General features: G+C 69.0%; 56 protein-coding genes and 1 pseudogene (2 of these 57 only partly in view). 40 read left to right on the top strand and 17 right to left on the bottom strand.

Annotation, left to right across the window (positions count from 1 at the left end; genetic code table 11):
* The 8 genes from G7071_RS16515 to G7071_RS16480 form a co-directional block, all read left to right on the top strand.
* Positions 1-56, top strand: partial view of an ATP-grasp domain-containing protein gene (locus tag G7071_RS16515; RefSeq protein WP_166320481.1) — the final stretch only. It extends 1174 nt beyond the left edge of the window; 56 of the gene's 1230 nt are visible here — the last part of the coding sequence; its start codon lies beyond the left edge, outside the window; its stop codon occupies positions 54-56.
* A gap of 100 nt (positions 57-156) precedes the next feature.
* On the top strand, positions 157-1425 hold the full coding sequence (locus G7071_RS16510; RefSeq protein ID WP_166320480.1) for an MFS transporter: 1269 nt from the start codon (positions 157-159) through the stop codon (positions 1423-1425).
* A gap of 1 nt (position 1426) precedes the next feature.
* Entirely contained in the window at positions 1427-2665 is a 1239-nt protein-coding gene (locus G7071_RS16505; protein WP_166320479.1) for an alanine racemase, read from the top strand.
* A gap of 42 nt (positions 2666-2707) precedes the next feature.
* Complete coding sequence (locus tag G7071_RS16500; protein WP_166320478.1) at positions 2708-3703, top strand: DUF1611 domain-containing protein; 996 nt, start codon at positions 2708-2710, stop codon at positions 3701-3703.
* Positions 3700-4440, top strand: coding sequence for a PEP/pyruvate-binding domain-containing protein (locus G7071_RS16495; RefSeq protein WP_343043508.1), 741 nt, complete (start codon positions 3700-3702; stop codon positions 4438-4440). Before G7071_RS16500 ends, G7071_RS16495 begins: the two co-directional genes overlap by 4 nt.
* A 17-nt stretch (positions 4441-4457) precedes the next feature.
* Positions 4458-6257, top strand: a complete 1800-nt coding sequence (asnB, locus tag G7071_RS16490) for an asparagine synthase (glutamine-hydrolyzing) (RefSeq protein WP_166320476.1) — start codon at positions 4458-4460, stop codon at positions 6255-6257.
* On the top strand, positions 6250-7629 hold the full coding sequence (locus G7071_RS16485) for a PEP-utilizing enzyme (RefSeq protein ID WP_166320475.1): 1380 nt from the start codon (positions 6250-6252) through the stop codon (positions 7627-7629). Before asnB ends, G7071_RS16485 begins: the two co-directional genes overlap by 8 nt.
* Positions 7630-7668: 39 nt before the next feature.
* A complete protein-coding gene (locus G7071_RS16480) occupies positions 7669-8880 on the top strand; it encodes an ATP-grasp domain-containing protein (protein ID WP_166320474.1) in 1212 nt (403 codons plus the stop codon).
* Positions 8881-9107: 227 nt separating this feature from the next.
* Here the strand turns inward: G7071_RS16480 and G7071_RS16475 are convergent, their stop codons facing one another.
* The 7 genes from G7071_RS16475 to G7071_RS16445 all read right to left on the bottom strand — a co-directional run bounded on the left by G7071_RS16475 (position 9108) and on the right by G7071_RS16445 (position 17104).
* Complete coding sequence (locus G7071_RS16475; RefSeq protein WP_166320473.1) at positions 9108-10763, bottom strand: NAD(P)-binding protein; 1656 nt, start codon at positions 10761-10763, stop codon at positions 9108-9110.
* A complete protein-coding gene (locus tag G7071_RS16470) occupies positions 10760-11755 on the bottom strand; it encodes a thiamine pyrophosphate-dependent enzyme (RefSeq protein ID WP_166320472.1) in 996 nt (331 codons plus the stop codon). The genes G7071_RS16475 and G7071_RS16470 overlap by 4 nt, the downstream gene beginning before the upstream one ends.
* Positions 11756-11766: 11 nt before the next feature.
* Complete coding sequence (porA, locus tag G7071_RS16465) at positions 11767-13023, bottom strand: pyruvate ferredoxin oxidoreductase (RefSeq protein ID WP_166320471.1); 1257 nt, start codon at positions 13021-13023, stop codon at positions 11767-11769.
* 3 nt (positions 13024-13026) lie between these two features.
* A complete protein-coding gene (locus tag G7071_RS16460) occupies positions 13027-13617 on the bottom strand; it encodes a 2-oxoacid:acceptor oxidoreductase family protein (RefSeq protein ID WP_206062836.1) in 591 nt (196 codons plus the stop codon).
* 112 nt (positions 13618-13729) lie between these two features.
* Positions 13730-14518, bottom strand: coding sequence for a 2-keto-4-pentenoate hydratase (locus G7071_RS16455; protein ID WP_166320470.1), 789 nt, complete (start codon positions 14516-14518; stop codon positions 13730-13732).
* Between the two features lie 48 nt (positions 14519-14566).
* Complete coding sequence (locus G7071_RS16450; RefSeq protein ID WP_166320469.1) at positions 14567-16153, bottom strand: cation:proton antiporter family protein; 1587 nt, start codon at positions 16151-16153, stop codon at positions 14567-14569.
* Between the two features lie 51 nt (positions 16154-16204).
* Positions 16205-17104, bottom strand: coding sequence for a universal stress protein (locus tag G7071_RS16445; protein ID WP_166320468.1), 900 nt, complete (start codon positions 17102-17104; stop codon positions 16205-16207).
* A gap of 196 nt (positions 17105-17300) precedes the next feature.
* Here G7071_RS16445 and G7071_RS16440 point away from each other — a divergent pair, with 196 nt between their 5' ends.
* The 5 genes from G7071_RS16440 to G7071_RS16425 all read left to right on the top strand — a co-directional run bounded on the left by G7071_RS16440 (position 17301) and on the right by G7071_RS16425 (position 21332).
* Positions 17301-17993, top strand: coding sequence for a DUF305 domain-containing protein (locus G7071_RS16440; RefSeq protein ID WP_166320467.1), 693 nt, complete (start codon positions 17301-17303; stop codon positions 17991-17993).
* A gap of 65 nt (positions 17994-18058) precedes the next feature.
* Positions 18059-19117, top strand: a complete 1059-nt coding sequence (locus G7071_RS16435; RefSeq protein ID WP_246210091.1) for a GAF domain-containing protein — start codon at positions 18059-18061, stop codon at positions 19115-19117.
* The gene (locus tag G7071_RS19465) at positions 19117-19257 is read left to right on the top strand and encodes a hypothetical protein (RefSeq protein WP_246210088.1); all 141 of its coding nucleotides are present in this window, start codon (positions 19117-19119) and stop codon (positions 19255-19257) included. Before G7071_RS16435 ends, G7071_RS19465 begins: the two co-directional genes overlap by 1 nt.
* Before the next feature lie 147 nt (positions 19258-19404).
* Positions 19405-20928, top strand: coding sequence for an acetaldehyde dehydrogenase ExaC (exaC, locus tag G7071_RS16430; protein WP_166320466.1), 1524 nt, complete (start codon positions 19405-19407; stop codon positions 20926-20928).
* 14 nt (positions 20929-20942) lie between these two features.
* Positions 20943-21332 (top strand): DUF779 domain-containing protein, encoded by a 390-nt coding sequence (locus G7071_RS16425; protein ID WP_166320465.1) that lies wholly within the window; start codon positions 20943-20945, stop codon positions 21330-21332.
* Positions 21333-21361: 29 nt separating this feature from the next.
* Here G7071_RS16425 and G7071_RS16420 read toward each other — a convergent pair whose 3' ends face one another.
* The 3 genes from G7071_RS16420 to G7071_RS16410 all read right to left on the bottom strand — a co-directional run bounded on the left by G7071_RS16420 (position 21362) and on the right by G7071_RS16410 (position 24595).
* Positions 21362-22588 carry an MgtC/SapB family protein gene (locus G7071_RS16420; protein ID WP_166320464.1) on the bottom strand — a complete coding sequence of 409 codons (1227 nt, stop codon included), beginning with the start codon at positions 22586-22588 and terminating at the stop codon, positions 21362-21364.
* A gap of 13 nt (positions 22589-22601) precedes the next feature.
* Positions 22602-23447, bottom strand: a complete 846-nt coding sequence (locus tag G7071_RS16415; protein ID WP_166320463.1) for a universal stress protein — start codon at positions 23445-23447, stop codon at positions 22602-22604.
* An 83-nt stretch (positions 23448-23530) separates the two neighbouring features.
* Entirely contained in the window at positions 23531-24595 is a 1065-nt protein-coding gene (locus G7071_RS16410; protein ID WP_166320462.1) for an NAD(P)-dependent alcohol dehydrogenase, read from the bottom strand.
* Between the two features lie 200 nt (positions 24596-24795).
* Between G7071_RS16410 and G7071_RS16405 the strand changes: the two genes are divergently transcribed.
* Both G7071_RS16405 and G7071_RS16400 read left to right on the top strand, forming a co-directional pair.
* Positions 24796-25452 (top strand): flavin reductase family protein, encoded by a 657-nt coding sequence (locus G7071_RS16405; protein WP_166320461.1) that lies wholly within the window; start codon positions 24796-24798, stop codon positions 25450-25452.
* Positions 25453-25533: 81 nt separating this feature from the next.
* Positions 25534-27327: an ABC transporter ATP-binding protein gene (locus G7071_RS16400; RefSeq protein WP_166320460.1), complete on the top strand. Its 1794-nt coding sequence runs from the start codon at positions 25534-25536 to the stop codon at positions 27325-27327.
* Positions 27328-27535: 208 nt separating this feature from the next.
* Here the strand turns inward: G7071_RS16400 and G7071_RS16395 are convergent, their stop codons facing one another.
* Positions 27536-28108, bottom strand: coding sequence for a 1-acyl-sn-glycerol-3-phosphate acyltransferase (locus G7071_RS16395; protein ID WP_166320459.1), 573 nt, complete (start codon positions 28106-28108; stop codon positions 27536-27538).
* Positions 28109-28206: 98 nt separating this feature from the next.
* Here G7071_RS16395 and thrS point away from each other — a divergent pair, with 98 nt between their 5' ends.
* The 3 genes from thrS to G7071_RS16380 all read left to right on the top strand — a co-directional run bounded on the left by thrS (position 28207) and on the right by G7071_RS16380 (position 31433).
* On the top strand, positions 28207-30192 hold the full coding sequence (thrS, locus tag G7071_RS16390; RefSeq protein WP_206062835.1) for a threonine--tRNA ligase: 1986 nt from the start codon (positions 28207-28209) through the stop codon (positions 30190-30192).
* On the top strand, positions 30192-30704 hold the full coding sequence (locus G7071_RS16385) for an HIT family protein (protein ID WP_166320457.1): 513 nt from the start codon (positions 30192-30194) through the stop codon (positions 30702-30704). Before thrS ends, G7071_RS16385 begins: the two co-directional genes overlap by 1 nt.
* Positions 30705-30812: 108 nt before the next feature.
* Complete coding sequence (locus tag G7071_RS16380; protein WP_166320456.1) at positions 30813-31433, top strand: antibiotic biosynthesis monooxygenase family protein; 621 nt, start codon at positions 30813-30815, stop codon at positions 31431-31433.
* A gap of 6 nt (positions 31434-31439) precedes the next feature.
* Here G7071_RS16380 and G7071_RS16375 read toward each other — a convergent pair whose 3' ends face one another.
* Both G7071_RS16375 and G7071_RS19740 read right to left on the bottom strand, forming a co-directional pair.
* Entirely contained in the window at positions 31440-32582 is a 1143-nt protein-coding gene (locus G7071_RS16375) for a N(5)-(carboxyethyl)ornithine synthase (protein ID WP_166320455.1), read from the bottom strand.
* A complete protein-coding gene (locus tag G7071_RS19740; RefSeq protein WP_281351694.1) occupies positions 32579-32713 on the bottom strand; it encodes a hypothetical protein in 135 nt (44 codons plus the stop codon). The genes G7071_RS16375 and G7071_RS19740 overlap by 4 nt, the downstream gene beginning before the upstream one ends.
* 110 nt (positions 32714-32823) lie before the next feature.
* Here G7071_RS19740 and G7071_RS16370 point away from each other — a divergent pair, with 110 nt between their 5' ends.
* From G7071_RS16370 to G7071_RS16330, 9 genes are all read left to right on the top strand, one after another.
* Entirely contained in the window at positions 32824-33597 is a 774-nt protein-coding gene (locus tag G7071_RS16370) for an inositol monophosphatase family protein (protein ID WP_246210086.1), read from the top strand.
* 12 nt (positions 33598-33609) lie between these two features.
* Entirely contained in the window at positions 33610-34239 is a 630-nt protein-coding gene (pgsA, locus tag G7071_RS16365; RefSeq protein ID WP_166320454.1) for a phosphatidylinositol phosphate synthase, read from the top strand.
* A 47-nt stretch (positions 34240-34286) separates the two neighbouring features.
* Entirely contained in the window at positions 34287-34880 is a 594-nt protein-coding gene (locus G7071_RS16360) for a hypothetical protein (protein WP_166320453.1), read from the top strand.
* 55 nt (positions 34881-34935) lie between these two features.
* On the top strand, positions 34936-35844 hold the full coding sequence (gene pdxS, locus G7071_RS16355; protein ID WP_166320452.1) for a pyridoxal 5'-phosphate synthase lyase subunit PdxS: 909 nt from the start codon (positions 34936-34938) through the stop codon (positions 35842-35844).
* Between the two features lie 484 nt (positions 35845-36328).
* Complete coding sequence (locus G7071_RS16350; RefSeq protein WP_166320451.1) at positions 36329-36853, top strand: alternate-type signal peptide domain-containing protein; 525 nt, start codon at positions 36329-36331, stop codon at positions 36851-36853.
* Between the two features lie 86 nt (positions 36854-36939).
* A complete protein-coding gene (locus G7071_RS16345; protein ID WP_166320450.1) occupies positions 36940-37569 on the top strand; it encodes a hypothetical protein in 630 nt (209 codons plus the stop codon).
* A 16-nt stretch (positions 37570-37585) separates the two neighbouring features.
* Complete coding sequence (locus tag G7071_RS16340) at positions 37586-38761, top strand: hypothetical protein (RefSeq protein ID WP_166320449.1); 1176 nt, start codon at positions 37586-37588, stop codon at positions 38759-38761.
* A complete protein-coding gene (locus G7071_RS16335; RefSeq protein ID WP_166320448.1) occupies positions 38761-39447 on the top strand; it encodes a signal peptidase I in 687 nt (228 codons plus the stop codon). The genes G7071_RS16340 and G7071_RS16335 overlap by 1 nt, the downstream gene beginning before the upstream one ends.
* A gap of 9 nt (positions 39448-39456) precedes the next feature.
* Positions 39457-39759 carry a hypothetical protein gene (locus tag G7071_RS16330; protein ID WP_166320447.1) on the top strand — a complete coding sequence of 101 codons (303 nt, stop codon included), beginning with the start codon at positions 39457-39459 and terminating at the stop codon, positions 39757-39759.
* On the opposite strand, the gene G7071_RS16325 is transcribed toward G7071_RS16330, so the two are convergent.
* Positions 39740-40915, bottom strand: a complete 1176-nt coding sequence (locus G7071_RS16325) for a serine hydrolase domain-containing protein (protein ID WP_166320446.1) — start codon at positions 40913-40915, stop codon at positions 39740-39742. The two genes, G7071_RS16330 and G7071_RS16325, sit on opposite strands and share 20 nt — an antisense overlap.
* 45 nt (positions 40916-40960) lie before the next feature.
* On the opposite strand from G7071_RS16325, the gene pdxT reads away from it, so the two are divergent.
* The 8 genes from pdxT to G7071_RS16285 all read left to right on the top strand — a co-directional run bounded on the left by pdxT (position 40961) and on the right by G7071_RS16285 (position 47995).
* On the top strand, positions 40961-41557 hold the full coding sequence (pdxT, locus tag G7071_RS16320) for a pyridoxal 5'-phosphate synthase glutaminase subunit PdxT (protein WP_246210084.1): 597 nt from the start codon (positions 40961-40963) through the stop codon (positions 41555-41557).
* Between the two features lie 13 nt (positions 41558-41570).
* Positions 41571-42359 carry a YebC/PmpR family DNA-binding transcriptional regulator gene (locus G7071_RS16315; RefSeq protein ID WP_166320445.1) on the top strand — a complete coding sequence of 263 codons (789 nt, stop codon included), beginning with the start codon at positions 41571-41573 and terminating at the stop codon, positions 42357-42359.
* Positions 42360-42451: 92 nt separating this feature from the next.
* Entirely contained in the window at positions 42452-42973 is a 522-nt protein-coding gene (gene ruvC / locus G7071_RS16310) for a crossover junction endodeoxyribonuclease RuvC (protein ID WP_166320444.1), read from the top strand.
* Positions 42970-43569: a Holliday junction branch migration protein RuvA gene (gene ruvA / locus G7071_RS16305; protein WP_166320443.1), complete on the top strand. Its 600-nt coding sequence runs from the start codon at positions 42970-42972 to the stop codon at positions 43567-43569. The genes ruvC and ruvA overlap by 4 nt, the downstream gene beginning before the upstream one ends.
* A 4-nt stretch (positions 43570-43573) precedes the next feature.
* Entirely contained in the window at positions 43574-44686 is a 1113-nt protein-coding gene (gene ruvB / locus G7071_RS16300; RefSeq protein WP_166320442.1) for a Holliday junction branch migration DNA helicase RuvB, read from the top strand.
* Between the two features lie 106 nt (positions 44687-44792).
* Positions 44793-45086 (top strand): preprotein translocase subunit YajC, encoded by a 294-nt coding sequence (gene yajC / locus G7071_RS16295; protein ID WP_166320441.1) that lies wholly within the window; start codon positions 44793-44795, stop codon positions 45084-45086.
* Between the two features lie 49 nt (positions 45087-45135).
* On the top strand, positions 45136-45651 hold the full coding sequence (locus G7071_RS16290; RefSeq protein ID WP_166321243.1) for an adenine phosphoribosyltransferase: 516 nt from the start codon (positions 45136-45138) through the stop codon (positions 45649-45651).
* Positions 45652-45757: 106 nt separating this feature from the next.
* Positions 45758-47995, top strand: coding sequence for a RelA/SpoT family protein (locus G7071_RS16285; protein ID WP_166321245.1), 2238 nt, complete (start codon positions 45758-45760; stop codon positions 47993-47995).
* A 137-nt stretch (positions 47996-48132) separates the two neighbouring features.
* On the opposite strand, the gene G7071_RS16280 is transcribed toward G7071_RS16285, so the two are convergent.
* On the bottom strand, positions 48133-49368 hold the full coding sequence (locus tag G7071_RS16280) for a DUF349 domain-containing protein (protein WP_166320440.1): 1236 nt from the start codon (positions 49366-49368) through the stop codon (positions 48133-48135).
* Positions 49369-49474: 106 nt separating this feature from the next.
* Between G7071_RS16280 and G7071_RS16275 the strand changes: the two genes are divergently transcribed.
* Together G7071_RS16275 and hisS are read left to right on the top strand one after the other, a co-directional pair.
* Entirely contained in the window at positions 49475-50146 is a 672-nt protein-coding gene (locus tag G7071_RS16275) for an MBL fold metallo-hydrolase (protein WP_166320439.1), read from the top strand.
* A complete protein-coding gene (hisS, locus tag G7071_RS16270) occupies positions 50146-51510 on the top strand; it encodes a histidine--tRNA ligase (protein ID WP_166320438.1) in 1365 nt (454 codons plus the stop codon). Before G7071_RS16275 ends, hisS begins: the two co-directional genes overlap by 1 nt.
* Here the strand turns inward: hisS and G7071_RS16265 are convergent.
* Both G7071_RS16265 and G7071_RS16260 read right to left on the bottom strand, forming a co-directional pair.
* Positions 51474-51998 carry a hypothetical protein gene (locus tag G7071_RS16265; protein ID WP_166320437.1) on the bottom strand — a complete coding sequence of 175 codons (525 nt, stop codon included), beginning with the start codon at positions 51996-51998 and terminating at the stop codon, positions 51474-51476. The two genes, hisS and G7071_RS16265, sit on opposite strands and share 37 nt — an antisense overlap.
* Positions 51995-52255, bottom strand: a complete 261-nt coding sequence (locus G7071_RS16260; protein WP_166320436.1) for a hypothetical protein — start codon at positions 52253-52255, stop codon at positions 51995-51997. The genes G7071_RS16265 and G7071_RS16260 overlap by 4 nt, the downstream gene beginning before the upstream one ends.
* 115 nt (positions 52256-52370) lie before the next feature.
* On the opposite strand from G7071_RS16260, the pseudogene aspS reads away from it, so the two are divergent.
* The 3 genes and pseudogenes from aspS to G7071_RS16245 form a co-directional block, all read left to right on the top strand.
* Positions 52371-54163 (top strand): annotated as a pseudogene (gene aspS, locus G7071_RS16255) (aspartate--tRNA ligase).
* A 157-nt stretch (positions 54164-54320) separates the two neighbouring features.
* Complete coding sequence (locus tag G7071_RS16250; protein WP_166320435.1) at positions 54321-55325, top strand: ABC transporter permease; 1005 nt, start codon at positions 54321-54323, stop codon at positions 55323-55325.
* 98 nt (positions 55326-55423) lie between these two features.
* Positions 55424-56483, top strand: partial view of an ABC transporter substrate-binding protein gene (locus tag G7071_RS16245; RefSeq protein ID WP_246210082.1) — the 5' portion only. The gene runs 698 nt beyond the window's last position; 1060 of the gene's 1758 nt are visible here — the first part of the coding sequence; its start codon is at positions 55424-55426; its stop codon lies beyond the right edge, outside the window.

The following is a 56483-nucleotide window of genomic DNA, read 5'->3' as shown; positions in this document are numbered from 1 at the left end:
TGGACACGCTGACAGATGCAGTCCGTTGGTTCCGCAGCGCGGTTGTCGTCGACTGATTGACGCGGGGCCGCCGCCATCGCTGCTGGCTGCTCTGATGCATGGGCTGAAGACACACGAAGTAAACAAGCGTGCGCAGACACACAATTCGGGGGGAACATGCGGGAAAAGACACTTCTGGGCGGTGCAGCAATCGATTCTCTTGGATCGGGGCTGTTCATGGCGTCTGCCCCGGTCTATTTTCTCAGCCTTCGCCATTTCGAGCCCACCACCGTCGCATTGGTCCTCACGGTGGCCGCAGCTTGTGGCTTGCTCACTCCGATGCCCGTTGGGCGACTTGCTGACCGGGTCGGTCCGGTCCGTACGTACTTTTTTCTCGCGCTGGTCCGGGCGGGCGGCTACGCGGCCTACGCACTGGTCGAGGACGTGTGGCAGTACGCCACGCTGACGTGTCTCCTCGTCGCAGCGGACAGGGCGTCCTCACCTCTCTTCCAGATCATCGTCGCGGGTGTGACGGACGAGAGTCGCCGAGTGCGGGTGCTGTCGCGGGTTCGGGCGGTTCGCAACGTCGGCCTCACTGGGGGGATCCTGCTGGCGGGCCTGGTGATAGTCACCGAGTCAGCCGCCGTCTACCGGGCCGCATACCTGATGGACGGCCTCACCTACGTCTTGCTGGCTGGCGCGGTCTATCGGGCGACCAGGGGAGCAGTCCCGACCCGGCCGGCGCCGGCCAGCGATGGGCCAGTGCATGAGCGGCCGCGTGGGTCCTCGCCGCTGCGCAACCGCGACTACATGATCTTCACGTTCTGCAGCGGTGTCTTCACTCTCTACGACACGCTGGCCATCACTCTGCTACCGATCTGGCTGATCACCTCCACCGACCTGCCGAAGACCAGTCTTCCGGTCCTGCTGGCGGTGAACACGGTCCTCACCGTGGTCCTGCAGCTCCTTCTCCCGGCGATGCTGGAGAAGCGGACGGCAAGGGGTACGGCCATGCGAGTTGCTGCCGCGCTGCTGGTCACGGCCTGTGCCCTGTTCGCGGCCTCGGAGACGGTGGGGCTGTACTCGGCTGTAGCACTGGCACTCGGTGCTGTTGTCGTCCTGACCATCGGCGAGAACCTGCATGCAATCCTCGCCTGGGAATGGTCCTACACCATGGCTGACCCGAGGAGCCAGAGCCATTACCTGGGCGCCTTCAGCCTCGGGGTCTCCCTCCAGCAGCTCGTCGGTCCACTTCTGCTGGTGGCCGTCTTCATGCCTCTTCAAACCGCTGGCTGGGCACTGCTGGGGTTGCTGTTCCTGGTGTCAGCCGAGGGTCTGATCTGGGCCGTGGGCCGGCTGCGGAGCGAGTCTGAGTGCGCACAGGACTCGAGTGGATCGCCAGAGCTCGTCCTTGTTGTCGAGGGAGAAACCCGTGCCAGTGCCTGACATGAACCTCGAACACGCGCCTTCGCCGTCACCCGGTGCCCGCTCGCGACATGATGATGGGACAAGTCGCTGCTTCGTGCTCGGTGGCGAAGTCATGTCGCCAGTCATGTTGCTCCGCGAGTCCGCGTTGCAGAACAACATCGAGAACATGGCTGAATTCGCCGACAGGCATGGGGTCCTGATCGCTCCTCATGCCAAGACGACGATGTCCGGCGAACTGGTGCGGCGCCAGTTGGGTGCGGGCGCCTGGGGGATGTCGGTGGCCAATGGGGCACAACTTCGAATCGTTCGTTCTTTCGGCGTGAAGCGGTTGCTCCTGGCAAATCAGCTGGTCGATACGGCGACGATCAGATGGATGGTCGACGACTTGAACAGTCATCCCGAAAACGAGTTCTGCTGTTTCGTGGACTCGGTGGAGGGAGTCGACCTGCTGGAGAACGTTCTGCGCTCCACACCACCCCGACGTCGGGTGCGGGTTCTTGTGGAACTGGGGCCTACGGCGGGCAGAGCAGGCTGCCGAACCATCGACCAGGCGCTCTTGGTGGGTGAGGCCGTGGATCGAGCCTCGCACCTCGCACTGGCCGGCGTGGCGGGCTACGACGGTGTCGTGGGCGAGAACCGCTCCCAGGACACGGTGCGGGCCGTGCACAGCTTCTGCGATTTCGTCGATCAGGTGACCACACGGTTGGAAAGGCTTGAGCTGCTGCGGCCCGGCACGTCCATGATCAGTATGGGTGGCGCATTCTTCGACCTCGTGACCGAGCATTTCGTTGCCCTGCGCGCAGACCGTCCCGAGCGGATCTTGTTGCTGAGGCCGGGGGGCTACATCTCTCACGATCAGGGTCTGTATGCGCGGGTCACTGCTGTTGGGGCCGAGTCGAGCCCGGTGCGACTCGAGTCCGCCCTCGAGCTGTGGGGTCGTGTGCTCTCCCGCCCCGAACCGAACCTGGCGATCCTGGACATCGGTCGCCGAAATGCCCCCTATGACCAAGACCTGCCTACACCGGTGACCATCCGGTCTGCAGACGGCAGCGAGATCCGCAGTGCACACGGAATGCGCATCACCCAGCTCAGTGATCAACATTCTTATCTGAGATTCGAAGAGAATGCCGGCCCGGCAGTCGGAGAGTGGGTCGGATGTGCCGTATCCCATCCGTGCACAGCATTCGACAAGTGGCGCGAGCTCCTTGTGATCGATGACGACTACACCGTCGTCGGACGCGTCACCACACGGTTTTGAGATAGAGACGAAGGCGGAGGAAGAAGTTCTATGAGACCCATTGTGATCTACACCGGCGGCACGCTGGAAGACCCTGACATGGCCAAGACGGCTCACGCCATCGCCCGGTTCCTGCCCGACCAAGTGCACAGCGTGTGGGACAGCAAGAGCGCAGGGGCGCTGCTGAGCGACATCGTCCCTGGAAGCATGTGTCGCGCCCCCGTCGTGAGCGCTCTGGACCAAGGGTTGGACGAGTTCGACCTGGTCATCGGCTTCGCCCCTATCGGAGGGGACCTGACGGAGTCCCAGCGCGCCGACCTTGCTGCAGCGATGCGGCCCGGTATCCGTCTGGTCAACGGGCTGCACGAGCCGCTCGACCTGCCCGGCACCCTCAACCTCCGCCACCTGCACGCCACCTCTCGCCCTATCGCGCAGGGGATGGAGTTCGACTCCTTCCGGGTCCTCACGGTCGGTACGTCGCATGCGATGGGAAAGATGACCGCCACGGTCGCTGTGCATGAGGAGATGAGCCGGCGTTCAGTTGACGTCGCCTGGGTCGCCACCGGGCAGACCGGCATGATTCTGGCAGGCGAGGGCCGGGTGCTCGACTCGATCCCTGTGGACTTCGTGCCAGGGCACATCGAACAGATGCTCTCGGAGGTGGACCGAGAGGGGCGGATCGTCCTGGTCGAGGGACAGGGCTCCATCTTCCATCCGAGCTATTCAGGTCTCACCGCATCCCTCTTCCACACCGTTGCGCCACAGGCGTTCGTCCTGTGCGCGCGAATCGGGCAGGATCATCACCTCGGGTTCAGGCAAAGGATCCCGTCCGTGCAACAGGCGCTGGAAGGCTACGCGGCCCTCGGGGCGGCCCTGGGCGTCAAGTCCTCCTGCGTCGCTGTCAGCCTCGACTCCTCTCGCTCGACCCCGGAGCGGTACTACGAGGAGAAGGCACGCCTCTCCCAGGCGACGGGGCTCGTCGTCGTGGATCCGGTGTACGAAGGATCTGCCGAACTGATCGCGGACGCGATCCTTGCCCGCATGGGAGAGGGCGTGTGAGCAAGTGGGCCAACCTGCGACTGATCGAGAGCTTCGGGATCGGAGTCGCCGTGCCGCCGTGGATCCTGATCCCGGAGGGTGAACCGTGTGACGTCGCTGCCTTGACGGGTTTGGACGGCGACCTCTTCGCAGTCCGCAGCTCAGCCAATTGCGAGGACGGGGCGTTGAACAGCTTCGCGGGGATATTCGAGTCCCGGCTCTGTGTTCCGCGCAGTGAGGTCACGGATGCGGTCACGGCGGTCCGGGCATCGGCGCACACCGAGAGGTGCAAGGTCTATCTGGACCAAGTCGGGTTGAGCAGCACCCAGATCTCGATGGACGTGATCGTCCAGCGCATGCTCAGTGCGCGAATCGCTGGGGTCGCTTTCTCGCGTCATCCGCTCCGGCCGGACTCGGGCACCTTGATCGAGGTCGTCCACGGGCTGGGCGAGACCTTGGTCGGTGGTCAGTCCCACGGCGACCAGATCGAGCTGGATGCCAAAGGCAACACTCTGACCTATCAGGTCGCTCATCAGTCTCATCGGCTTGTCGCTGGACCAGTTCGACCCGTGCGCGAACCGGTTCCCCTCTTGGAGCAGTCGGCGATGAAGATGACGGCGGGGGAGATCGCTGAGATCGACGCCCTGGTGCGAGCGCTGCGGACCCGCATGGGGTGCGAGATCGACGTGGAGTTCGCCTACGCGAAGAACGACCTCTACTTGCTGCAGGCAAGGCCGCTGACCGGTTCGACTTCTTGATTGGATGGTGACTCACCATGTGCGGAATTCTCGGCTCGATCGGGTCCTCTCCCGACCGGGAGATGTTTGCCAATGCCCTGTCAGGGATGGAGCATCGGGGGCCGGACGCCCTCAGGCAGATCGACGTACGGCTCGGTGACCGGCGTGTGCTGTTGGGGTTCGCGCGGCTGGCCATCCAGGACCTTTCTCCCGCGGCGGACCAACCGTTGTCGCGGGGGACCTGCACGGTCCTGTTCAACGGCGAGATCTACAACGCCGACCGGGTGCGCGAGGAGCTCTCGGGGCGAGGGAGCACCTTCATCACCACGGGTGACGCCGAGGTGGTTGCCGAGGCGATCAGTGTCTTCGGGTTCCTTGCAGCCGTGAAGCGGTTCGACGGGATGTTCGCCATCGCGGCATATGACCATGTCCAGCAAAGGCTGTGGCTGGCGCGCGACCGATTCGGGATCAAGCCACTGTTCGTCCACTGCAGTGGCGGCGAGCTGGCCTTCGCCAGCGAGGTGGCAGCACTCCTTGACCTGATCCCGTCGCTGACTGCAGACGTGGACATCGACTATCTCGCCCGCAAGAGTCTCCTCGACCCCTTCATCGGCTTCGACCCCACCCGCACGGCTTTCCGTCAGGTGCAGGCCCTGGCGCCGGGAACCGTCGCCACGTGGCACGAGGGAATCTTGAGCGAGACCCCCTACTACGATCTCCTGGAAGCGGCGAACGCCCCCCGCGACCCGATCGACCTGTCGGAGACCTTCGCCCGCGTCGTCCGTGAGCACACGGTCTCCGATGCGTCCTTGGGCTTCGCTCTGTCCGGCGGGCTGGACTCATCTCTCATCCTGGCGACGGCCGCAGCCCAAGGGGGTGACCTGGTCGCTTTCACTCTCGACTTCGGTCCCAACAGCCTCGAGTTCGACGAGGACGGCAGGTGGGCCGCGTTGCTGGCACAGCGGCTGCTGTCGACGAGTGGGCGGCACGAGATCCTCCCGTCCCCGCCTCCGTGGACCCTGGAGCAGATCGACGCATGTGTTCGAACCCTGGCGAGTCCGCTCTACGACGACCGGGTCCGCGTCTGGGACCACATCTATTCCCAGGTCTCGCGCACAGGGGTCCGGGTGGTGCTCAACGGTCAGGGAGCGGATGAGTTCTGGTACGGGTACTACCCCCAGATCTGGAGCTGGTTCTCGCAGATCTATCACCGGCCCCACGAAGCCGATTCATATCTGGACTACTTCCGCACTCGGTGGCACGAGTCTCCGCTGTCGGGTGTGCTGGATCCGGCGCACGAGGCGCGTCTGGACGATCTCGCGCGCGAAGTCTTCCAAACCGTCGACGATCAAGGGAGTGGCAATGACACACGCCGGAAGGTCTCGGCATTCTTGGTGCGCACCTGCCTCGGCGCGATCCTTGAGTTCGAGGATCTCATGTCGATGAGGAGCGGCGTCGAAGTGCGAGTGCCGTTCCTGGATCGCGAGCTGGCTGAGGAGGCCTTCCGGATCCCGTCCGCGCAACACCTTCCCGGCGACGAGCCGTCCGGCAAGGCGCTCCTCAAGGACGCACTGGGTGGGTGTCTTCCGTCCGAGATCGTCCACCGGCGCAAGCAGCCCTTGCCGAAGACGACGTCGGGAGGCGCCGAGCTGCTCGCCCTCTTCGAGGAGCATCTGCCACAGATGCGCGAACACCCGCTCGTGCAGGCGCTCTATCTGCCCGAGGAGCTCAAACGCCTGGTGGATCCCGGGGTCGAAGGGTCCTTCTACGGCAATCTGGACGAGGCGCGCCTCCAAGTGCTGAGCACCTGGCGGTTCGGAGAGGTGTTCCATGGATGAGCTGCTCTTGCAGTGGGAGTCGCCTGTGCTCGACTACTACTGGTGCCACCACCTGCTCCACGACGTCTACGTCTCTGGCGAAGTACGGGCCATCCTCGGTGATCAGGAGCGGCAGTGGCTCGCATCCTGCGACGAAGACGGATTCGGCTTCTGGATTCCACAAGGAGAGGTGTCGCGCATGGCCGCGGCCGCGCGCGAGTTCTATGCCGATGCGGCTCGCCTGAGCGCCTATTTCGCCCTGATCGAGGATCTCTCGTCGGAACTGGAGAAGCTCCCCTGGGAGCCGGATGGGGAAACCTCGCTGGCGGGTCTTCACACGCTGGAGACGCTCTTCCACCGAGCCATCAGCCTCCACCTGTGCAGTCAACCCCACTTGACGGCGGTGGTTGACGCCGCGCTCATGCAGGGGCTTGACGAGCTCGAGCTCCTGCCGGAGGCACGTCAAGAGGTGTTGGACTGGCTGCTGCGTCCGCGCCGGCTGCCGCAGGTCCTGCGCGAGCGCTTGGAGTGGCACGACAACGTGTTGGCCGCGGCGGCCGGGGACCAGCGAGATCGTCTGTTGGCGCACCACGCCACCTGGACCTACCTCACCGCTGGGGACTCCAAGCAACCGACAAGCGTGTCCGACCTCCAACACCGGCTCCACGTCGATCAAGAGGACCTGGAGACCGTCGGGATGCAGGCCGACAGGCTACGAGCCGCCGCGTCGGGGATCCTCAACCCGATGCCATCCGTGTTGGCCGGACAGGATGAGCTGTGCGCGCGAGCAGCGGTGGTCAGGGACCTGTCGTACTACCGCTTCATGACCCGTCAGTGCTGGATGAAGGTCTGGTACCTGATGGAACAGGCACGGGCCAGGCTGGGCATGGTCGAGGACGGCCTCGTCGCCGAGGAGGTTTTCGAGGGCCGACCCACCCGAGGTGATCGCTCCAGCTACGTCCTGGAATGCACCGACGGTTTCATGGAGCTCTTCTACAACGGGACCGATGTGGCCAGACGGGGCGAGAGGCTCTCGATGGAGACGATGCTTGGTTCACGGGTCCTGACCGGTGCCACCGGCTTTCCTGGGCGGGTCCGTGGCGTGGTGCTCAACATTTCATGGACCGACTCCTTGGAGGCCAAGCGAGACCTGATCGGCGATGACACGATCCTCGTGACGCCGCAGACGACGCCGGACTTCGTCCCGTTGCTCAACCGCTGTGCCGGCCTGGTGACCGATGAAGGAGGGCTGACGGGGCACGCCAGCATCATTGCCCGCGAGATGAGACTGCCCGCGCTCATCGGAACACGCTTCGGAACCAAGCTCCTTCGAGACGGAGACGTGGTGGAGCTGGACGCCTCGGCGGGAAGGATCGACATTGTTCACCGATGAAGCCACCGAGACGCTCGTGGTTCCCCCGCAGACGAACCCGTGCCGGGTGTTCTCCTGGTGGGGTGGAAGCTGCCAGCCGTCCGGGCGCTGCGGATGTTTGGTGTCGAGGTGACGTGCGTCCTTCGGCACGCAGAGAAGCGTGCCCTGCCGGTCATGGACGGTGTCACCCTGATCCCTGTGGCCGACCCTGCCGACGTGGAGGGCGTGCTGGCCGCGCTCTCCTGGTCGCGACCTTTCGTCGCCGTGGTCAGCGCCCAGGAGTGGGGACAAGTCACGGCCGCGGTCCTCGGCGGCGTGCTGGGCACCAGGGCGATGTCACTCGACGTGGCCATGGCGATGCGGGACAAGTTCGTGCAGAAGTCGCGGATACGCTCAGCTGGCCTCGACGTCGCCCGCTGCCGTGTCCTGCCCTTCGTGGCTGACATCGTCGGCGAAGTCGGCCAGATCGGCGGATTCCCGGTCGTCGTCAAGCCGCTCAACGGGCTTGGTGCGCGCGACACCCTGCGGCTCTCGTCCGCGGCCGAGGCGGTGGAATGGGCAGTCTCGGCAGAGGGCGGCCCGTGGCTTGTCGAGGAGTTCGTCGCCGGGTCCGAGCTGCATCTCGACGGGGTGGTCCAGAGCGGTCACGTCACGACTCTCACGGTGTCGCGCTACCTCGAAAACCTCATGGAGGTGCATGGGGGAGCTCTCGTGGGATCCGTCTGCCTCTCGCCGATGGCTGACGGAAATCTCTATGAGCAGGGCGGTCTGCTGGCAGAGCGCGCGCTGGCCGCGCTCGGGCATCGTGACGGGGTCTTCCACCTGGAGGCATTCGAGCAACCCGATGGGCGTCTGGTGTTCAGTGAGTGTGCCGGCAGGGTTTCCGGTGGTCGGGTCGACGACGTGACGCGGCTGGCGACCGGCGTCGACCTCCACCTCAGCTGGGCCGCGGCGGCCCTCGCGGAAGAGATCGCAGCTCCGCGAGGGCGCGCAGACGCCGCCAGAGCGAAGCAGGAGCGGGTGTTCGGATGCGCAAACCTCACCGCCCCGGCGGGTGTCATCGCCCAGATGCCGCGAAGCGAGGACGTCCTGGCCCGTCCAGGGGTCATCCAGTGCTCGCTGCGCCATGGGGTCGGTGACCGACTGGGAAGGAGGACCCAGTCGTTCGACCGGGTCGGTGAGGTGGTCGTCGCCGGTGCCGACTGGGCCGAGGTCGATCGCAATCTGCGCCAGTGTGCTCTCTGGTTTGCCTCCTCGGTGCGGTCGCACTGAGCACCAGCGTGCACTGCGGTCGCTGACTCTTGACGCACAATCATTGCGGACGCTGGGGAAGGCCATGCGCCGATGCCGCCCAGGGGCATTGACCATCTTCACGCTCGGGATGATCAAGGTCAGCGCGGGCGCGCGACATCACCGCCACCGTCCACGTAGCGCAGAGCACCGAGACCCAGGTCCAGCGCCTTCACCGGCGCCGGGGTGATCGGCACCGCCGGGACGGACTACTCCTCAGGCACCATCGTGATCGCCCCGCAGGGGCACTCGGCCACGCACAGCCCGCAGCCCTTGCAGAAGTCGAAGTCGAACTCATACCCGCCCGGCCCAGGTGCGCCGATCTTCTTCACCGCGTTGTCGGGGCACACCCCGAAGCAGTTGTCGCAGCCGAAGCAGTTGCCGCACGACAGGCAGCGCCTCGCCTCGAAGAGGGCGGACTCGGGGTCGAGCCCCTGCACGACCTCGTCGAAGGTCCCCGCCCGGCGGGCACCCTCGAGCCGTGGCCGCACGCGGTGCGGGGCGTCGCTGTAGTACCAGGTCGTGAGGTCGTCGAAGGCGGCCAGCGACCTCTGCGGAACAGGCGGACATGTCGTCCCGCGAAGCCACGCGTCGATGTGGCGGGCTGCCGTCTTGCCGTGCCCGACGGCCACGGTGACGGTCCGGTCCGACGGCACCATGTCGCCGCCGGCGAAGAGCCCGATCCGGCCCGTCATCATCGAGGGGTCGACATCGACGACGCCGCCGGTGGTGGTGATGCCGTCCAGCCCGTCGAGAAGGGCGAGATCGGCGTCCTGGCCCAGGGCGAGCACCAGGCTGTCGGCAGCCAGCTCCTCCATCTCGCCGGTCGGCTGCGGGAACCCGGTCTCGTCCAGCTCCATCTTCTCGATGAGCAGCACGCCCTCGTCGGCGTGCTTGACCGTCGACAGCCACTTCATCCGGATGCCCTCGTCGAGAGCCTCCTGCACCTCGGAGTCGTGCGCCGGCATCCGGTCCCGTGTCCGGCGATAGACCACCACCGCATCCGTCGCCCCGAGCCGCCTCGCGGTCCTGGCGGCATCGAGGGCGGTGTTGCCGCCGCCGTAGACCGCCACTGTGCGCCCGAGCAGTGGCGCCGTACCCCCCTCGACGTCGTGCAGCAGGGAGACGGCGTCGACGATGCGGGCCGCCTCGCCGGCGGGAACGTAGGCCCGACGGCCGACGTGCGCACCGACGGCGAGGAAGACGGCGTCGTACGTCGCCAGCAGCGGCTCCAGGTCGTCGACCCTGCTGCCCAGCTCGAAGTGGACGCCCAGGGTCTCGATCCTCGCGATCTCCTCGTCGACCACGTCGCGAGGCAAGCGGTAGGCCGGGATGCCGTAGCGCATCATCCCGCCCGGTCGGTCCTCTGCGTCGCGGAGGGTGACGTCGTGCCCCAGCAGCCGAAGGAACCACGCGGCCGACAGACCGGACGGTCCGGCGCCCACCACGAGGACGCGCTTGCCGGAGCCGGGCGCGGGGGTCGGCAACGCCCAGCCCTCGACACGGGCCTGGTCACCGAGGAAGCGCTCGACGGCATTGATGCCGACGGCCTCGTCGATCTCCGCGCGGTTGCACGCGGTCTCGCAGGGGTGGTAGCAGACCCGACCCATGATCGCGGGGAACGGGTTGTCGGCCAGGATCCGTCGCCACGCTGCTTCGTAGCCGCCCTCCTCGGCGAGGTAGAGCCACTGCTGGATGTCTTCCCCGGCCGGGCAGGCGTGGTTGCACGGCGGCAGGTTGGAGACGTAGACCGGCCGCTCGGTGCGCCAGGTGCCGGTGTGGTTGGCCAGGCTCGAACCCACGTCGAGCGTGATGGCGAACGGCCGCTGCGGCATGCCGAGATCGGTCAGGCGCTGCTCGGTCATGACTCCTCCAAGAGCCCGTAGCGACGGATGTTCTTGTCGGCCTGTGCCTGCACGCGCGCGATCACGTCGTCGCGCCGGCGGGGCGAGAAGAGGTGCGCGAACCGCTTCTGCATCGACAGGTAGTCCTCCACCGGCACCTGCCTGCGGATGGGGGTGACTCCGGTGACCTCCCCGCCCTCCGCCTCGAACACGGGGAAGAGTCCCGACTGCGTCGCACCGCGCGCCACGGCGAGCGTCGCCGACGACTCTGACCCCCACCCCAACGGACACGGCACGAGGACGTGGAGATAGCGCGCTCCACGCATCGACATCGCCTTGGTCGCCTTGGCCTCCAGGTCGTGGAGATCGGCGACGGTGGCGGTGGCGACGTAGGGGATCTCGTGGGCCATCGCAATTCGTGGCACGTCCTTGCCCTGCCCGAACACGTTGCCCGGGTCGTCGCCGACCGCCTGGGTGGTCATCGTCCGCGCGGCCGGCGGGGTGGCCCCGGAGCGCTGGACGCCGGTGTTCATGTAGCCCTCGTTGTCGTAGCAGATGTAGAGCACGTCGTCGTTGCGCTCGAACATGCCCGACAGGCACGCGAAGCCGATGTCGACCGTGCCGCCGTCACCGCCCTGCGCGACCACGCGGATGTCGTCGCGCCCCTGCGCCTTGAGCGCCGCGGCCACCCCCGTCGCCACGGCGGGGGCGTTGCCGAACAGCGAGTGCAGCCAAGGCAGGCGCCACGAGGTCTCGGGGTAGGGGGTGGAGAACACCTCCAGGCAGCCCGTCGCGTTGACGGCGAACATCTGCCCCTTCGTGGCAGCCATCGCCGCGTCGAGGGCGTAGCGCGCACCGAGGGCCTCTCCGCAGCCCTGACAGGCGCGGTGACCGGAGGTGATCGCGTTGCTGCGGTCGCTCTCGGCCTGGACGGTGCGCACCTCCAGCGGCAGCAGCCGGTTGCCGACCGCGAACGAGCCGACCTGGTAGAAGCGGATGGGAGCCTCTGTCATGGCTGCACTCCTCAGTGGGGGGCGGACCGCACGGTCCCGAGGTCGCGGAGCAGGTTCTCGGCCATCGGCCCGGACCGGACATCGGCGCGCTGGCGTGCCAGCTCGGCGTCGACGAGGTCGTGGTTGAGATCGAGGAAGGTCAGGGGCGCGAGGCGGTCGGCCATCGCCTCCTCGAGCATGGCGTGCAGGCTCCTCTTCAAGATCGGCCGGCCGCCCAGGCCTGCGATCACGGTGTAGTTGGGCGGCACCGTGTGACCGCGAAACGCCATCCGCACGTGGGAGTCGACGATCCCGCCGATGCCGGCGCTGAAGGCCTTCTCGACCACGACGAAACGCATCACGCCCGCGAGCGCGTGGCGCACCGCCTCGAGCGGGAAGGGCCGGAACGAGGTGATCCCGAGGACGCCGATCCGCTCCCCGCGCTCGCGGCGCTCGTCGACCACGTCCTTGATGGTGCCGAGCGCCGAGCCGAGGGCGATGACTGCGGTCTCGGCGTCGTCGAGGCGGTAGGGGCGCACCAGCCCCCCGGCCTCGCGCCCAGTGATCGCGGCGTACTCCAGGGCCACCTGGGGGATCAGGTCGAGCGCCTGGACCTGTCGGTCGTGGGCGAGGTAGCGGACCTCGGTGAAGGCCTCCGGCCCGACCATCGCCCCGATCGAGACCGGGTCGTCGACGTCGAGCACCTGGCGCGGCTGGAAGGGCGGCAGGAAGGCCTCGACCTGCTCGAGCGTGGGCAGCTCGACCTGCTCCACGGCGTGCGTGAGGATGAAACCGTCCATGCACACCATGACCGGCAGGCTCAGTGCCTCCGCGATGCGGAAGGCCTGCACGTGCAGGTCGGCGGCCTCCTGGTTGGTCTCGGCATAGAGCTGCAGCCATCCGGAGTCGCGCTGGCTCATGGCGTCGGAGTGGTCGTTCCAGATGTTGATGGGGGCACCGATGGCGCGGTTGGCCACCGTCATCACGATCGGGAGGCCGAGTCCGGAGGCGTTGTAGACGGCCTCGACCATGTAGAGGAGGCCTTGGCTCGCCGTCGCGGTGTAGGAGCGAGCGCCGGTGGCGGACGCGCCGATGCACACGCTCATCGCAGCGAACTCGGACTCGACGTTGACGTATTCGCAGCCCGGGAGCTCTCCGGACTTCACCAGCCTGCTGAGGGTCTCGACGATGTGGGTCTGCGGACTGATCGGATAGGCGCCGATGACCTGTGGGCGGCACGCGGCCACGGCCGCAGCGACCGCCTGTGACCCCTCGATCTGCACGGGCACGTCTCAGCCCACCTTCCTTGCGCTGACGAGGTCGTAGGCAGCCTGCGCAGCGGACACGTTGCCCTCGGCGATGCCACCGGGGAACTTCGCCCGGATTGCCGCAGCGACCGCGTCGAGGTGGACGATGCCGGTCATCGCCGCCAGCCCACCCAGCAGCGCGGCGTTGGGCATCGGGCGCCCGACGTGCTGCCTGGCGAGGTTGGTCGCGTCCACGGTGAGCACGTGCCCTGCTTCGAGAGATTCGATGCCGAGCTGACCGGGCGTCTCCCTGCTGTTGATGAGCACCCACCCGTCACTGCGCAGCCCGGCGAAGACATCGACCTGGTGCAGGAGGGTGGCGTCCTGGACCACGAGCGCGTGCGGCTCCATCACCGGCTCGCGGGTGCGGATCACCTCGTCGCCGATGCGGCAGTAGGAGACGACCGGTGCCCCGGTGCGCTCACTGCCGAAGCTCGGGAACGCCTGGGCGTGCCGACCTTCCGCGAAGGCCGCCTCGCTCAGCAGCTCAGCTGCGGTGACCACACCCTGTCCTCCGCGCCCGTGCAGCCGGACCTCGAACAGGCCAGCTGCGACCGGGCTCGCTGTGGACTGCATGGCGTCGACCTCCTGCCTGTCGTCACACCATCATCGGTCGCTGGGCCACCGCTGGACAGGGCCCTTGGTCCCGCGTGCGCGGGACGACTTCCGCGAAGGCCTCGCCGACTGGTCACGGGGCCGTCTCGGTGTGGACCGAGACGGATCCGAGGCTGCCGAGCTCGGCACGCACCTCGACGCCTGCACCGAGGGGTATGGCGGCTGTGGCTGCTCCGGCCAGGACGACCGAGCCGGCGGGCAGCGAGATGCCGTGCTGCGCCGCCATCCGCTTGACCGCCGCCAGGGCCAGCACCGGGTCGCCGAGGATGTCGGCGCTGGACCCGCGCGCCGCCTCGGTGCCGTCGACGCTGAGGACCACGTCGAGCGCCGCCAGGTCGAGGCCGGCACGGGCCTGGTCGAACGGCTGCCACGGCCCGAGGACGAAGCCGGCCGCGGAGGTGTTGTCGGCGACGACGTCCTCGAGGGAGAACGTGAAGTCGCGGTAGCGGCTGTCGATGATCTCCAGCGCGGGAGCGACGTGGGTGGTCGCTGCGAGGATGTCGGAGTCGTCGTCGCTGGGGTCGACGTCGACTCCGAGCAGGAAGGCCACCTCGGGTTCGATCCGGGGGTGCACCAGTGCCGTGACGTCCGTGGAGCCGCCGTCGTCGACCGCCATGCTCTGGTGGATCACGCCGATGATGACGTCCGAGACGCCCATCTGCTCTGCCTTGGCCTGGCTGGTGAAGCCGAGCTTGACCCCGACGACGGCGTCGCCGCGCTGCTCGCGGATCTCGACACCGGCGGCCTGCACGGCATAGGCCTCGTCGAGGCTGATGGCGGTCTCGTCGGTGAGCTGGGGGATCGCCGTCGCCGTACGGACTGCCTCGTCGAGCCTGGCGGCCAGGGCATGGATGTCGGGCATGGCGGTCTTCCTCACGGTTGCAGACGTCGGTCGGTTCGGTGCAACAACTCAACCACCGTCCCGGCGGGGAAGCCCAGCCTCGTCGGCTGCGCGGTCGGCCAGCTCGGCACCGACCCCGTCGTAGAGCTGGAAGCCCGTGTGGGCGCCGAGGGCGCGGGCCTGTTCGAGGTCGTCGTCATATTGCGCGACCACCGCGACGGTGCCTGCGAACTCGCTGTCCTGGAGCTTCCTGAGGGCATCGACGTTGCTGGTGTGGAAGGGCATCGCCAGGACGGCGAGCTGGACGTGGTGCGGTCGCATCCGGGCCCAGAACTCGGGGTCGGTGGCGTCGCCGAGGACCACGTTGAGACCGTCGGCCACGAGCGACTCCTGGCGCGAGGGGAAGTCCTCGACCCCGACCACCCGGAGCCCGTAGTCGCGCGTGAGGCGCTCGTATGCCGCCCGCCCGACCCGCCCCATGCCGAGCACGACGGCCTCCGCGTCGCCCACGTCGATCGGGCGGTCGTCGGCGTGCAGCCGTTCGACCGGGTGGTCGGGGAGCACGCGACGGGTCAGCTCGACGAAGGCATCCGGGTGGCGACCCACGACCGCGGACAGCAGGAAGCTGGCCGCCACGGTCGTCGCCAGGACGCCCAGCCACTCCTCGCCCAGGCCCGAGCCCGCGGCGACGGCGACGATGAGCCCGAACTCGGAGAAGTTGCCGAGTGTCGTGGCTGTGCGGACCGAGGTCCGTCGACGCAGGCCGCGCGTCCAGAGCAGGGCCGCGAAGCCTGCCGCCTTGAGCGGGAGCAGGAGCAGGAGCGCAGCGCTGATCAGCAGCTCCCCGAGCGTCGGGAGCCCGGTGAACCCGACGGAGAGGAAGAAGCCGACGAGCAGGATCTCCTTGATCGAGAACAGGCTCTTGCTCAAGGCCTCGGACCCGGCGTGCGGGGCCAGCAGGATCCCGACCACGAGGGCACCCAGGTCGCCCTTGAGCCCGACGGCCTCGAAGAGGGCATAGCCAGGGACGAGTGCGGCGACCAGCCCGAAGAGGGGGCGCAGCTCGTCGTGGCCCAGGTGGTCGAGGAGAGGCCGGACGAGGAGGGCGGCCGGGATGAGGAGGACGAGACCGAACGCCCACAGGCTCGGCGGGTCCTCGTGCGTCGCGGCGAGGAAGGCCACGGCAGCCAGGTCCTGCACGATCAGGATGCCGATCGCGGTGCGACCGCTCAGCGCGGCGGTGCCGCCGCGTTCCTCGAGCGTCTTGACGACGAACACGGTGCTGGAGAACGACAGGGCGAAGCCGACCAGCAGCAGCGTCTGCCACCCCTGATCGGCGAGCAGACCCACGCCCAGCACCCCGAAGAGGCCGAGGTATGCCGCCGCGACGACCGTCGTCAGGGCCATGTGAGCGCTCGCGGTGAGCCAGACCTCGCTGCGGACGAGCACCCGGAGGTCGAGCTTGAGACCGATGCCGAAGAGCAGGAGGGTCACCCCGAGGCTCGCCAGCACGTCGAGCAGCGGCGGCGCGCTCACGCCGGCGGCGCTCAGGGCGAAACCTGCGGCCAGGAAGCCCACCAGGGGCGGCAGCCGCAGGACGCTGGCCAGCAGCCCGGCTCCCAGGGCCGTGGTCAGGATCGCTGCGATGTCACCCATGGGGCGCGAGGCTATCGACCACAGTGCGTGGGCGGACGGCGCGAGCCGGACTCAGGCCGGGGCAGGGATGGGCACCACGACCACCGTGGTGTGCGCCCGCTCGACCACCGCGGTGGCGACGGTCGAGGACACCATGCGGGCAAGCGAGTCGGTCGGGTGTCGGCCGACCACGACGAGGTGCCACTGCTCCGATGCCTCGGACAGGCACTCGCGGGCGAAACCCCGCGCGAGCTGCACGTCCACGTGGACGTCGGGGAACTTCTCCGAGAAGCCGGCGACCGATTCTGCGAGGAGCAGGCGCTCCTTCTCGAGCAGACCTTCTGTGGCAGGGACCAGGTGTGGGCCGTTCACGGCTGCCACGACGTCGTGGAAGGCGTGGAGCACCGTCAGCGGCAGACCCCTCGCCGAGGCGTGCTGGAAGGCCACCTCGAGCACCGCCTGCCCCTCGAGCGTTCCGTCGGCGCCGACCAGCACGCCCCTGCGGACGCTGCCGGGGGACTCCGGGCGGCACACGGCGACCGGTGACTCGGCGTGCCGGGCGACGGTCGCGCTGACCGAACCCAGCAGGCGGCTGCGGAGAACGCCGCGCCCCCGGGACCCGACGACGACCAAGTGCGCGTCGGCCGAGAGCTCGACCAGCACATCGCGCGGGTCGCCGTGGGCCGTGTGAGCCGAGACAGTCAGCCCCGGCTGCAACCGTCGCGCGGATCCTGCCGCGTCGTCTGCGGCTGCCTGCATCTGGGCGGCGAGCTCGGCGGGCGGGATCACATAGCTGCCGGCGGCGTTGGCCCAGGCTGCGGTGGGGACCTGGTTGAGTCCCGAGACCGCGACCACGGCCAGGTGGCGACGCTCCAGCGCGGCCTGCTCCGCGGCCCAGCGCAAGGCGCGCTCGGCGTCGGCAGAGCCGTCGACGCCCACGATGATGCTTCCGGGTGCGAGTTGGATGGTCATACCTCGACTCTGTCCCCGTCCCTGCCCGCGGGCCATGGGCGAAGTTCCCCGACCCGTGGGACCTTGTGCCCAGCCGTGGAGCGTTCAGCGGTCCTTGGTCCCGCGGATCCGGGACCGTCTCCTCTGTCGAGCGGCGGGTGCGGGAGGGACGCTGGGAGTGTCCGCTCCTGAGAGCACCGAAGAAGGGTCGTCTGCCATGGCTGAGCCACTCGAAGCACGGACCTCGAGCAGCCGGGTGGCGTGGATCGTCGCCGCCGTGGCTACGACGCTGGCCGTGGTCTTCGCGATCGTTGCGATCCAGTCGGGTCCGGATCTGCGGACCATGCAGGCCCACGGTCACGGAGCGACGTCGGGCCAGGCGGAGCGCGGTCACATGGGCATGTCGCAGAACATGATGGCCGGCGACGAGCAGGACTTCCTCGTCGAGATGATCGCCCACCACCAGGAGGCTGTCACGGCGGCCGCTGAGCTCGAGCGCTCCGACCGATCCCAGATGCGTGAGCTGGGGCGGTCGATCGTCACCGGCCAGACGGCCGAGATCGACCAGATGCAGACGTGGCTGGAGGCGTGGTACGACGACGCCGGCCAGGCGTCGTACGAACCGATGATGCGCGACCTGCAGGGGCTCGATGGTGATGACCTCGACCAGGTGTTCCTCGAGGACATGGTGATGCACCACCACATGGCCGTGATGATGTCGCGGCACCTCCTGACGGACGCCGACGACCTGCACCCGGAGGTCGCGGACCTCGCCCGCGACATCATCAGCGCCCAGAGCGCGGAGATCCGGCAGATGAGGCGCTGGCTGGTCGAGTGGTTCGACGTCAGGGGCGGCATGGGTTGGCACATGGGCATGGGCGGCATGGGCGCGGACATGCACGACATGTGATCGGTGACAACCCGAGGACAGAGCACTCCGAGACAGGGTGACCGGTGACCGTGTCTACTTGTCGCATGACCCGCGACGGCATGCGCGCAGAGGTGGCTGACTCCTGGCACCTCTCGGCCGCGTCCGGGGTCGACGTCGACCGGGTCGAGGCCCCGATCACCCTGGAGGCGTCCGACCTGCGCGACCACCGCGAGGCCCACCCGCTGTCCCAGGTCTTCCCGCTGCTCGACGACGTGCTCGGCCAGGCAGCCCGCGACTGCGGTGCGGTCATGGCGGTCAGCGACGCTGCCGGTCAGCTGCTCTGGGTCTGCGGCTCTCCCTCCACCCTGCGGCAGGCGGAGCGGATCGGCTTCGTGGAAGGCTCCAACTGGGACGAGCGGCTCGCCGGCACCAACGCGCCCGGCCTCGCACTGCGGCTGGGCCAACCCGTGCAGGTTCGCCGGGCCGAGCACTTCCGACACTCCGTGCAGCAGTGGAGCTGTGCTGCCACCCCGATCCACGACCCGACGTCCAGCACCCTGCTCGGGGTGCTCGACATCACCGGCAACGACGACATCGCCGTGCCGCAGACGATGGCGATGGTGCGCGCCGCCGCCCGGATGGCGGAGGCGGAGCTGGCGCGCGAGCTCCTGACCCGGGCGACGAAGCCGGTCGAGTCGCCGGCGGGGCTCCAGGTGGTGGTGGAGCTGCTCGGCCGCCACGAGGCCGTGCTGATCATCGACAACGGGCGGGGCACCCGCCAGTCCGTGCGACTCTCGCCGAGGCACAGCGAGATCCTGCTCCTGCTGGCGTCGGCCCCCGAGGGCTCTCCGGGGACGAGCTCGCCGTGCTGGTCTACGAGGAGGACGGCGCCTCGTCCACCCTTCGCGCCGAGCTCAACCGTCTCCGGCACCTCCTCGGTGACGACCTTCTCGCCTCGCGGCCCTACCGGCTGCGCGCGGGGGTCGCCGGTGACTGGCTGGCCCTCGAGGCACAGCTCGCGGCGGGCGACGTACGCCGTGCCCTGCGTGACTACCGCGGCCCGATCCTGCCGCGCTCGACCGCTCCGGGAGTCGTGCGGCTCCGCGACGGGCTCCACCACTCCCTGCGCGCGACCGTGCTCGCCGGTCGCGAGCCCGACCTGATGTCGACGTGGACGCGCTCCAGCTGGGGCGCCGACGACTACGAGATGTGGGTGGCTCAGCGCGAAGCCCTCGGCGCTGGGTCACCGATGCGCTCCCTGGTCGACGGCCAGCTCGCGCGCCTGGACCGCGACCTCGCCTGATCCCGGCTGGTCCACGGGCTCTCCGTCGGGACCTGCTGGCGCCACCCCGACGGCGGGCGTTCGTCGAACCCCCGCCACGCAACGTTGTTGCAACGTCGTCGCTCGTAGCGTGACGGGTGTCACACCCCCTCACTCCTGGAGCATCAGATGACCGTCTACGCACAGCCCGGAACCGATGGCTCGGACATCGAGGTCAAGAGCCGCTACGGCCACTACATCGGGGGGGAGTGGGTCGACCCGGTCAAGGGTGGCTACTTCGAGAACATCTCCCCGGTCAACGGCAAGCCGTTCACCGAGGTCGCGCGGGGCACGGCCGAGGACATCGACGCGGCCATCGACGCGGCCTGGAACGCGGCCGACGCCTGGGGCCGGACCTCGACCACGGAACGCTCCAACGTCCTGCTCAAGATCGCCGACCGCATGGAGCAGAACCTCGAGACCCTCGCAGTCATCGAGACCTGGGACAACGGCAAGGCCGTACGCGAGACGCTGAACGCGGACATGCCGCTGGCCATCGACCACTTCCGCTACTTCGCCGGCGCCCTGCGCGGCCAGGAGGGCGGCATCTCCGAGATCGACGAGACCACGATCGCCTATCACTTCCACGAGCCGCTGGGCGTCGTCGGGCAGATCATCCCGTGGAACTTCCCCATCCTGATGGCGGTCTGGAAGCTCGCCCCGGCTCTCGCCGCCGGCAACGCCGTCGTGCTCAAGCCCGCCGAGCAGACCCCCTGGTCGATCCTCAAGCTCATGGAGCTGGTCGGCGACCTGCTGCCGCCGGGGGTCCTCAACGTCGTCAACGGCTTCGGGGTGGAGGCCGGCAAGCCGCTGGCGAGCAGCCCCCGCATCCGCAAGATCGCCTTCACCGGTGAGACCACGACCGGGCGGCTGATCATGCAGTACGCCTCGGAGAACATCATCCCCGTCACGCTCGAGCTCGGCGGCAAGAGCCCGAACATCTTCTTCGACGACGTCGCGCAGGAGAAGGACGCGTTCTACGACAAGGCGCTCGAGGGGTTCGCGATGTTCGCCCTCAACCAGGGCGAGGTGTGCACCTGCCCCTCGCGGGCGTTGGTGCAGCGCTCGATGTACTCGGACTTCGTGCACGACGCGATCCAGCGGGTCGAGGCGATCACCCAGGGAAACCCGCTCGACGTCACCACGATGATGGGCGCCCAGGCGTCCAACGACCAGCTCGAGAAGATCCTGTCCTACCTCGACATCGGCAAGCAGGAGGGCGCCAAGGTGCTCACCGGAGGTGAGCGCAACGTCCTCGAGGGCGACCTCGCGGAGGGCTACTACGTGCAGCCCACGGTGTTCGAGGGTGACAACTCGATGCGCATCTTCCAGGAGGAGATCTTCGGGCCGGTCGTCTCGCTCACCGGCTTCGACGACGAGGCCGATGCCCTCAAGATCGCCAACGACACGCTCTACGGCCTCGGGGCCGGGCTGTGGACCCGCGACGGTGCCCGGATGTTCCGCGCGGGCAAGGCCATCCAGGCCGGCCGGGTGTGGACCAACTGCTACCACGCCTACCCCGCGCACGCGGCGTTCGGCGGCTACAAGCAGTCAGGCATCGGGCGGGAGAACCACAAGATGATGCTCGACCACTACCAGCAGACCAAGAACCTGCTTGTCTCCTACAGCCCGGACAAGCTCGGCTTCTTCTGAGCCGGGACGCGACGATGACTGACGTCGAACGCGTCGCGGTCACCGGTGAGGCGGCGGAGATGATCCGCCGCCTCACCGAGGCGCACGGCCCCGTGATGTTTCACCAGTCCGGTGGGTGCTGCGACGGGTCCTCACCCATGTGCTATCCCGACGGTGAGTTCCGCACCGGCGACTCCGACATCCACCTCGGCGACCTCGACGTGGGGCTCGAGCGCCACGTGCCCATGTGGATGTCGAGGTCGCAGTTCGAGCTCTGGAAGCACACCCACCTCACGGTCGACGTGGTCAAGGGCCGTGGCGCCGGGTTCTCCCTGGAGGCTCCCGAAGGGGTGAGGTTCCTGATCCGTTCCCGACTGATGACCGATGAGGAGTACGCCGACCTGCAGCCGGAGCCGGGGCAGTGACCTCGGGCTGGGCGCTGACGCGCCGTGGCTCACCAGAGCAGCAAGGCTGCGGCGAAGGCAGCTGAGGCCGGCGCCAGGCAGGCGGCGAGGGTGACGGCGAAGCGCGCCCCGCCCGCACCCCCCGCGACGACCACCTTGCCGACGGTGTTGGTCGCGAGGCCGAGACCCACGGCGACGACCGCGGTGCTCACCGACACCCTGCCGTCGTGGGCCAGGGTGGCGACGGCGACGCTCGCACCGTGGACGTCCGCGACGGCTCCGGTCGCGGTCGCGGCGAGGGCGCCGGCAGCGCCGTACCGCTGCTCCATCCAGACCGCCAGCGGAAGCACCACCGAGATGATCCCCGCCAGGACGAGGGCAGGGACCAACGCGAACGGCCGCCCCGTCGGCTCCGCCCCGTCGGCGGTGGCGTTGTCCTGCTTGCGTGCCAGCCAGCAGGCCTCGATCGACAGGACCGCCGACCCGACGACCACGGCTGGCAGGAGGCGGGCGGTGACGCGTGGGTCTGCGATCGCGGTGACGACGACGAGCTGCAGAAGCGTCGACACGCTGGCCAGGGATGCCCCCGCCAGGGCCGGTCCCAGCGGGGCCTCACCCCGGCGGAACCGCGCCGCCATGACGCCGGTCGTAGCGGTCCCGGAGACGAACCCGCCCGCGAGGCCCGTGACCATCAGGCCACGGCGGGCTCCCAGCATGCGAGTGGCCACGTAGCCCACCCAGCCGATGCCGGTGATGAGCACGACGAGGAGCCAGATCCGCTGGGGGACCCAGGTCCCATAGGGGCCGAAGCGGCCGGACGGGAGGATCGGGAGCAGCACGAAGGCGGCGACGAAGAACTTCAGGGCGTCGGCCTGTTCGCGCTCGGTCACGGTCTCCCGGACGAACCTGTGCAGCGCGTCCCGCGAGACCAGGAGCACGGTGATCGCCACGGCAAGCGCTGCTGCGGCGGCGGGGCGGGACGTGGCCAGTGCGCCGAGTCCGACCACCGCGACGCCGGCGACCTCGGTCGTGAGGCCGGGGTCGCGCTGACGGGAGGTGGCATAGCCGAGGACCACGAGCAGGACCGCTCCGGCCACCAGCCCGCCGGCGACGATGGGCTGCACCAAGGTGGACAAGGCGCCGACCAGGGCCAGCAGGGCCATCGTCCTGATCCCGAGGGTGCCCTGGGCAGGCTTGGAGCGCTCGCGCTCGGCGCCGACCAGCAGCCCGATGGCGAGGGCCACGCCCAGTGACTGCCAGAGCTCGATGTCGTTCAACGCCGTGCTGGTCTCAGCCGCTCGCCGCGGGCGACTCGGGAACCACGGCGACGTTGCCCCGGCCCTGTTCGAGCACGGCCGCCGTGATGGAGGAGTAGAGCAGGCGAGCCGGCCCCGACGCGGGGTGCCGGCCGACCACCAGGAGGTCGTGGGCAGGAAGCTCCTTGGCCAGGACCACGTCGACCAGCCCGCGGGAGAGGGTGAGCTCGACCGGGACGTCGGGGTAGTCCTCGCGCAGGCCTGCCACCGACGCGGACAGCAGCATCCGCAGGTCGTCGACGCCGGCCTCGTCGGGCCGGACGTCACGACCGTGGGCAAGCTCACCGGCGATGTCCCAGAAGCAGTGGGTCACGGTGAGGGCCTGCTGGCGCAACGAGGCCTGACGGAACGCGAACTCGATGACGGGCCGGCTGGCGTCAGTGCCGTCGGCGCCGACCAGGACACCCAGACCGCTGTCGCGGGTCACGTCCTTGGTCACCACCACCGGGCAGGCCGCGTGGCGGGCCACTGCTGCGCTCACCGAGCCGAGCAGCGCGGTGCGCCAGCGAGACCGCCCGTGCGAACCCACCACGACCAGACGTGCACTGCGCGAGCCGGTGATCAGCGTCTCCCGCGGGTCGTCCTCGGCGACCAGGGTGCGGATGTCGATCCCGGTCCGGCCGGTGCTCGCCAGGTGCACCGCGTCCTGCACCATCTGCTCGCGCACGGGATCCCTGCGGGCGTCCGGTGCGCTGTGCACGATCAGGAGCGGTCGCCGTTCGAGGCCGGCCTGGTCGGCAGCCCAGCCCAGAGCGGCATCAGCATGGTCGGAGCCGTCGATGCCGACGACGATGCAGTCACGGAAGGTCTTCTCGTCCATGGCTCCACGCTCCCGCAGCCGCCGATGGGTCGGCAGGGCCGAAGGTCACCACGTCAGGGTCGTGCGACTCACGCCCGTTCGGCTCAGGGTGTGTATTCCTCGTGCGCGACGACAACGGCACGACCCTCGATCGCACCTTCGCGGAGCCGGTCGTAGACCATCCCCGCCCGGTCGAGGGGGAAGCGGGTCACCTCGGGTCGCAGGTGGCCGCGCGCCGCCAGGTCGAGGACCTCGACCAGCTCGCTCCGGTTGCCCCAGTAGGTCGACTGGACGCTGACCTCGTAGGGCACGGAGAAGAAGGAGTACGGCAGCGTTCCACCGCCGAGGCCGACCAGGGTGATGTCGGCGAGCTGACGGGCAGCGGCCGCCGCTGTCTGCAGCGTCTGGTCCGTGCCGACCATGTCCAGCACGACGTCGGCGCCGAACCCGTGGCCGGCCTCGCGGATCTGGTCGACCAGGGAGTCGCCGGGAGCGAGCGCCAGGTCGGCGCCGCTCCGGACAGCGAGGTCGCGCGCGGCCTCGCGAGCATCGACCGCCACGACGACCGCCGCCGTCGTCGCACGCAGGATCTGGACTGCGAGGTGACCCAGGCCCCCGACCCCGATCACCACCGCCAGCGATCCCGGGACCAGCTTCTCCCGGGAACGACGAATCGCGTGGTAGGGCGTGAGCGCGGCGTCGGTGAGGGGCGCCGCGTCCGCCGGTGCGAGACCCTCGGGGAGGGGCACGACATGGCGTGCGCTCGGGACCAGGAGGTAGTCCGCCATACCGCCGTCGAGGCCGAGGCCGCCGCCGCCGCCCGGCGCGGGTGCGAGGTCGGGGCGGTCGCAGTAGGTCTCGAGCCCGGCGAGGCAGCGCGGGCAGGTGCCGCATCCCCAGGCGCCGACGACCGCGACCGGCTGGCCCGGCTCGAGGCCGTGGACGTGCGACCCGACGGCGTGCACCCAGCCGGCGTTCTCGTGGCCCAGGGTGAAGGGCGGGCCCCACGGCAGAGCGCCGTCGGTGAACTCGTCCATCAGGTGCAGGTCGGAGTGACAGGCGCCGGCGCCGCCCATCTGGACGAGCACCTGGCCGGGGCCGGGTTCGGGCACCGGCACCTCACGCAGCTGCGGAGTGCTCTGCCAGGACTCGAGCCTCAATGCCCTCATGGTTCCTCCTGAGTAGTCGTTCATCCCAGCATGCGCCGCCGCCCGCGGGGAGGCACGGGGCAACCGTCCCGAGTCCGAGGGACGTTGGGCCGTCGCACATCGCGGACGGCGGTCGTCCCGGCGCGGTCGTGGGCCCGACGGGATGGGGTTGTATGGCAGTCTCTTCTGACCGGAAGCCCGCAGCCATCATTGGACGTCCCATGAAGTTCGACCCGGCCACCGTGCGTGACCCGCTGCCGCTGTCGGCCTTCGAGAACTGTGTCGTGCCTCGGCCGATCGCCTGGCTGTCCAGTCGAAGCGCCGACGGAGTGGAGAACCTGGCGCCGTTCAGCCAGTTCCAGGTGTTGACCTTCGACCCTCCGACGGTGATGTTCTCGGCCAATCGTCATCCTGACGGTCGACGCAAGGACACCGTGGTGAACGCCGAGGAGACCGGCTGGTTCGTCTACAACCTGGCGACGTGGGACCTGCGCGAGGCCGTCAACATCACGGCCATGACCTTGCCTCCCGGCGAGAGCGAGTTCGACCGGGTCGGCGTGACTCGGACCTATGCAGAGCTCTCGCCGTTGCCGATGGTCGCGGAGAGCCCCGTTCACTTCGAGTGTCGCTACCTCTCCACGACTCACCTGCCGGGCGGTTCGCAGGTCGGAACCGCCGACGTGGTCTTCGGGCGCGTCGAGCGGATCCACATCGATGACGACGCGCTCACCGACGACGGCCGCCTCGACGTCAGGAGGATCCGACCGATCGCCCGTCTGGGTTTCAACGAATACACCGTGGTCGCCGACAGCTTCGAGATGCGGGTGCCCGGCGGTGGCGTGGTCGACGCGCGGGGGCGCCTCGAGCAACCGGGCTGAGTGGGGTCACGGGCCGCGGGGACTGCCCACCGGCGGACCCGACGACGAGTGCGGTGACGGCCGCCCGGACAATCTCAGGTCGTGTCCCATGACCCGTACCCGGATGCCGACCGCCCTCTCCGAGCGCTGTGGCAGCGCTATCGCGCCTACCGCGGTCGGTTCGTCGCAGCCGTCGCCGCGTCGACCGTCAACAAGGTGGCCGACGTCGTGCCGGAGCTGCTCATCGGCGCGGCGGTCGACGTCGTCGTCCGGGGGCAGGACTCGTTCGTGGGCCAGGCGCTCGGCGTCGACTCGCGCTATGCGCAGCTGGCCTGGCTGGCTGCCATCAATGCAGTCGTGTGGCTCATCGAGTCCCTGTCGCAGTATGTCGCCGACGTGCTCTGGCGAGGACTGGCGCAGGGGGTCGAGCACGACCTGCGCGTCGAGGCCTATGACCACGTCCAGCACCTCGACCTGGGCTGGCACGAGGGGCGCGCAGCGGGTTCGACCCTGGCGACGCTGAACGACGACGTCAACCAGCTCGAGCGCTTCCTCGACATCGGCGCCCCCGCCATCTTGCAGACCACCCTCAACGTGCTCCTGGTCGGCGGCGTGTTCGCGGCGGCGTCGGGGCAGCTGCTGGTCCTGGCGTTCCTGCCGATCCCGCTGATCGTGGTCGGGTCCCTCGTCTTCCAGCGGCGTCTCGAACCGCTCTATGACCGGGTGCGCTCCGCGGTCTCCGACCTCTCCGGCACCTTGAGCTCCAACCTCGCCGGCATCGCCACCATCAAGGCGTTCACGGCCGAGGACCGCGAGCGCGACCGGGTCGCCGCGGTCTCGAGCGCCTATCGCGACGCCAACACCCGAGCGATCCGGTCCTCGGCCGCCTTCGTGCCGTTGGTGCGGATGGCGATCCTGGCCGGCTTCACCTGCACCCTGCTCCTCGGCGGGTGGGCGACCCTGCGCGGCGAGCTCGAGGTCGGGCTCTACAGCGTGCTCGTCTTCATGACCCAGCGCCTGCTGTGGCCGCTCACCGAGGTGGCCGAGGTCCTCGACCTCTACCAGCGCGGCCGCGCCTCCACTGCTCGCATCCTGGCCCTGCTCGCCGTGCCGATCACCGTGCCCGCGGGATCCACCGCGCTGGTCCGCCCGGTGGCCGGCCGGGTGGAGCTCCGCGGAGTCCGGGCAGGCTACGGGGACGGTCCGGACGTCCTCCATGGCATCGACCTGGTCGTCCCCGCGGGCGAGACGCATGCCGTCGTCGGCGCCACCGGCTCGGGCAAGTCCACCCTGCTGCGCCTGGTGCTCCGCTTCGACGACGCCCGCGAGGGGCGGGTGCTGTTCGATGGGCAGGACGTCCGCGAGCTCGACTGGGACTCGCTGCGTGGCTCGATGGGATATGTCGCGCAGGACGTGTTCATGTTCGCCGGCTCGATCGCCGACAACATCGCCTACGGACGGCCCGGCGCGACGCGTGAGCAGGTCCGTGCGGCCGCCGAGGCTGCCGCCGCCCTCGACTTCATCGAAGCACTCCCCGGCGGGCTCGACGCATGGGTGGGGGAGCGCGGCGTGACCCTGTCGGGCGGGCAGCGCCAGCGACTCGCCCTCGCGCGCGCCCTCCTGCGCGACCCCGCCGTGCTCGTGCTGGATGAGGCGACCAGCGCCGTGGACAACGAGACCGAGGCTGCCATCCAGCGGTCACTGCGACTGGCCACGGCGCAGTGCACTGCGATCGTCGTCGCGCACCGGCTCTCCACCGTGCGCCACGCCGACCGGATCTGGGTGCTCGACGCCGGGCGGGTCGCAGAAGCCGGCACGCACGACGAGCTCCTGCAGCTCGCTGGGGCCTACGCCGCGTTGTGGCGGGTGCAGACCGGTGAGCCGTCGACCGCATGACGCCAGTCGGCGCGCGAGCACGGTCGAGTCGGCGCGCGAGCACGGTCGAGTCGGCGCGCGAGCACGGTCGAGTCGGCGCGCGAGCACGGTCGAGTCGGCGCGCGAGCACGGTCGAGTCGGCGCGCGAGCACGGTCGAGTCGGCGCGCAAGCACGGTCGAGTCGGCGCGCAAGCACGGCCGAGCAGCGACGCCGTACGCCGAAGGCCGCTCAGGCCTCGTTGCGCAGCCGCGGCTCGGTGCGCTGCTCCGGGTGGATTCCGCGCTTGTCGGCATAGAACGCGCGCACGAGGTCCATGTCGGCGGCCAGGTCGCCGCTCGGCGTGATCGTGGGGCCGGCACCGACCGTGCGTGAGGGGCCGTCGATGAAGGCCAGCGTGATCGGCAGGCCGGTCTGCTGGGCGAGGCGGTAGAAGCCGGACTTCCAGTGGTCGGACTTGCTGCGGGTGCCCTCGGCGGCGATCGCCAGCAGGAAGTCGTCGGAGCCCTCGATGGAGGCGATCAGCTTCCTCAGGTCGGCAGCCGGATTCTTGCGGTCGACCGAGATCGCGCCGGTGGCGCGCATGATCGGCGCGACGGGCCCGGAGAAGAACTCCTTCTTGACCATGATCCGTGGGTGTCGGCCCTGGCTCCACGCGAGCAGGAGCGAGAAGACCCAGTCCCAGTTGGAGGTGTGGGGGGCGCCCACCACGATGCCGCGCGGCGGCAGGGTCCCCTCGGTGCGCCAACGGGCTGCTCGCAGGATCGTGCGGGCGAGGAGGGGACGGACCACCATGCGGGACATGGCGTGAGGCTACTGGGGTCAGGCGGCCGATGTCGGCCTGACCCCGCCTCGATACGATCGCGGCGTCCGTACGTATGTTTTCGTCCCAGGGAGATCCAGTGTCCGAGATCAAGGTCGTCCGCACCCACGCTGGCCAGCGTGAGGAGCAGACCGCCACGACGGGCACCAAGGCCTGGGAGCTCTTCAAGGACAACACCGACATCGTGGCTGCCAGGGTCGGGGGAGACCTCAAGGACCTGGCCTACGAGTTGCGCGACGGCGACGAGGTGGAGGGCGTCGACATCGCCAGCCGCGACGGTCGAGACATCCTGCGCCACTCCGCCGCGCACGTGATGGCGCAGGCCGTCCAGCAGCTCTGGCCGGAGGCCAAGCTGGGGATCGGCCCGCCCGTGACGGACGGCTTCTACTACGACTTCGACGTCGAGACCCCGTTCGTGCCGGAGGACCTGGTCAAGATCGAGTCCGCGATGCGCAAGATCATCAAGGAGAACCAGCGCTTCGAGCGCCGGGTCACCACCGACGCGGACGCCATCAACGAGCTCCAGGACGAGCCCTACAAGCTCGAGCTGATCGGGCTCAAGGGCGGCGCGGGCGCCGATGACACGGAGGGCGCCAGCGTCGAGGTCGGTGGAGCCGAGCTCACGATCTATGACAACGTCGGCCGCAACGGCGAGGCGAAGTGGTCGGACCTCTGTCGGGGCCCGCACCTGCCGACCACCAAGCGGATCCCCGCGTTCAAGCTGATGCGCACTGCCGCGGCCTACTGGCGCGGCGACGAGAAGAACAAGCAGCTGCAGCGCATCTATGGCACCGCCTGGGAGACCAAGGAGGCCCTCGACGAGCACCTCCACCGGATCGAGGAGGCCGAGCGGCGCGACCACCGCAAGCTCGGCCGCGACCTCGACCTGTTCAGCTTCCCCGACGAGATCGGCTCGGGGCTGGCCGTCTTCCACCCCAAGGGCGGCGTGATCAAGCGGGTGATGGAGGACTACGTCCGCCAGCGCCACATCGAGGAGGGCTTCGACTATGTCGGCACCCCCCACATCAGCAAGGAGGGGCTCTTCCACACCTCCGGACACCTGCCCTACTACAAGGACACGATGTTCCCGCCGATGGAGTTCGAGGGCTCGGACTACTACCTCAAGGCGATGAACTGCCCCATGCACAACCTGATCTTCCGCTCGCGCGGACGGTCCTACCGTGAGCTGCCGCTGCGGCTCTTCGAGTTCGGCAGCGTCTATCGCTACGAGAAGTCCGGCGTCGTGCACGGCCTGACCCGTGTCCGCGGGCTCACCCAGGACGACAGCCACTCCTACGTCACCCCCGAGCAGGCGCCGGCCGAGGTCAAGCACCTGCTCGACTTCGTGCTCGGGCTGCTGCGTGACTTCGGGATCGACGACTTCTATCTCGAGCTCTCCACCCGCGACGACTCCAAGCCCGACAAGTTCGTCGGCACCGAGGAGGAGTGGGCGGTGGCGACCAAGGTCCTCGAGGACGTCGCGGTCGACTCCGGTCTCGAGCTCGTCCCGGACCCGGGCGGCGCGGCGTTCTACGGCCCCAAGATCTCCGTGCAGGCCCGCGACGCCATCGGCCGGACCTGGCAGATGTCGACGATCCAGTACGACTTCAACCAGCCGAAGGGCTTCGAGCTGGCCTACCAGGCCGCCGACGGCAGCCGGAAGCAGCCGGTGATGATCCACTCCGCCAAGTTCGGCTCGCTGGAGCGGTTCTTCGGGGTCCTGGTCGAGCACTACGCCGGCGCGTTCCCGCCCTGGCTCGCCCCGGTCCAGGTGACGGCGATCCCGGTCGCCGACGCGTTCAGCGACTACCTCCACGATGTGGCACGGCAGATGCGCGTGCAAGGGCTGCGGGTCGAGGTCGACGACTCCGACGACCGGATGCAGAAGAAGATCCGCAACGCGCAGCTGCAGAAGGTGCCGTTCATGATGATCGCCGGCAACGAAGACGTCGAGGCCGGTGCCGTGTCGTTCCGCTACCGCGACGGCCGCCAGGACAACGGCGTGCCGATCGAGGAGGCCATCGCGCGCGTCGCTGCTGCGGTCGCGAGCCGCGAGCAGGTCTGATGACCGACCAGTCCGGCGTCGGTGCCCCCGACGGCCTCGCCCGGATCTGGACTCCCCACCGGATGGCCTATGTCCGCTCGGACACGACCGCCGACGGGTGTCCGTTCTGCCGGATCCCGCAGGGGGACGACGCCGAGGGTCTCGTGGTCGCGCGGGGGCGCTCGACCTACGCCGTGCTCAACCTGCACCCCTACAACCCCGGGCACCTGATGGTGCTGCCCTATCGCCACGTCGCCGAGCTCGAGGAGCTCACCGCGGACGAGTCGGCCGACCTGATGGCGATGACCCAGCAGGCCATCCGCACGATCCGAGGCGTGAGCAACCCGCAGGCCTTCAACGTCGGTCTCAACCTCGGCGGTCCGGCCGGCGGCTCGCTGGCCGACCACCTCCACCAGCACGTAGTGCCACGCTGGTCGGGCGACGCCAACTTCATCACCGTCATCGGCGCGACGAAGACGCTCCCGCAGCTCCTGGCCGACACCCGCCAGCTGCTCGCGGACGCCTGGCGATGACGTGGCAATGATCCGGCCCTGACCCGTTGCCAAACGGCGCCCACGGGAGGAACGTGGGAAGTCACCGGCGGCGCCGCTGGGGCGCTGCCCCGACCAGCGGAGGCAGCCGTGTTCGCACGTTCCACCACCATCATGGGCAACCCCGAGGCCCTGGACTCGGGAATCGCATTCGTCCGCGACGACGTGATGCCGGCGATCCTCGAGATGGACGGCTGCGTCGGCCTCTCGATGCTCGTCGACCGCGAGTCGGGCCAGTGCATCGTCACCAGCTCGTGGGAGTCCGAGGAAGCCATGCGCGCCAGCGACCTCAACCTGCGCCCGATGCGGGAGCGGGGCGGGGAGATGCTGGGAGGCGAGCCCCAGGTCGAGGAGTGGGAGGTGGCGTCCATGCACCGCGACCACACGACCCGGGAGGGCTCGTGCTGCCGGGTGGCGTGGATGCGCGCCAACGACAACGGCGTCGATCGCGGGATCGAGATCTATCGCGACTCGCTGCTGCCCCGGATCGAAGGCATGCCGGGCTTCTGCAGCGCGAGCCTGATGGTCAACCGGGCCCTGCACCGCGCCTGCTCGACGACCACCTTCGACAGTCGTGAGGCCATGGAGCAGAGCCGCGACGAGGGCTGGGCGATCCGCGACGCGGGCGTGCGTGAGGCTGGCGTCGACGTGCTCGACGTCGGTGAGTACGAGCTGTGCCTGGCCCACCTGCGGGTGCCCGAGCTGGTGTGAGGGCCCTCAGACCACCGGGTGGGGGTGCTCGGCGGCGCGCCCCTGGAAGGCGAGGATCGCCGGGTTCTGGATCCGCCCGTCGCGGATCTCGGTGGCCCGGGTGATCGTCTCGTCGCCCTCCCACGCGGCAGGTCCCGACAGGACCGTCCGGATGAAGGGCAGCAGCGCCTCGCTGTTCTCCCAGGTGGCGGAGTTCCACAGATATGACGGGCTGTGGTCGACGGCGTAGTAGTGCACGCGGTCGGCGACGGTGAACATCGGGTCGTCGAAACCCGTCGGGACGGCCCACTCGAAGCCCATGCCCTCGTCGCAGGACACGTCGACGATCACACTGCCCTGGCGGAAGGCGGCGACGTCCTCGGTCCGGAGATAGGTCAGCGGCGCGTTGGGGTCCTGGAAGGTGCAGTTGACGACGATGTCGTTCTCTGCGAGGTATGGCGCCAGCGGCACCCGGCCTCGTTCGGTGATCACGTAGCTGGCCGACGGGTCGTCGGGGTCGTGGTCGAACTGGCGGATCTGCACGGAGTGGATGGGGGAGCCGACCGCGGCCACGCCCCGGGTGGTGAGCACGGCGACGTCGTTGACGCCGTGCGCCTTGAGCGCGGTGACGGCCCCGCGCGCAGTGGCGCCGAAACCGATCACCACGGCGCTGAGCCGGCGACCGTAGTCGCCGGTGAGCCCGACGAGCTCCAGCGACTGGAGCACCGAGCAGTAGCCCGCCAGCTCGTTGTTCTTGTGGAAGACGTGCAGCCCGACGTGACCGTCGCGGGTCCAGTGGTTCATCGCCTCGAAGGCGATCAGCGTCAGGTTCCTGTCGATGGCCAGCTGGGTCATCTCGGGGTCCTGCACACAGTGTGGCCAGCCCCAGAGCACCTGGCCGGTGCTCATGGTGGCCACGTCCTCGTGCTGCGGCTTGGGCAGCACGACCACGTCGGAGGCGGTGATGATCTCCTCACGGCTCGCGAATCCGGAGACGTATGGCGCCAGGTCGGCGTCGCTGTGCCCGAACCGCCGGCCGAAGCCGTGCTCGAGCGTGACCCGCGCGGCGATGTCGGCGTCGAGCCGTGCCAGGTGGTCGGGGTGGATCGGGAGCCGGTGCTCGTTCTCCTTGGTCGACGTCGCGACGACGCCCAGGCTGAGGAGGCTCACTTCTTCTTGTTGCCCAGGCCCTCGACGGCGGTGTTGGCCCCCGCGGCCTTCGCGTGCTTCTCGGCCCGCTTCTCCTTGATGGACTTCGCGGACTTCTTGGTCATGCCTTGCCGTGGCGACTTGTCGCTCATCGGGGAGCTCCCTGATTGGAAGCCTGGTTGGCTCCGTCTTGCCACACTACGCCCGCCGCGTCTGTCCGCTCGCCATCTCGCCGTCACTCGATCCCGGTAGCGTGCCCGGCGTGGATGACGCGCAGCTCGCCGACCGACTTGTCCGCGAGGCGGGTTCGCTCGCCGCCTCGATGCTGGAGAAGGGCCTCGAGGCCGAGACCAAGACCCACGTCACCGACGTCGTGACAGCCGCGGACAAGGCGGCCGAAGCACTCATCGTCGAGGCACTGCGCCGTGAACGGCCCGACGACGCGATCGTGGGGGAGGAGGGGGCCGCTCACGCCGGCACCAGCGGTCGCACCTGGGTCATCGACCCGGTCGACGGCACCTACAACTTCCACCGCGGCCTCGGCTGGTGGTGCAGCGCCCTCGCCCTGGTCTCGGCGGGCGCGACCACCGGGGAGGACGACGTGCTGCTGGGGGCCGTCCACCAGCCGGTCACCGGAGACAGCTTCGTCGGCGGGCCCACCGTGGCCAGCACCTGCAACGGCAAGCGTCTGCCGGCCCTGGTCGACCGGCCCCTGCGGGAGTCGTGTGCCACGACATACCTCCATCCGCCCTACTTCCAGGGGGAGATCGGGGCTGCCTTCGCTCGGGCGGTCCAGGGCGTCGCCACCCTGCGGATGATGGGGTCGGGGAGCCTGGACGCGATGGCGATCGCCCGTGGGCAGTGCGACGTGCTGTTCCAGCACTCCGTCCCCGACTGGGACCGACTGCCAGGCGCGGCGATCATCCGCGGAGCAGGCGGGGAGTCGCGCGTCGTGCACGCCGCCGGCGTCGACTGGCACGTCGCCGGTGTCCCGACAGCCGTGGCCGACGTCTGCGCTGCCCTGCTCGGCGACTAGCCTGCCTCCACCATGCTCGAGCACATCCGCGGTCTCGTCACCGCCATCATCTCGCCCATCGCCCGCCTGCTGCTGCGTCTGGGCGTCAGCCCGGACGCGATCACGATCGTCGGTACCGTCGCGACCTGCACGGCCGCGCTGTGGTTCGCGCCGCGTGGCGAGCTGATCGCCGCCGCCCTGAGCGTGACGGTCTTCGCGCTGTTCGACCTGCTCGACGGGACCATGGCCCGGATGAGCAACCGGGTGAGCAAGTTCGGGGCCTTCCTCGACTCGACCCTCGACCGGATCGCCGACGCGGTGGTCTTCGGCGCGGTGATCCTCTACTTCGGTGGCCCGGGCGACTCGATGGTCGGGGCCGGGCTGGCGCTGCTGTGCCTGGTGACGGGCGTGACCACCTCCTATGCGCGTGCTCGCGCCGAGTCACTCGGCTTCACGGCGCGCGTCGGGCTGATGGAGCGGGCGGACCGTCTCGTCGTGCTGGGCATCGCGGCCATCGCCGCCGAGGTGAGTGACAACCCGATGGTGCTCGCCTGGGGCCTGGGTGTGCTCGGGGTCCTCAGCGCCATGACGGTCGTGCAGCGCATCCTGGCCGTGCGCAGCCAGGCGCACGCCGTCGAGCACTCGGGTGGGGTCGAAAAATAGCGCGAAAGCGCCTCTCGCGACCGTCACCACGCCATACATTCACGCTCGTGAACGACGACCACGAGATGTTGCTTGCCGAGTACGCCACGTTGCGCGCCGAGATCGAGCACTCGGTGGAGAGGCGCTTCCGCATCGTCACCGCCGGCGCTGCTGTCATCCCCGTGGTCCAGTTCGTCGGCAACCGCTACGACATCGGGTTCGTCAGCCTCGGTCTCCCGCTCCTGGTGTTGATCATCGCGCTGCTCTTCACGGCCGAGAACAACGGCATCATGCGCGCGGGTCGCTACATCCGTGAGGTGATCGAGCCGCGCCTGTATCCCGACGGGGCCGGGTGGGAACGCTGGCTGGAGTGCCAGGAGGACTTCGACGCCCGGCTCGTGGACAAGATGGTCGTGATCGGTTTCTACCTGATCGAGTCGCTCTACTACGTGATCGGTGTGGTCATCGGACTCCAGTTCGCCCGTCAGATGGGGCTGGGGCCCAACGTCCTCTGGACCTTGGGGGTCACCTACGCCCTGCTGTTCGTCCTCATCGCCTACCTGGCGGTGAAGCAGCCACGGATCAGGACCGTTCTCCTCGAGGAGCGCGCGCCCCGCGTCAAGCCCCGCTCCAAGTCCCGGTCCAAGTCCCGCAGCAGCTGACCTGCGGAGGGTCCTGAGTTCGTTCGAGGGCCTCGATCGCCGTACGATTGAGGGTATGGCGCAGACCCCCACCACCGACGTCCCGACCACTGGCACCTCCCGCGTCAAGCGGGGCATGGCCGAGATGCTCAAGGGCGGCGTCATCATGGACGTCGTCAACGCCGAGCAGGCCAAGATCGCCGAGGACGCGGGCGCCGTGGCCGTCATGGCCCTCGAGCGGGTTCCCGCCGACATCCGCGCCCAGGGCGGGGTCAGCCGGATGAGCGACCCCGACATGATCGACGGCATCATCGAGGCCGTCTCGATCCCGGTGATGGCCAAGGCCCGCATCGGCCACTTCGCCGAGGCGCAGGTCCTGCAGTCGCTCGGGGTGGACTACATCGACGAGTCCGAGGTCCTGACGCCGGCCGACTATGCCAACCACATCGACAAGTGGGAGTTCACCGTCCCCTTCGTGTGCGGTGCCACCAACCTCGGTGAGGCGCTGCGCCGGATCACCGAGGGCGCGGCGATGATCCGCTCCAAGGGCGAGGCCGGCACCGGTGACGTCTCCAACGCCGTGACCCACATGCGCACGATCCGCGCCGAGCTGCGCCGCCTCCACGGGCTGGAGGCCGACGAGCTCTATGTCGCGGCCAAGGAGCTGCAGGCGCCCTACGACCTCGTCAAGGAGGTCGCCGAGGCCGGCAAGCTGCCCGTCGTGCTCTTCACCGCCGGTGGTATCGCCACCCCCGCCGACGCCGCGATGATGATGCAGCTCGGCGCCGAGGGCGTCTTCGTCGGCTCGGGCATCTTCAAGTCCGGCAACCCGGCCGAGCGCGCCGAGGCGATCGTCAAGGCGACGACCTTCTTCGACGACCCCGACGTGGTCGCGAAGGTCAGCCGGGGCCTGGGCGAGGCCATGGTCGGCATCAACGTCGACGAGATCCCGCAGCCCCACCGGCTCGCCGAGCGCGGCTGGTGAACCTGTAGCTCGGACGCTGGTCATGGCGGCGTCGCCGTCGTGACCGGTGGGGCAGTCACCGCCTCTTCTGAGCGGCAAGCTGCGCAATCTCCTGGGGCCCCATCTCGTCCGGGTCACTCTCGACACTGCGTACGTCGCCGCGCGCGCCGGTGGGGTCGGGAGGGGACTACGTCGTCCATCACGCACACGACCCCCGGACCTACCTCTGGCTCCCGGCCCGTCTGTGCGCCTTCTCCTGCCTGGGCCGCGGTCTGGCCCGATCGGCTGCGGCTGGTCCTGGTGGGAACCCCACCCGATCCGGCTCGGGAGTGCCAGGTGCGACCCGGGAATGGCCCGAACGGTGACGCAACCGCCGTCGGGGCTAGTGCAAGGTGACTATCTGTTGACTTTTCAACACAAAAGTAACGGGAGATCCACAAGATAGGGCTCGTTGGGAACAGAACATCCTCTGTTCGCCCTGATCCACGATCTTCAGGAGCCTGAAATGAACAAGTCCACCAAGGGTCTCATCGCAGCGGCCGCCGGCGTCACCCTCCTCACCGGCGTCGGGGGCACGTTCGCCAACTGGTCGGAGAACAAGGCCGCTGCGCCAGGCAGCGTGACCGCTGGTCACCTCAACCTGACGGTTGACGCCGGCTCGTGGAAGGACGTCACCATCTCGGGCAGCCCGGTGTCGATCACTGACGTCGCGGCCTTCCGGATGGTGCCCGGTGACGTCCTCCAGTACAAGACCATCGTCACGCCGGACATGGTGGGTGACAACCTGAAGGCGACCTTGACGGCCACCCTGCCCGCCGAGGCGGGCACGCTCGCCGGTGCGGTCACGACGACCTCGGTCTTCGATGACTCGGGCCTGGCGACGAGGCAGCTCGACGAGTCCAACGACACCGCGGTCGGCATCACTGTCACGGTCACGATGCCCGCTGACACCACGACGGGTGAAGACCAGACCCTCGACCTGAGCGACCTCACCGTCGACCTGGTCCAGAACGCCAACCCGGTCGTCTGATCTGAGGCCTGAGCGTCACCATGTCTCCCTCGAGACGCGCAGCTGAACCGCGGCACCGCGCTGCAGTTCGGCAGCGCCCCACCAGGGTGGCCAGCTCGATGCTGGCCGCCCTGCTGGGCGTTCTCGTCCTGACCAGCAGCCTGGGGACCTGGAGCGGGTGGCAGGAGCAGGTCACCCACACGCTGGGCGACATCCAGGCCGGTTCGGTGTCCATGAGTGGGACGAGCGAGCTCCAGCTGCTCTCTCGCCAGCCGGTCGGTACGCGGACCTATCTCTCGACCGCGAGCTGCCCGGCCACCGCGCCATACGTCGAGTGCCGGGTCGTCACCGACACGCTGCCCAGCGAGCGGGTGGTCCCGGGCGACACCGTCCAGCTAATTCGCACGGTGACCCTGACGGGCGAGGGAAACAACCTGACGGGCGACCTGGTCTTCGACGCGGGGCCGCTGGTCAACCAGGCGCCTGAGTCGTCGCTCCTGTCCCGTTCCGCCGTCGTGACGCTGGGCCTCACCCGGCCCAACGGGTCGTCGGTGCCCGTCTCCGGGTTGATCTCGACGGTCTCGATCTCACCCACCGCAGGCCAGTTCGGGACCTACACCGCCGTCGCCCTGATCCAGCTGCCGGTCGACAACGCCGGTGCGCGCTGGGAGGCCGCGCTGACGTCCCAGACGCTCGACCTCGGCACGTTGAAGACCACCTTCTCCCAGACGAACTGATCGAGTGAGGAGCACGATGAGCAAGCGCACAGGATGGGGTCTGGTCGCGGCAGCGTCCCTCGCCGTCGCTGCTGCCCCCGCACTCCTCACGTCGCCCGGGACGACCCACGCCGGCTGGCGCGAGGAGCTCACCGTCTCCGTGCCCGACAGCCAGTCCGGCGTCTACAGCATCACCGCCACCGACAGCACCAACACGGTCGACCACGCCCAGGCTGCCGTGTCCGACGTCGCCAACGAGCCGTCGATGACCCTCAAGAACAACGCCACCCGGGTCTCCGGCGCCATCGACGTGGTCAGCGTCAGGGCGACAGTGCCGGCCAGCAACACCAAGAGCTCCCTGCTCAGCAACGTCCGGCTCAGCTATGACCCGACCACGATCAACTGCCTGAGCGGAGCCTCGGGGACCCCCTACTGGAACGTCACCGGCGGCGCTCTGGTCAGCGGCACCGAATACTTCCGAAGCGGACCGGACGTGACCGGGGACGACCTGGCGCCTGCTCAGACGAAGACGCTGTGCCCGTTGGTGACGCGGTCCGGCACCGACCGCGACTTCCTCCTGTCGCACGGCGGCCGCCAGCTCGACATCCAGACGAAGGTCAGGCAGCGGATGCATGCTCCCGCCACCGCGTCGTCGGTGACCGTCACGATCAACAGCAGGTATCAGGTGAAGCTGCCTCCCCCCACCATCGGCGCTGACGGGATCGTGTGCTCCCGAGCCAGCAGCCTGGGGGATCGCTTTCCGACCACCGGCACCCACGCGATGCTCTACTGGGGCTGGCCGTTCGCCGCCGACGGCTGGGAGTTCGGACGGCGGACCATCAGCACACCGGCGATGAACCGGTTCGTGGTCATGCGACAGAACCCCACGTCAGGGGTCTGGGCCCCGTTCATCGCCGGCCTCGACCAGGCGGCCACCAGCCCGGTCGTCACGACGAGCGGCGATCACCGGTTCGCCCTGGAGTATGCGAGTGGATATGGCAGTGCGATCAACAGCGACTGGATCAACAACAACGACGGTGACAATGCGACGGGTGGTGCCTGGGTGAACTTCAAGATCCGCGCCTTCCCCTATGCCGGTTCGACGATCTATGTCGACTCGGACTGGATCGTCCAGCTGCGCGAACAGGACAACCAGGCCAGGTGCGGCACGGTCTCGGCCAACCCGAGCTCCGCCCCGGTAGGACTCGGCTGATGCGCTGGCTCAAGCTCCTCGTCCGGGTCGCCATGTGGCTGATCACCCTCGTCGCAGCCGGCCTCCTCGTCACGCTCGTCGCTGTCCCGAAGGTCAACGGCTGGGTCCCGCTCACGGTCCTCTCCGGCTCCATGACACCGACCTATCCCTTGGGCAGCCAGGTCGTCGTGGAGCGCGTGGACGGCGTCGACGACGCCAACAAGCTCAGGGTGGGTGACGTCATCACCTTCCTGCCCAAGGCCGGTGACAGCAGCCTGACGACCCACCGGATCGTGAAGAAGGCCTTCCGCCAGGACGGGATGGCTGTCTTCACCACGCGCGGCGACGCCAACAGCAGCGACGACCCCTATCAGCTGACCGAGCAGCAGATCCGCGGCAGGGCGAGATATCACGTGCCATACGCCGGATACGTCGCCACCGCCTTGACCCAGGACAAGAAGAACACCGGCATCTACGTCCTGGGTGGCGGGCTCCTCCTCTATTCCGCGGCGCAGACGATGCTCGCCGCTCTCAGCCGCCGATCACGCTCGAAGCCCCCTGCCGGACACCGTGCCGGACACCGTGCCGGACACCGTGCCGAGCCCGGTGCCGGACATCGAGCCCACTCCAGTGCTGGACACCGCTACGGTCACAACGCCGGACGCCGCCCGGGGCACCGCGCCGAGCTGGCCACCACGAGTCGCTAGGACACCGCGATGCTTGCGCACCCACCTTCTCCGTACGTCGCCGCGATCGACCCGTGCCTGGGTCTGCTCCGAACGGTCCTCGAGCCGTGGGAGGTGGCCCAGATCGAGGTTGCGACCCGCCTCGTCTGGGGCTCGACCACCACGCCGATGGATCGGCGTGGAGGTCGGGAAGCGCCGGGCGAGATCGGCCAGGATCGGGCCGACGGCACAGCTGCCTCGCTGCGCCCGAAGGTGCTGGTGGTCGCCGCGGCCCTGGCCCTCGCTGCCGGGGTGCTGCGACGACACCCGCGCTTCAGCGCAGCGCCGAGGTGACGACCTCGGCGGCATCGGCGAGACCGTAGTCCGGCGTCTCGTCGAAGGACAGGGCGCCGATCCGGACCACGATCGTGCGGCTGCGCGGGTCGACCATCAGCGTCTGCCCGCCCAGTCCCAGGGCGGCATACAGCGACGACGGGGCGCCCGGGACCAGCGTGCCGTCGCGTGGTTCCACCGGTTGGCCCGTGGGATCGACGGCGTCGAGCGCGCCGCGCAGCTCGCCCGGACGGTTGAGCCACCACAGATAGCCGTAGGCGGCGTTGAGCGGTGTGGAGGAACGGCCCACCGAGGCAGTGACGAAGCGGCGGGGGAGAAGCCGTCGGCCGTCGACCACCCCCTTGTCGAGGAAGAGCTGGCCGAAGCGGGCGATGTCGAGACAGGTCGTCTGCATCCCGAAGAACACGTTGGTCGAGCGACCGCTGGCGTCGCGCGTGAGTCGTGTGTGCGACATCCCGAGCGGCTCGAACAGCTGCTCCTCGGCGAACTCGTCCGTGGGCTGCCCGGTCGCCTTGGCCAGGACCCGGTCGAGGACCTGGATCGCGGCGTTGTTGTAGGCCCAGGCAGTCCCGGGTGGGTGCTGCTGGTCGAGCCCGACGGCATAGCGGGTGCGGTCTCGTGCCTGAACCATCCGGCTGTAGTCGGAGTCGCTCGACCAGAAGCGCCCGCTGTCGTTGGCCAGCAGGTTGCGGATCGTCACCCCTGACGACGCGGTGCCGCGCCACTGCGGCACATAGCGGGCGACCTTGTCGTCCAGCTCGAGGTCGCCGTCAGCGGCAGCGATCCCCACCAGCGCGCTGGCGACCGACTTGGTCACGGAGAAGACCTCGCGAGGGGTCTCCCGAGGTTGGTTCCAGTTCCAGTCGCGGGCGAGCTGGCCGCGGCGCAGGACTGCGTAGCAGGTGGAGCCTGTTGACTTGGCGTGTCGAGCGAGCTCCTCGAGACGACCGGCCCTGAACCCCAGCTTCGCCGGGGCTGCCGTCGACCATCCGTCGACCCCTGGGGTCGGCAGCTCCAGCCGCTCGGAGGAGACGGATTTCTCGGCCGGCGGACCGGGAGCCACGCCGGGCAGCGCGGCGCAGGACACCAGCGCGGCGGTCGAGAGTGCTGTGCCGACCACCGCCAGGGCCTTGGAGGAGAGTCGGAGTCGGTGCATGCCCCGAGGATAGGTCCGTGTCCCAGCGCTCTAGGCTTTCGCGGCGTGACCCCCGTGATCGGCGTGTTCGGCCTGCAGGGCGACGTGCGTGAGCACCTCGCCGTCCTCACCGCGCTGGGCACGCACGCCGTCGCCGTACGCCGTCCCGAGGAGCTCGGGCGCTGCGACGGCTTCGTGATCCCCGGCGGGGAGTCGACCACGATGTTCAAGCTCGCCCGGACCTTCGAGCTGTTCGAGCCGCTGCAGGAGCGGATCCGCGGGGGCATGCCGACGTTCGGCACCTGCGCGGGCATGATCATGCTCGCCGACCGGGTCGTCGACGGCACCGCCGACCAGGAGACCCTCGGCGGGCTCGACGTCACGGTCCGGCGCAACGCCTTCGGCCGCCAGGTCGACTCCTTCGAGGGGGAGGTCGCCTTCGACGGCTTCGACGAGCCCGTGCCCGCGGTGTTCATCCGGGCGCCGTGGGTCGAGGAGGCAGGCGCAGGAGTCGAGGTGCTCGCCCGCGTCGAGGCAGGGCAGGCGGCGGGTAGGATCGTCGCCGTTCGCGAAGGGCACGTGATGGCGACGGCGTTCCACCCCGAAGTCGGCAGGGACGACCGGATCCACCGCTACTTCGTCGACCTCGTCACGACCGCGTAGAAGAGGGAGCCTGATGTCCGGCCATTCCAAGTGGGCGACAACGAAGCACAAGAAGGCCGCGATCGACGCCAAGCGCGGCAAGCTCTTCGCCAAGCTGATCAAGAACATCGAGATCGCAGCCAAGATGGGTGGGCCCGACCTCACGGGCAACCCCACGCTGTTCGACGCGGTGCAGAAGGCCAAGAAGCAGTCGGTCCCCAACAAGAACATCGACTCCGCGGTCAAGCGCGGCGGCGGCCTCGAAGGCACTGGGGTCAACTACGAGACGATCATGTACGAGGTCTACGGCCCGGCCGGCGTGGCCTTCCTGGTCGAGTGCCTGACCGACAACAAGAATCGCGCCGCGATGGAGGTGCGCACGGCGGTCAGCCGCAACGGAGGCACGCTCGCGGACCCGGGTTCGGTCTCTCGCCTCTTCACCCGCAAGGGCGTCATCGTCGTGCCGAAGTCGCAGGAGAAGGACGGATCAGTCTCCGAGGTGTCGGAGGACATGGTGCTCGAGGCGACCCTGGACGCCGGGGCCGAGGACGTCGACGACCAGGCCGAGTCCTTCCGGGTCATCTCGGAGGCCACCGACGTGGTCGCCGTCCGTACGTCGCTCCAGACCGCCGCGATCGACTACGACTCAGCCGACGTCGAGTTCGTGCCGAGCATGGAGATCCCGGTCGACAAGGACGCGGCGGTCAAGGTGCTCAAGCTCGCGGATGCCCTCGAGGACCTCGACGACGTGCAGAACGTCTTCACCAACGTCGACATCCCCGACGACGTGATGGCGCAGCTCGACGACGACGACGAGGAGTGACGCCGGAGCGGTCCCTGCGTGTCGCGTCCGCTCACCCCGGCGGCACGGGTTAGCGTTTGCCCGAACAGACGTTCGGACGGAAGGCTGACCTCATGCGAGTGCTCGGGATCGATCCCGGTCTGACGCGCTGCGGTGTCGGCGTCGTCGAAGGGTCGGTGGGGCGCCCGCTCACCCTGATCGACGTCAACGTGATCCGCACGAGCGCCAGCGAGCACATCGCGCAGCGGCTGGTCACCATCGAACGCGGTCTCGACGCCTGGCTCGACGAGTTCCAGCCCGACGCCGTCGCGGTCGAGCGCGTCTTCGCGCGCTCCGACTCCAGCACGATCATGGGCACCGCGCAGGCGAGCGGCATCGCGCTCGTGGTGGCCGCACGCCGGGGACTGCCCGTCGCGCTGCACACCCCCAGCGAGGTCAAGGCCGCCGTCTCGGGGAGCGGCCGCGCCGACAAGGCCCAGGTCGGCGCCATGGTGACGCGGATCCTGCGTCTCGACGCGCCCCCGAAGCCGGCTGACGCCGCCGACGCGCTGGCGCTGGCCATCACCCACATCTGGCGCGGTGGCGCCCAGGCCCGGATCGACGCAGCCCTGGCTGCAGCAGGGAGACGACCATGATCGCCTTCGTCCGCGGCGAGGTCGCGGCGCTCACCCTCACCAGCGCGGTGCTCGAGGTCGGTGGCATCGGGCTCGAGCTGATGTGCACCCCCAACACGTTGGCGACGCTGCGAGTCGGCGCCAACGCCACCCTGCCGACGAGCATGGTCGTGCGTGAGGACTCACTGACGGTCTTCGGGTTCCTCGACGACGACGAGAAGCAGGTCTTCGAGCTCGTCCAGACCGCCTCCGGGGTCGGTCCCAAGGTGGCCCAGGCCATGGTCGCGGTGTTGTCGCCCGACGACCTGCGCGCAGCGGTCGCCGGTGAGGACGTCAAGACCCTGACCCGCGTCCCCGGCATCGGACAGAAGGGCGCCCAGCGGATCATCCTCGAGCTCAAGGACCGGATCGGCGCCCCCACGGGTCCGCGCCTGGCCGGTCAGGCGCCGAGGCCCGGTCAGCCGTGGCGCGACCAGGTCCACCAGGGCCTGGTCGGTCTCGGGTGGTCGGCCAAGGAGGCGGACAAGGCGGTCGACGCGGTCGCGGACGAGGCCGGCGCCACCCCCGACATACCAGCCCTGCTGCGGGCTGCCCTGCGCACCTTGAGCAGGGCCTGAGTCGATGGACTGGGACCAGGACATCGACGAGACCCTCGACGACGAGCTCGCCGAGAGCGAGCTGACTCCGGCCGAGGCAGCGCACTTCCAGCGCCTCACCTCCGCCGACGCCGACGGTGACGAGCGCGCCGTCGAGGCGGCGCTGCGACCGCGCAGCCTCGACGAGGTCGTGGGACAGACGCGCGTGCGCGACCAGCTCGGCCTCGTCCTCGAGGCCGCTCGGCGACGCGGCAAGGCGCCCGACCACGTGCTCCTGTCCGGGCCTCCCGGACTCGGCAAGACCACCCTGGCGATGATCGTGGCCGCCGAGATGAACGTGCCGCTGCGGCTGACGAGCGGCCCGGCCATCACCCACGCCGGTGACCTGGCGGCGATCCTGTCCGGGCTCAACGAGGGCGACGTGCTCTTCGTCGACGAGATCCACCGGATGTCGCGCCCCGCCGAGGAGATGCTCTATCTCGCGATGGAGGACTTCCGGGTCGACGTCATCATCGGCAAGGGCCCGGGCGCCACCGCGATCCCGCTCGAGATCCCGCCCTTCACCCTGGTCGGGGCGACGACCCGCGCCGGGTTGCTGCCCGGGCCGCTGCGTGACCGCTTCGGGTTCACCGCCCACCTCGAGTTCTACGAGCCACACGAGCTCGACCGGATCGTGCACCGCTCGGCCGGGATGCTCGGGGTCGACCTGACCCCCGAGGGTTCCAGCGAGATCGCCGGCCGATCACGCGGCACCCCCCGCATCGCCAACCGGCTGCTGAGACGGGTGCGCGACTTCGCGCAGGTCAGGGCCGACGGCGTGGTCACCATCGGGGTGGCCCGATCGGCGCTGGAGCTCTATGAGGTCGATGAGTCCGGCCTCGACCGACTCGACCGCGCCGTGCTCGACGTGCTGTGCAGCCGCTTCGGCGGCGGCCCGGTCGGGGTCTCCACGCTGGCCGTGGCCGTGGGGGAGGAGCGCGAGACCGTCGAGGAGGTGGCCGAGCCGTTCCTGGTCCGCAAGGGCTTCCTGGCCAGGACTCCCCGCGGGCGGGTCGCGACCCCGGCGGCGTGGGCCCACCTCGGGCTGACCCCGCCCGCGATGCCGGTCACCGACTCGAGCCTCTTCGACGACGTCTGAAGTCGGGGCTGCGACCCCGGTCGACGTAGACTCCCGTGCTGGCCACCGCCACAGCTGACCGGTGCAGCGTCAGGGCCTCCGACCTCCCGACACGAAGGTGTGATCCTTGAACGACCTCGCCTCATTCCTGCCCCTCGTCGCGCTCGCGCTGCTCTTCTGGCTGCTGATCGTGCGTCCGGCCTCGCGCCGGCAGAAGGCGACCGCGAAGCTCCAGGCAGAGCTGCAGCCCGGCCAGCGCGTGATGCTGACGTCGGGGATCTATGGCACCGTCCAGTCCTTGACCGAGGACACCGCGCTGCTCCAGATCGCCGAAGGAACAGTCATCGAGGTCGTGCGCGGCGCGATCGGCGCCGTCGACTCGCCCCAGGCGGGCACGACCGATCCCGAAACGCTCGCCTGACGTGGTCGAGCCTGCCGTGACCAGCACCATCGAGGCGGCCCGCAAGGCGATGGCGCGCCTGGTGGTCGACGTCCCCGACCACCCCACGCCCGGCGTGGTGTTCAAGGACATCACCCCGCTGCTGGCCGACCACGACGGCTTCAGCGCCGTCACGGCGGCCCTCGCCGACCTCGGTCGCGACGCGGCTGGAGCGTTCGTCGACAAGGTCGTCGGGATGGAGGCGCGTGGCTTCATCCTCGCGGCCCCGGTCGCGCTCGCGCTCGGCACCGGCTTCGTGCCGGTCCGCAAACCCGGCAAGCTGCCGCGCGAGACGCACGAGGTGGCCTTCTCCCTGGAATACGGCGACGCCACCCTCCAGATCCACCGCGACTCCATCACCCCCGGAGACCGGGTCCTGCTGGTCGACGACGTGCTGGCCACCGGTGGCACCGTCGCGGCCACCCGGGAGCTGGTCGAGGCCTGTGGCGGGACGTGTGTCGGCGTCGCCGTACTCATGGAGCTCGGCTTCCTCGGCGGCCGGTCCAAGCTCGGCGACCTGCCGGTCAGCGCGATCACCACCGTCTAGGTCAGGCCGGGCCCGCTGCCTCACTAGACTCCGACGTATGGCCGAGGAGACGAGCACCCCCGTGACGCAGGACCGTGCGTCAGCGGTGCCGCTGTCTGCCCGCAGCATGCGGGCGCGGCTCGCTCGCATCGGCGCGAAGCCGCCCACCGGCAACCCGGTCCTGGAACCGTTGCTGCGCTCGGTGCGGGCCAACCACCCCAAGGCCGACGTCGCGCTGATCGAGCGTGCCTATGCCGTCGCCGAGCAGATGCACGGCACGCAGATGCGCAAGAGCGGCGACCCCTACATCACCCACCCGCTCGCCGTGACCACGATCCTGGCCGACATCGGCATGACCGAGCCCACCTTGGTGGCCGCACTGCTCCACGACACGGTCGAGGACACGCCCTACACCCTCGAGGAGCTGCGCAAGGACTTCGGCGACGAGGTGGCGGTGCTGGTCGACGGAGTGACCAAGCTCGACAAGGTGCAGTACGGCGACTCGGCCCAGGCCGAGACCATCCGCAAGATGATCGTCGCGATGTCGCGCGACATCCGGGTGCTCGTGATCAAGCTCGCCGACCGGCTCCACAACATGCGCACGCTTCGCTACCTCAAGTCCGAGACCCAGGAGCGCAAGGCCCGCGAGACCCTCGACATCTATGCCCCGCTGGCGCACCGCCTCGGCATGAACACCCTCAAGTGGGAGCTGGAGGACCTCGCCTTCGCCACGCTCCACCCGAAGATGTATGACGAGATCGTCCGGCTCGTCGCCGACCGGGCGCCCTCGCGCGACCAGTTCCTTGCCGAGGTGATCGCCGGCGTCGAGGCCGACCTGCGGGAGGCCAAGATCAAGGCCAAGGTCACCGGGCGGCCCAAGCACTACTACTCGATCTACCAGAAGATGATCGTCGGCGGCCGTGAGTTCTCCGACATCTACGACCTGGTCGGCATCCGCGTCCTCGTCGAGGAGGACCGCGACTGCTACTCGGTCCTCGGTGTCCTGCACTCGCGGTGGAACCCGGTGCTGGGGCGGTTCAAGGACTACGTCGCGATGCCGAAGTTCAACATGTACCAGTCCCTCCACACGACCGTGATCGGGCCGCAGGGCAAGCCCGTTGAGCTGCAGATCCGCACCTTCGCGATGCACCGCCGCGCCGAATACGGTGTCGCGGCCCACTGGAAGTACAAGGAGGGCGCGAAGGCCGGCACGACCACGGACCCGCGCTCGGGGTCCGCCCAGGCGGGCGACGACATGACGTGGCTGCGCCAGCTCCTGGACTGGCAGCAGGAGGTCGAGGACCCGGGCGAGTTCCTGGAGTCGCTGCGGTTCGAGATGAACCGGGCGCAGGTCTATGTCTTCACTCCGCGAGGCGACGTGATCCCGCTGCCCGTCGAGGCCACGCCGGTCGACTTCGCCTACGCCGTACACACCGAGGTGGGACACCACACCATCGGCGCCCGGGTCAACGGTCGGCTGGTCGCGCTGGAGTCACAGCTCGACAACGGCGACGTGGTGGAGGTCTTCACCTCGAAGGCACCCAGCGCCGGTCCGTCGCAGGACTGGCTCAACTTCGTGAAGTCCCCGCGGGCGCGCTCCAAGATCCGTCAGTGGTTCACCAAGGAGCGCCGCGAGGAAGCGATCGAGCGGGGCAAGGACCAGATCGGTCGCCAGATCCGCAAGGAGGGGCTCCCGCTCAAGCGGTTGATGACGCACGAGTCGCTGATGCAGGCGGCCGCCCACTTCAACCACGACGACGTCTCGGCGCTCTATGCCGCGGTGGGCGAGGGCAACCTCAGCGCGCAGGCGGTCGTACGCCGAGTCATCGACCTGCACGGTGGCAACGACGGGGCGGCCGAGGACCTCGCCGAGGGCGTCACGATCACCAAGCGCTCCCGGTCGGCTGCGAGCAGCACCGACTCCGGTGTCGTGGTCAAGGGCGTCGACGACCTCTGGGTCAAGCTCGCGAAGTGCTGCACCCCGGTTCCCGGCGACCCGATCCTGGGCTTCGTCACCAAGGGCGGGGGAGTGTCGGTCCACCGCAAGAACTGCACCAACGCCGCCAGCCTGGAGCTCCAGCCCGAACGGGTCCTGGAGGTCGAGTGGGCGCCGACGTCGCAGTCGACGTTCCTGGTCAACATCATGGTCGAGGCCCTCGACCGTGCGCGCCTCCTCTCCGACATCACGATCGCGCTCTCCGACGCGCACGTGAACATCCTCAGCGCCTCGCTCTCCACCACCCGCGACCGCGTCGCCAAGAGCCGCTTCACCTTCGAGATGGCCGACGCCTCCCACCTCGACAGCGTGCTCCGCGCCGTCCGCGGCATCCCGGGCGTCTTCGACGCCTACCGCGTCACCAGCTGATCGTCCCCACGCCCGCGCCGGACCGTAGGCCCCCGGTCACGGGCGGGTGGTGTGGTCTGGTTGTCGCTGATGCGGTGTCATGCGCGGGTGGGAGCATCAACAGGCCCACACCACCCGCGTGTGCAGAGGGGCGAGGCTCAGCTGAAGTCGGAGGCAGCCCGGCGAGCCATGTCGAGGAACGCCTGCTTGTTGGCGACGGAGTCCTCGAGCTGCTTGACCCTGGCGGAGTCACCGGCGGCCTGCGCCTTGTCCAGCTTCGCCTGCTCCTCGGCGATGCCCGCCTCGAGCTTGGCGACGATGTCGTCGGCGCGCGCGGACTTCTCGGGGTCGGTGCGCTTCCACTGGTCATCCTCGACAGCACGGATGGCCTGCTCGACCTTGCGCATGCGGCCCTCGAGGTCCTTCATCCGGTCGCGCGGCACCTTGCCGGCTGCGTCCCACCTGTCGGCCAGGTCGCGGAAGGCCTTCTTGGCGGCATCGAGGTCAGTGACGGGCACGAGCTTCTCGGCCTCGACGAGGAGCTGTTCCTTGACCTCGGCATTGGCGGCGAACTCCTGGTCGAGCTCGGCGTTGGCGGCGTCGCGGGCGCCGAAGAAGGCGTCCTGGGCGCCACGGAAGCGCTTCCACAGCTCGTCGTCGATGTCGCGTGGTGCAGGTCCGGCGGCCTTCCAGTCGCGCATGAGGTCGCGATACTTGCCTGCGGTCGGTCCCCACTCGGTCGAGCTCGCCAGCGCCTCGGCCTCCTTGGCCAGGCGTTCCTTCATGACGCGAGCACTGTCGCGACGCTCGTGCTCCTCGGCGAAGTGGGCCTTGCGGCGTCGCGTGTAGGTGGTGCGCGCGCCACTGAAGCGCTTCCACAGCGTGTCGTCCGTCGGCTTGTCGAGGCGGGGGAGTGCCTTCCACTCGTCGAGCAGGTCACGCAGCCGGTTGGCACCGGCGCGCCAGTCGTTGCCCTGGGCGAGCTTCTCCGCCTCGGCGACGATGCGCTCCTTCTCCACCTTCGACTCAGCGGTGCGCTTGGCCTTCTCGGCACGCTTGGCCTCACGCTGGAGCGCGATCAGCGGGGCGGTGGCGTCGAGCTTGGCGGCCAGCCCGGTCAGGTCGCCCACCGCGTTGGCCTCGACGACCTGCTCGCGCAGCGCCTTGACCCGGGTGATCGACTCCTCGGGAGCGAGCTTGCCCGCGGCGATGCGCTGCTCGAGGAGGTGCACCTCGAAGGCGAGCGCGTCGAAGCGGTCGGTGTAGAACTTCAGCGCCTCTTCGGGAGTCCCCTCGGGGTACTGCCCCACGGTGCGTTCCCCGTCGGACGTCTTGACATAGACGGTGCCGTCCTCGGCCACCCGGCCCCAGTCGGACTGCTTGTCGGCGCTCATGGTCGCCCATCGTAGTCACCCGCAGGGGCCGGCGGGTTCCTCGGTAGGCTGGCGCACCCCGGAGACGTTCCACTCCGGCTCCACCTGCCAGCAAGGACCTCTCTCTGTGTTGATCGCCGGCTTCCCCGCTGGGCCCTGGGGCACCAACTGCTATGTCGTCGCCACCGGACCGGGCGCCGAGTGCGTCGTCGTCGACCCCGGAAAGGACGCCACGGCCGGCGTGGCGGAGGTGGTGCGCGAGCACAAGCTCAAGCCCGTCTCCGTGCTCGTCACCCACGGTCACGTCGACCACATGTGGTGCGTGGCCCCGGTCGCTGGTGCCTATGACGCCACTGCCTGGATACACCCCCAGGACCGGCACCTGCTGGCTGACCCGATGGCGGGAATGAGCCGCGAGACGACCCAGATGCTGCTGGGGGGCAGCTATGAGTGGGCGGAGCCCGACGACGTCCGCGAGCTCGCGGACCTCCAGGAGCTCGAGCTCGCGGGCCTGAAGTTCGTGGTCGACCACACGCCGGGTCACACCGAGGGCTCGGTCACCTTCCGCACGCCGTACGCCGAGGCGGAGATCAGCGAGGTCATGTTCTCCGGCGACCTGCTGTTCGCCGGTTCGATCGGCCGCACCGACCTCCCCGGGGGTGATCACGCCACGATGCTGCGCAGCCTGGCATCCAAGGTGCTGCCCCTGGCCGACGACATCGTGGTCCTGCCCGGCCACGGCGAGCAGACGTCCATCGGCCGGGAGCGGGCGACCAACCCCTACCTCCAGGACCTCTGATGGCGAAGATCGCACCCCTGAGCGGGTTCCCCGAGCTGCTTCCCGAGGAGCGGGTCGTCGAGCGCGAGGTCATCGCCTCGCTCTCACGGACCTTCGAGCTGCACGGCTTCGCCAACATCGAGACCCGGGTCGTCGAACCCCTCGACCGGCTCGCCAAGGGTGGTGAGATCGACAAGGAGATCTTCGTCCTCCAGCGCCTCGCGGCCGAGCCCGGCGCCAAGGCCGAGCTGGGGATGCACTTCGACCTGACCGTGCCGTTCGCACGCTACGTGCTCGAGAACGCCGGCAAGCTCGACTTCCCCTTCCGCCGCTTCCAGATCCAACCCGCCTGGCGGGGCGAGCGACCCCAGGAGGGGCGCTACCGCCAGTTCACCCAGGCAGACATCGACATCGTCGGTCGCGACACGCTGGGGTTCCACCACGACGTGGAGGTGGTGCGGGTGATGGTCGAGGCACTCGGTGCGCTACCGCTTCCCCCGCTGTCGTTCCAGGTCAACAACCGCAAGCTGATCCAGGGCTTCTATCGCGGCCTCGGCATCGCCGACGTGACGGCTGCGATCAGGGTCATCGACAAGCTCGACAAGCTCCCCGCCGAGGCGGTCGCCGAGCAGCTCGTCGAGCAGGCGGGGGCGACTCCCGAGCAGGCCGAGCAGTGCCTGCAGCTGGCCTCGATCCGGGTCGGTGACACCAGCTTCGTCGACCAGGTGCGCGCACTCGGCGTCGAGGACGACCTGCTCGACGAGGGCCTGCGCGAGCTCGCCGCCGTCATCGACGGGTGCGCCGGGGTGGTCTCCGAGCGCGTCACCGTCGAGGCCAACCTGCGCATCGCGCGCGGCCTCGACTACTACACCGGCACGGTGCTCGAGGTGTTCATGAGCGGCTACGAGCGCCTGAAGTCCGTCGGCGGGGGTGGTCGCTACGACGCGCTCGCCAGTGACGGCAAGACCACCTATCCGGGCGTCGGCGTCTCGTTCGGCGTCTCCCGCACCCTGATCCCGCTCATCGCCGACGGCGTCCTGTCCGGCAGCCGCAAGGTCCCGAGCGCAGTGCTGGTCGCCGTCACCGACGAGGACGGCCGAGATTCCAGTACGGCGGTCGCCACCGCCCTGCGAGCTCGCGACGTCGCCTGTGAGGTGTCCGCCGACGCCGCCAAGTTCGGCAAGCAGATCCGCGCGGCCGAGCGCCGGGGCATCCCGTTCGTCTGGTTCACCCAGGCCGACGGCACCCACCAGGTCAAGGACATCCGGTCCGGCGAGCAGGTCGAGGCTGATCCCTCGAGCTGGACCCCACCCGAAGCAGACCTGCGACCGCAGGTGCTCCGAGCGGGTCAGGACACAGGTTCGCCCGAGTCGCGCACCAGATAGATCCACGGGAACGCGCGACAGCCGACCTGCCAGCCGTCGCGCTCGTAGCGGGTGAGTGACCCGCTCCAGGCGATTCGCTTGTGCTCCCAACGGGTCGCGGTCCTGACCATCCGGTGCCGCAGCATCCCGGCACCCACGGTGTGCCAGCCCAGCGAGCCCGCGAGCGCGAGCTCGGGCAGCTCGTCGAAGACGGTCACAGGTCCGAGCCAGCGTTCGACCGGTGTGTCGGGTCGATCGTCCGTCGTCTCCGCCCGGCCGAAGCGCTGTTGGGCTGCCTGCCTCGTCAGGCCCAGGGCGGTGCCGATCGCCGACCAGCTCTGGCCACCCCCACGCGCCGCCGCCACGGACTGCTTCAGGAGATCGCTCGTGATCCGGTCGGCCTGGGCCGCCCGTCTCACGATCTCCAGTGGTGCCGTGCCGTCGTCCGGATCGACTCGCGGCGGTTCCGAGAGGATCGCGGCGCCGATCGCCGCGGCCATCTCGCTCATCCGCGGTCCAGGTCGGCGCCGTCGTCTCGTCCTGCCGCATCGCGGCTCGGGAGCCACATGGCGTTGGGATCATCCGTGCTCGGACGACGCAGGCGCGCAGCGAGCAGCCAGACCCCCAACAGCATCATCATGATGCCGGCGCCCTGGCAGAAGCCCTTCAGAAAACCGTCGAGCTCCGATCCCAGCCAGGTGAGGGCCATCCCGGGGAGGACGAGGCCGACGCCGCTGGAGAGGGTGATCCGGGATGTCATCATCATGTGTCAACACTCTATTGACGCTCGAAAAATGTCAATGCTGCGTTGACGTTCCAGGTCGGGCGGCCCCGTCGGGGCTAGCCGTGGATCCAAGTTGGACCACGGATAGAGTCGCCGCATGATTCGCACCCATGACGCTGGCGCGCTGCGCGCCGAGCACGTCGGCCAGACCGTTGTCCTCGCTGGATGGGTCGCGCGCCGTCGCGATCACGGTGGGGTCGCGTTCCTCGACCTGCGCGAGGCGAGCGGTGTGGTCCAGGTGGTCGTTCGAGACGAAGAGGTCGCCCACAGCCTGCGCAGCGAGTTCTGCCTCAAGGTGACCGGCGAGGTCGTCGCCCGCAAGACAGGCAACGAGAACCCCAGCCTGCCGACCGGCCAGATCGAGGTCGTGGCCACGTCCGTCGAGGTCCTGAGCGCCAGCGCACCGCTGCCGTTCCCGATCGACGACGCCGGCACCGCCAAGGGCGGTGACGTGGGGGAGGAGGCGCGCCTGAAGCACCGCTACCTCGACCTGCGCCGCAGCGGACCCAACGCCGCCCTGCGCCTGCGCAGCAAGGTCAACAAGGCAGCCCGCGACGTCCTCGACCGCCACGACTTCGTGGAGGTCGAGACCCCGACGCTGACCAGGTCGACCCCAGAAGGTGCTCGCGACTTCCTGGTGCCGGCGCGGCTGCACCCGGGCAGCTGGTACGCCCTGCCGCAGAGCCCGCAGCTGTTCAAGCAGCTGCTCATGGTCGCCGGCATGGAGCGCTACTACCAGATCGCGCGGTGCTATCGCGACGAGGACTTCCGCGCCGACCGCCAGCCGGAGTTCACCCAGCTCGACATCGAGATGTCGTTCGTCGAGCAGGAGGACGTCCTCGTGCTGATGGAGGAGGTGCTCGCGGAGATGTGGGCCCTGATCGACGTCGAGATCCCACGCCCCATCCCGCGGATGACGTATGCCGATGCGATGGCCCGCTTCGGCAGCGACAAGCCCGACCTGCGCATGGGCAACGAGCTGGTGGAGTGCACCGACTACTTCAAGGACACGCCGTTCCGGGTCTTCCAGGCCGACTACGTCGGGGCGGTCGTCATGCCCGGCGGCGCCAGCCAGCCCCGCAAGAAGCTCGACGCCTGGCAGGACTGGGCCAAGCAGCGCGGCGCGCGCGGCCTGGCCTACGTCCTGGTCCAGGAGGACGGCACCCTGACCGGACCGGTGGCCAAGAACCTCACCGAGGACGAGCTCGCCGGCCTCGCGGCGCAGGTCGGCGCGAAGCCCGGTGACTGCGTCTTCTTCGCGGCCGGCGCCCCGAAGTCGAGCCGCGCCCTCCTGGGCGCCGCGCGGCTCGAGATCGGCCGGCGCTGCGGACTCATCGACGAGTCGGCCTTCGCCTTCACCTGGGTCGTGGACGCGCCGCTCTTCGAGCCGGCCAGCGAGGCTGTCGAGAGCGGCGACGTCGCGGTGGGAGCGGGAGCGTGGACGGCCGTCCACCACGCCTTCACCAGCCCGCAGCCCCAGTTCCTCGACGACCTCGAGAGCGACCCGGGCCGGGTGCTCGCATTCGCCTACGACATCGTGTGCAACGGCAGCGAGCTCGGTGGCGGGTCGATCCGGATCCACCGTGAGGACGTGCAGAAGCGCGTCTTCTCCGTCATGGGCATCGACGAGGACGAGGCACAGGAGAAGTTCGGGTTCCTGTTGGAGGCCTTCAAGTACGGCGCCCCGCCTCACGGCGGCATCGCCGTGGGCATGGACCGCATCTGCGCGATCCTGGCTGGAGCCGATTCCATCCGCGACGTGATCGCGTTCCCGAAGTCCGGCGGGGGTTCGACCCGCTCACCTCGGCGCCCGCCCCCATCTCGATCCAGCAACGCAAGGAAGCAGGCGTGGATGTGACGCCGGCGAAGGATCTCTCGCCAAACAGCTGAATCGTCCGCGGATGTGTCGCCGGAGCGCACAGCCGTGTCCGGATCGTTACTCGTCGGTGATCGCCAGTGAGGTCCGGGTCACATATGGTCGCACCGGCGCGTGACGCAGGTCGTCGCGTGCCCGGACCGAACCAGAAGCGCACACGACGAGGTGGAAATGACTGCACCGGGCACCGAACTCGAGAGCCACTTCGCTGGCGCTGAGGAGCCCACCGACGGGACCGACGGTGCAGTGGCGAACAAGTCCCCGGGCAAGCTGGCCAGGGACCGCTTCCGCAAGGACAAGCTCTCGATGTTCTCGTTGATCGTCGTGATCCTCTACTTCGTGGCCGCCCTGGCTGCGCCGATCCTGGTGAAGGTCGGGTTCCTCGATCCCTTCACCCCCAACCAGGACCTCCTCAACCCCTTCCAGCTGCCGATCGGCAAGTGGGGCGGCATCTCCGGCGACCACTGGCTCGGCGTCGAGCCCGGCATCGGCCGCGACGTGTTGTCCCGCGTCTGGTACGGCATCTCCTTCTCGCTGGCGATCTCGCTGACGGCGACGCTGATCGCGGTGATCATCGGCGTGACGCTCGGGATCATCTCGGGGGCCTCGGGTGGCTGGGTCGACGCCATCATCGGCCGCGTGATCGACCTGACGCTCGCCTTCCCCCAGACGCTGATGCTGCTCGCCCTCTCCGCCGTGGCGTTCGCCTTCATCTCCGAGGTGATGGGCGTGCCACCCGGCAACCCCACCAGGGCGCTCTATGTCGTGGCGGTGCTCGGTCTGTTCGGGTGGACGGGCGTGGCTCGCATCGTGCGTGGGCAGGTGCTGTCGCTGCGCGAGCGTGAGTTCGTCGCCGCCTCGAAGATGATGGGCGCCTCGAAGTTCCGGCTCTACTTCCGCGAGATCCTCCCCAACCTGTGGGCGCCGATCCTCGTCACCTTCACCCTGATCATGCCGGCGTTCGTCTCCGCCGAGGCGGCGCTGGCCTATCTCGGCGTGAGCATCCAGCCGCCGACGCCGACGCTGGGCAACGTCTTGTTCGACTCGCTCACCTACGCCGACACCGACTTCGTCTTCTTCTTCGTCCCGGCCTTGTTGATCGCCACGATCGTCGTGTGCTTCAACCTGCTCGGCGACGGCCTGCGTGACGCCCTTGACCCCAAGGGGCACCGGTGACCCCCAGCGGGTCACCCGACCGGAGCACAACACAAGTTTTCGTCGACACAGCGTCGACGAAGGTGCCGTTCAGGCGGCACGTCCAAGGAGGAAAACAAATGGGTATGAATCTGAGGAGGACCGTCGCAGCAAGTGCGGCTTCGGTCCTGGGGCTTGGCCTCCTGGCTGCCTGTGGCGGCGATGGTGGCGACGATGACACCGACAACTCGCCCAGTGGCAGCTCCGCCGAGGCAACCGCCGGCGGCACGCTGAAGGTGCTCCAGCACTTCCCCTACGAGGCGTCCGACCCGCAGCGCATCTACTACGGTGTCCAGCTGGCGTGGTACCGCCGCCTGATGTATCGCGGCCTGCTCGGCTTCCCGATGTCCGAGGACGCGGAGGAGTCGACCACCCCGGTGCCCGACCTCGCGACCGACACGGGCACCTCGGAAGAGGGCGGCAAGGTCTGGAAGTTCACGCTCAAGGACGGCGTGAAGTGGGAGGACGGCAGCGACATCACGTGTGAGGACGTCCAGTACGGCACCTCGCGCGTCTTCGCCAACGACCTGATCACCGGTGGCCCCAACTACACGCTCAGCTACATCGACGTGGAGGACTACCCGGGTCCCTACAAGGCGACCCCGGAGCAGCAGAAGGCCTTCGAAGAGGCAGTCAGCTGTGAGGGCAAGACCATCACCTTCAACTTCAACAAGCCGTGGGCCGACTTCCCGCAGGCCGTCGCCGGCATGATGATGACGGACCCGTACAAGGAAGAGTTCGACGAGGGCGCGAAGAGCCAGTGGAAGGTCCTCTCCAACGGCCCCTACAAGGTCGAGGGAGGCAAGTGGGACAAGAACGGCGGCGCGACCCTGGTCCGCAACGAGAACTACGACCCCGCCACCGATGACCCGGAGACGCTGCGTCTCGCCCTGCCGGACCAGATCGACTACCAGATCGACCCGTCCGACACCGCAGGTGAGCTCTTCAACGACCGCCTGATCCAGGACGCTGCTGACGTCCAGAACGCCATCACCACCGCTCGCGTGGCGCCGGCGCAGTTCCCGAAGATCACTGGCCCGGTGGAGGAGCGTTACCTCAACGTCGACTCCCCCTACACCCAGTACCTCTCGCCGAACTTCAACAGCGACAACATGAAGGACCTCGCTGTCCGTCAGGCGC

This window comes from Nocardioides piscis, from assembly GCF_011300215.1.
In the GTDB taxonomy this organism is placed as follows: Bacteria; Actinomycetota; Actinomycetes; order Propionibacteriales; family Nocardioidaceae; genus Nocardioides; species Nocardioides piscis.
Note: the sequence above shows the minus strand (reverse complement) of the source record. Positions and strands in the feature narration are given on the sequence as shown.

Bases quoted from the DNA above. Each gene is read 5' to 3' on its own strand.
- G7071_RS16510 (WP_166320480.1), top strand. From the start codon at position 157: ATGCGGGAAAAGACACTTCTGGGCGGTGCAGCAATCGATTCTCTTGGA.
- G7071_RS16505 (WP_166320479.1), top strand. From the start codon at position 1,427: ATGAACCTCGAACACGCGCCTTCGCCGTCACCCGGTGCCCGCTCGCGA.
- asnB (WP_166320476.1), top strand. From the start codon at position 4,458: ATGTGCGGAATTCTCGGCTCGATCGGGTCCTCTCCCGACCGGGAGATG.
- G7071_RS16485 (WP_166320475.1), top strand. From the start codon at position 6,250: ATGGATGAGCTGCTCTTGCAGTGGGAGTCGCCTGTGCTCGACTACTAC.
- G7071_RS16475 (WP_166320473.1), bottom strand. From the start codon at position 10,763: ATGACCGAGCAGCGCCTGACCGATCTCGGCATGCCGCAGCGGCCGTTC.
- G7071_RS16470 (WP_166320472.1), bottom strand. From the start codon at position 11,755: ATGACAGAGGCTCCCATCCGCTTCTACCAGGTCGGCTCGTTCGCGGTC.
- G7071_RS16460 (WP_206062836.1), bottom strand. From the start codon at position 13,617: ATGCAGTCCACAGCGAGCCCGGTCGCAGCTGGCCTGTTCGAGGTCCGG.
- G7071_RS16455 (WP_166320470.1), bottom strand. From the start codon at position 14,518: ATGCCCGACATCCATGCCCTGGCCGCCAGGCTCGACGAGGCAGTCCGT.
- G7071_RS16450 (WP_166320469.1), bottom strand. From the start codon at position 16,153: ATGGGTGACATCGCAGCGATCCTGACCACGGCCCTGGGAGCCGGGCTG.
- G7071_RS16445 (WP_166320468.1), bottom strand. From the start codon at position 17,104: ATGACCATCCAACTCGCACCCGGAAGCATCATCGTGGGCGTCGACGGC.
- G7071_RS16440 (WP_166320467.1), top strand. From the start codon at position 17,301: ATGGCTGAGCCACTCGAAGCACGGACCTCGAGCAGCCGGGTGGCGTGG.
- G7071_RS16435 (WP_246210091.1), top strand. From the start codon at position 18,059: ATGACCCGCGACGGCATGCGCGCAGAGGTGGCTGACTCCTGGCACCTC.
- G7071_RS19465 (WP_246210088.1), top strand. From the start codon at position 19,117: ATGTCGACGTGGACGCGCTCCAGCTGGGGCGCCGACGACTACGAGATG.
- exaC (WP_166320466.1), top strand. From the start codon at position 19,405: ATGACCGTCTACGCACAGCCCGGAACCGATGGCTCGGACATCGAGGTC.
- G7071_RS16425 (WP_166320465.1), top strand. From the start codon at position 20,943: ATGACTGACGTCGAACGCGTCGCGGTCACCGGTGAGGCGGCGGAGATG.
- G7071_RS16415 (WP_166320463.1), bottom strand. From the start codon at position 23,447: ATGGACGAGAAGACCTTCCGTGACTGCATCGTCGTCGGCATCGACGGC.
- G7071_RS16410 (WP_166320462.1), bottom strand. From the start codon at position 24,595: ATGAGGGCATTGAGGCTCGAGTCCTGGCAGAGCACTCCGCAGCTGCGT.
- G7071_RS16405 (WP_166320461.1), top strand. From the start codon at position 24,796: ATGAAGTTCGACCCGGCCACCGTGCGTGACCCGCTGCCGCTGTCGGCC.
- G7071_RS16395 (WP_166320459.1), bottom strand. From the start codon at position 28,108: ATGTCCCGCATGGTGGTCCGTCCCCTCCTCGCCCGCACGATCCTGCGA.
- G7071_RS16385 (WP_166320457.1), top strand. From the start codon at position 30,192: ATGACCGACCAGTCCGGCGTCGGTGCCCCCGACGGCCTCGCCCGGATC.
- G7071_RS19740 (WP_281351694.1), bottom strand. From the start codon at position 32,713: ATGAGCGACAAGTCGCCACGGCAAGGCATGACCAAGAAGTCCGCGAAG.
- pgsA (WP_166320454.1), top strand. From the start codon at position 33,610: ATGCTCGAGCACATCCGCGGTCTCGTCACCGCCATCATCTCGCCCATC.
- pdxS (WP_166320452.1), top strand. From the start codon at position 34,936: ATGGCGCAGACCCCCACCACCGACGTCCCGACCACTGGCACCTCCCGC.
- G7071_RS16350 (WP_166320451.1), top strand. From the start codon at position 36,329: ATGAACAAGTCCACCAAGGGTCTCATCGCAGCGGCCGCCGGCGTCACC.
- G7071_RS16340 (WP_166320449.1), top strand. From the start codon at position 37,586: ATGAGCAAGCGCACAGGATGGGGTCTGGTCGCGGCAGCGTCCCTCGCC.
- G7071_RS16335 (WP_166320448.1), top strand. From the start codon at position 38,761: ATGCGCTGGCTCAAGCTCCTCGTCCGGGTCGCCATGTGGCTGATCACC.
- G7071_RS16330 (WP_166320447.1), top strand. From the start codon at position 39,457: ATGCTTGCGCACCCACCTTCTCCGTACGTCGCCGCGATCGACCCGTGC.
- G7071_RS16325 (WP_166320446.1), bottom strand. From the start codon at position 40,915: ATGCACCGACTCCGACTCTCCTCCAAGGCCCTGGCGGTGGTCGGCACA.
- G7071_RS16315 (WP_166320445.1), top strand. From the start codon at position 41,571: ATGTCCGGCCATTCCAAGTGGGCGACAACGAAGCACAAGAAGGCCGCG.
- ruvC (WP_166320444.1), top strand. From the start codon at position 42,452: ATGCGAGTGCTCGGGATCGATCCCGGTCTGACGCGCTGCGGTGTCGGC.
- ruvA (WP_166320443.1), top strand. From the start codon at position 42,970: ATGATCGCCTTCGTCCGCGGCGAGGTCGCGGCGCTCACCCTCACCAGC.
- ruvB (WP_166320442.1), top strand. From the start codon at position 43,574: ATGGACTGGGACCAGGACATCGACGAGACCCTCGACGACGAGCTCGCC.
- G7071_RS16290 (WP_166321243.1), top strand. From the start codon at position 45,136: ATGGCGCGCCTGGTGGTCGACGTCCCCGACCACCCCACGCCCGGCGTG.
- G7071_RS16285 (WP_166321245.1), top strand. From the start codon at position 45,758: ATGCGGGCGCGGCTCGCTCGCATCGGCGCGAAGCCGCCCACCGGCAAC.
- G7071_RS16280 (WP_166320440.1), bottom strand. From the start codon at position 49,368: ATGAGCGCCGACAAGCAGTCCGACTGGGGCCGGGTGGCCGAGGACGGC.
- hisS (WP_166320438.1), top strand. From the start codon at position 50,146: ATGGCGAAGATCGCACCCCTGAGCGGGTTCCCCGAGCTGCTTCCCGAG.
- G7071_RS16265 (WP_166320437.1), bottom strand. From the start codon at position 51,998: ATGAGCGAGATGGCCGCGGCGATCGGCGCCGCGATCCTCTCGGAACCG.
- G7071_RS16260 (WP_166320436.1), bottom strand. From the start codon at position 52,255: ATGATGATGACATCCCGGATCACCCTCTCCAGCGGCGTCGGCCTCGTC.
- G7071_RS16250 (WP_166320435.1), top strand. From the start codon at position 54,321: ATGACTGCACCGGGCACCGAACTCGAGAGCCACTTCGCTGGCGCTGAG.